The 57,671-nt window shown below is 41.5% G+C and carries 52 protein-coding genes and 1 pseudogene (1 of these 53 running past the window's edge); 17 read left to right on the forward strand and 36 right to left on the reverse strand.

All coding sequences use genetic code 11. The features are described 5' to 3' along the window. Positions 1-318: 318 nt before the first annotated feature. The 4 genes from OFN91_RS01950 to alaS are packed head-to-tail and all read right to left on the reverse strand — an operon-like array spanning position 319 to position 5,816. Entirely contained in the window at positions 319-2,235 is a 1,917-nt protein-coding gene (locus tag OFN91_RS01950) for a transglycosylase domain-containing protein (protein ID WP_270873068.1), read from the reverse strand. Then, positions 2,216-2,776 (reverse strand): septum formation inhibitor Maf, encoded by a 561-nt coding sequence (maf, locus tag OFN91_RS01955; protein WP_270873069.1) that lies wholly within the window; start codon positions 2,774-2,776, stop codon positions 2,216-2,218. The genes OFN91_RS01950 and maf overlap by 20 nt, the downstream gene beginning before the upstream one ends. Further along, the gene (locus OFN91_RS01960; RefSeq protein WP_270866300.1) at positions 2,773-3,267 is read right to left on the reverse strand and encodes a hypothetical protein; all 495 of its coding nucleotides are present in this window, start codon (positions 3,265-3,267) and stop codon (positions 2,773-2,775) included. The genes maf and OFN91_RS01960 overlap by 4 nt, the downstream gene beginning before the upstream one ends. Next, positions 3,264-5,816, reverse strand: a complete 2,553-nt coding sequence (alaS, locus tag OFN91_RS01965; RefSeq protein WP_270873070.1) for an alanine--tRNA ligase — start codon at positions 5,814-5,816, stop codon at positions 3,264-3,266. The genes OFN91_RS01960 and alaS overlap by 4 nt, the downstream gene beginning before the upstream one ends. A gap of 120 nt (positions 5,817-5,936) precedes the next feature. Between alaS and OFN91_RS01970 the strand changes: the two genes are divergently transcribed. Together OFN91_RS01970 and hemH are read left to right on the forward strand one after the other, a co-directional pair. After that, complete coding sequence (locus OFN91_RS01970; protein WP_270861717.1) at positions 5,937-6,797, forward strand: Gfo/Idh/MocA family protein; 861 nt, start codon at positions 5,937-5,939, stop codon at positions 6,795-6,797. Then, positions 6,794-7,741 carry a ferrochelatase gene (gene hemH, locus OFN91_RS01975; protein ID WP_270873071.1) on the forward strand — a complete coding sequence of 316 codons (948 nt, stop codon included), beginning with the start codon at positions 6,794-6,796 and terminating at the stop codon, positions 7,739-7,741. Before OFN91_RS01970 ends, hemH begins: the two co-directional genes overlap by 4 nt. Positions 7,742-7,754: 13 nt before the next feature. Here the strand turns inward: hemH and OFN91_RS01980 are convergent, their stop codons facing one another. The 13 genes from OFN91_RS01980 to sstT all read right to left on the reverse strand — a co-directional run bounded on the left by OFN91_RS01980 (position 7,755) and on the right by sstT (position 22,324). Beyond that, positions 7,755-8,990 carry a nucleotide sugar dehydrogenase gene (locus OFN91_RS01980; RefSeq protein WP_270873072.1) on the reverse strand — a complete coding sequence of 412 codons (1,236 nt, stop codon included), beginning with the start codon at positions 8,988-8,990 and terminating at the stop codon, positions 7,755-7,757. Between the two features lie 10 nt (positions 8,991-9,000). After that, positions 9,001-10,815 (reverse strand): peptidoglycan D,D-transpeptidase FtsI family protein, encoded by a 1,815-nt coding sequence (locus tag OFN91_RS01985; protein ID WP_270873073.1) that lies wholly within the window; start codon positions 10,813-10,815, stop codon positions 9,001-9,003. After that, positions 10,812-11,483 carry a leucyl/phenylalanyl-tRNA--protein transferase gene (gene aat / locus OFN91_RS01990; RefSeq protein ID WP_270873074.1) on the reverse strand — a complete coding sequence of 224 codons (672 nt, stop codon included), beginning with the start codon at positions 11,481-11,483 and terminating at the stop codon, positions 10,812-10,814. The genes OFN91_RS01985 and aat overlap by 4 nt, the downstream gene beginning before the upstream one ends. 2 nt (positions 11,484-11,485) lie before the next feature. Then, entirely contained in the window at positions 11,486-13,837 is a 2,352-nt protein-coding gene (locus OFN91_RS01995; protein ID WP_270873075.1) for an AAA family ATPase, read from the reverse strand. Next, on the reverse strand, positions 13,834-14,130 hold the full coding sequence (locus OFN91_RS02000) for an ATP-dependent Clp protease adaptor ClpS (RefSeq protein WP_270865010.1): 297 nt from the start codon (positions 14,128-14,130) through the stop codon (positions 13,834-13,836). Before OFN91_RS02000 ends, OFN91_RS01995 begins: the two co-directional genes overlap by 4 nt. After that, entirely contained in the window at positions 14,120-14,734 is a 615-nt protein-coding gene (locus OFN91_RS02005; RefSeq protein WP_270870747.1) for a TlpA family protein disulfide reductase, read from the reverse strand. The genes OFN91_RS02000 and OFN91_RS02005 overlap by 11 nt, the downstream gene beginning before the upstream one ends. Positions 14,735-14,746: 12 nt before the next feature. Beyond that, on the reverse strand, positions 14,747-15,202 hold the full coding sequence (gene smpB, locus OFN91_RS02010; protein ID WP_270861725.1) for an SsrA-binding protein SmpB: 456 nt from the start codon (positions 15,200-15,202) through the stop codon (positions 14,747-14,749). Between the two features lie 4 nt (positions 15,203-15,206). Further along, entirely contained in the window at positions 15,207-15,962 is a 756-nt protein-coding gene (locus OFN91_RS02015) for a 4-(cytidine 5'-diphospho)-2-C-methyl-D-erythritol kinase (RefSeq protein ID WP_270873076.1), read from the reverse strand. Further along, the gene (gene truB / locus OFN91_RS02020) at positions 15,959-16,792 is read right to left on the reverse strand and encodes a tRNA pseudouridine(55) synthase TruB (RefSeq protein ID WP_270873077.1); all 834 of its coding nucleotides are present in this window, start codon (positions 16,790-16,792) and stop codon (positions 15,959-15,961) included. The genes OFN91_RS02015 and truB overlap by 4 nt, the downstream gene beginning before the upstream one ends. Then, positions 16,789-18,840 carry an ATP-dependent helicase gene (locus OFN91_RS02025; protein WP_270873078.1) on the reverse strand — a complete coding sequence of 684 codons (2,052 nt, stop codon included), beginning with the start codon at positions 18,838-18,840 and terminating at the stop codon, positions 16,789-16,791. Before OFN91_RS02025 ends, truB begins: the two co-directional genes overlap by 4 nt. 7 nt (positions 18,841-18,847) lie before the next feature. Next, complete coding sequence (locus OFN91_RS02030) at positions 18,848-19,249, reverse strand: hypothetical protein (RefSeq protein ID WP_270873079.1); 402 nt, start codon at positions 19,247-19,249, stop codon at positions 18,848-18,850. 2 nt (positions 19,250-19,251) lie between these two features. Next, positions 19,252-20,967: a M3 family oligoendopeptidase gene (locus OFN91_RS02035; RefSeq protein WP_270873080.1), complete on the reverse strand. Its 1,716-nt coding sequence runs from the start codon at positions 20,965-20,967 to the stop codon at positions 19,252-19,254. A 91-nt stretch (positions 20,968-21,058) separates the two neighbouring features. Continuing rightward, positions 21,059-22,324: a serine/threonine transporter SstT gene (gene sstT / locus OFN91_RS02040; RefSeq protein WP_270861731.1), complete on the reverse strand. Its 1,266-nt coding sequence runs from the start codon at positions 22,322-22,324 to the stop codon at positions 21,059-21,061. Positions 22,325-22,479: 155 nt separating this feature from the next. Here sstT and metK point away from each other — a divergent pair, with 155 nt between their 5' ends. From metK to OFN91_RS02065, 5 genes are all read left to right on the forward strand, one after another. Further along, entirely contained in the window at positions 22,480-23,679 is a 1,200-nt protein-coding gene (gene metK, locus OFN91_RS02045) for a methionine adenosyltransferase (protein WP_270858903.1), read from the forward strand. Between the two features lie 163 nt (positions 23,680-23,842). Then, on the forward strand, positions 23,843-25,189 hold the full coding sequence (locus tag OFN91_RS02050; protein ID WP_270873081.1) for an FAD-dependent oxidoreductase: 1,347 nt from the start codon (positions 23,843-23,845) through the stop codon (positions 25,187-25,189). Positions 25,190-25,261: 72 nt separating this feature from the next. Next, complete coding sequence (gene pyk / locus OFN91_RS02055; protein ID WP_270858905.1) at positions 25,262-26,704, forward strand: pyruvate kinase; 1,443 nt, start codon at positions 25,262-25,264, stop codon at positions 26,702-26,704. Positions 26,705-26,838: 134 nt separating this feature from the next. Next, entirely contained in the window at positions 26,839-27,201 is a 363-nt protein-coding gene (locus OFN91_RS02060; protein ID WP_270873082.1) for a tetratricopeptide repeat protein, read from the forward strand. Between the two features lie 160 nt (positions 27,202-27,361). Further along, positions 27,362-27,724, forward strand: a complete 363-nt coding sequence (locus OFN91_RS02065) for a hypothetical protein (protein ID WP_270873083.1) — start codon at positions 27,362-27,364, stop codon at positions 27,722-27,724. 689 nt (positions 27,725-28,413) lie between these two features. Here the strand turns inward: OFN91_RS02065 and OFN91_RS02070 are convergent. From OFN91_RS02070 to secA, 15 genes are all read right to left on the reverse strand, one after another. Next, positions 28,414-29,505, reverse strand: a complete 1,092-nt coding sequence (locus OFN91_RS02070) for a hypothetical protein (protein WP_270873084.1) — start codon at positions 29,503-29,505, stop codon at positions 28,414-28,416. Continuing rightward, positions 29,502-30,650 carry a hypothetical protein gene (locus OFN91_RS02075; protein ID WP_270873085.1) on the reverse strand — a complete coding sequence of 383 codons (1,149 nt, stop codon included), beginning with the start codon at positions 30,648-30,650 and terminating at the stop codon, positions 29,502-29,504. The genes OFN91_RS02070 and OFN91_RS02075 overlap by 4 nt, the downstream gene beginning before the upstream one ends. 65 nt (positions 30,651-30,715) lie before the next feature. Continuing rightward, entirely contained in the window at positions 30,716-32,002 is a 1,287-nt protein-coding gene (gene hisD / locus OFN91_RS02080; RefSeq protein WP_270873086.1) for a histidinol dehydrogenase, read from the reverse strand. A gap of 545 nt (positions 32,003-32,547) precedes the next feature. Further along, complete coding sequence (locus tag OFN91_RS02085) at positions 32,548-33,363, reverse strand: transporter substrate-binding domain-containing protein (RefSeq protein WP_270873087.1); 816 nt, start codon at positions 33,361-33,363, stop codon at positions 32,548-32,550. A 190-nt stretch (positions 33,364-33,553) separates the two neighbouring features. After that, a complete protein-coding gene (ychF, locus tag OFN91_RS02090; RefSeq protein ID WP_270873088.1) occupies positions 33,554-34,657 on the reverse strand; it encodes a redox-regulated ATPase YchF in 1,104 nt (367 codons plus the stop codon). Continuing rightward, positions 34,657-36,120: a leucyl aminopeptidase gene (locus OFN91_RS02095; protein ID WP_270873089.1), complete on the reverse strand. Its 1,464-nt coding sequence runs from the start codon at positions 36,118-36,120 to the stop codon at positions 34,657-34,659. Before OFN91_RS02095 ends, ychF begins: the two co-directional genes overlap by 1 nt. Beyond that, on the reverse strand, positions 36,089-36,712 hold the full coding sequence (locus OFN91_RS02100; RefSeq protein WP_270873090.1) for a DedA family protein: 624 nt from the start codon (positions 36,710-36,712) through the stop codon (positions 36,089-36,091). Before OFN91_RS02100 ends, OFN91_RS02095 begins: the two co-directional genes overlap by 32 nt. A gap of 1 nt (position 36,713) precedes the next feature. Further along, entirely contained in the window at positions 36,714-37,277 is a 564-nt protein-coding gene (gene apt / locus OFN91_RS02105) for an adenine phosphoribosyltransferase (protein ID WP_270864995.1), read from the reverse strand. After that, on the reverse strand, positions 37,274-37,516 hold the full coding sequence (locus tag OFN91_RS02110; protein ID WP_270873091.1) for a hypothetical protein: 243 nt from the start codon (positions 37,514-37,516) through the stop codon (positions 37,274-37,276). Before OFN91_RS02110 ends, apt begins: the two co-directional genes overlap by 4 nt. An 8-nt stretch (positions 37,517-37,524) precedes the next feature. Beyond that, positions 37,525-38,049, reverse strand: a complete 525-nt coding sequence (locus tag OFN91_RS02115; RefSeq protein WP_270873092.1) for an RpiB/LacA/LacB family sugar-phosphate isomerase — start codon at positions 38,047-38,049, stop codon at positions 37,525-37,527. Positions 38,050-38,058: 9 nt separating this feature from the next. Further along, positions 38,059-38,904: a signal peptidase I gene (gene lepB / locus OFN91_RS02120; protein ID WP_270873093.1), complete on the reverse strand. Its 846-nt coding sequence runs from the start codon at positions 38,902-38,904 to the stop codon at positions 38,059-38,061. Next, the gene (gene folD, locus OFN91_RS02125) at positions 38,905-39,759 is read right to left on the reverse strand and encodes a bifunctional methylenetetrahydrofolate dehydrogenase/methenyltetrahydrofolate cyclohydrolase FolD (protein WP_270873094.1); all 855 of its coding nucleotides are present in this window, start codon (positions 39,757-39,759) and stop codon (positions 38,905-38,907) included. It lies immediately after the preceding gene. Positions 39,760-39,883: 124 nt separating this feature from the next. Beyond that, positions 39,884-40,087 carry a hypothetical protein gene (locus OFN91_RS02130; protein WP_270870696.1) on the reverse strand — a complete coding sequence of 68 codons (204 nt, stop codon included), beginning with the start codon at positions 40,085-40,087 and terminating at the stop codon, positions 39,884-39,886. A gap of 24 nt (positions 40,088-40,111) precedes the next feature. After that, the gene (locus OFN91_RS02135; protein WP_270858822.1) at positions 40,112-41,302 is read right to left on the reverse strand and encodes an ABC transporter permease; all 1,191 of its coding nucleotides are present in this window, start codon (positions 41,300-41,302) and stop codon (positions 40,112-40,114) included. A 38-nt stretch (positions 41,303-41,340) separates the two neighbouring features. Continuing rightward, the gene (gene secA, locus OFN91_RS02140; RefSeq protein WP_270873095.1) at positions 41,341-43,983 is read right to left on the reverse strand and encodes a preprotein translocase subunit SecA; all 2,643 of its coding nucleotides are present in this window, start codon (positions 43,981-43,983) and stop codon (positions 41,341-41,343) included. A gap of 121 nt (positions 43,984-44,104) precedes the next feature. Here secA and lolA point away from each other — a divergent pair, with 121 nt between their 5' ends. The 4 genes from lolA to hemC are packed head-to-tail and all read left to right on the forward strand — an operon-like array spanning position 44,105 to position 46,521. After that, complete coding sequence (gene lolA, locus OFN91_RS02145) at positions 44,105-44,617, forward strand: LolA-like outer membrane lipoprotein chaperone (protein ID WP_270873096.1); 513 nt, start codon at positions 44,105-44,107, stop codon at positions 44,615-44,617. Positions 44,618-44,626: 9 nt separating this feature from the next. Next, a complete protein-coding gene (locus OFN91_RS02150; protein ID WP_270873097.1) occupies positions 44,627-45,103 on the forward strand; it encodes a low molecular weight protein-tyrosine-phosphatase in 477 nt (158 codons plus the stop codon). Between the two features lie 35 nt (positions 45,104-45,138). Further along, the gene (locus tag OFN91_RS02155; protein ID WP_270873098.1) at positions 45,139-45,579 is read left to right on the forward strand and encodes an FxsA family protein; all 441 of its coding nucleotides are present in this window, start codon (positions 45,139-45,141) and stop codon (positions 45,577-45,579) included. Next, positions 45,580-46,521, forward strand: a complete 942-nt coding sequence (gene hemC, locus OFN91_RS02160) for a hydroxymethylbilane synthase (RefSeq protein ID WP_270873099.1) — start codon at positions 45,580-45,582, stop codon at positions 46,519-46,521. A 160-nt stretch (positions 46,522-46,681) separates the two neighbouring features. Here the strand turns inward: hemC and OFN91_RS02165 are convergent, their stop codons facing one another. Further along, the gene (locus OFN91_RS02165) at positions 46,682-46,822 is read right to left on the reverse strand and encodes a hypothetical protein (protein ID WP_270873100.1); all 141 of its coding nucleotides are present in this window, start codon (positions 46,820-46,822) and stop codon (positions 46,682-46,684) included. Between the two features lie 337 nt (positions 46,823-47,159). On the opposite strand from OFN91_RS02165, the gene OFN91_RS02170 reads away from it, so the two are divergent. Continuing rightward, the gene (locus OFN91_RS02170; protein WP_270873101.1) at positions 47,160-47,321 is read left to right on the forward strand and encodes a hypothetical protein; all 162 of its coding nucleotides are present in this window, start codon (positions 47,160-47,162) and stop codon (positions 47,319-47,321) included. Between the two features lie 269 nt (positions 47,322-47,590). Here OFN91_RS02170 and OFN91_RS02175 read toward each other — a convergent pair whose 3' ends face one another. From OFN91_RS02175 to ispG, 3 genes and pseudogenes are all read right to left on the reverse strand, one after another. Then, positions 47,591-48,826, reverse strand: a complete 1,236-nt coding sequence (locus tag OFN91_RS02175) for a multidrug effflux MFS transporter (protein WP_270873102.1) — start codon at positions 48,824-48,826, stop codon at positions 47,591-47,593. 462 nt (positions 48,827-49,288) lie between these two features. Further along, positions 49,289-50,647, reverse strand: a pseudogene (locus tag OFN91_RS02180) (replicative DNA helicase); the annotation flags it as partial. 49 nt (positions 50,648-50,696) lie between these two features. After that, on the reverse strand, positions 50,697-51,758 hold the full coding sequence (gene ispG, locus OFN91_RS02185) for a flavodoxin-dependent (E)-4-hydroxy-3-methylbut-2-enyl-diphosphate synthase (RefSeq protein ID WP_270873104.1): 1,062 nt from the start codon (positions 51,756-51,758) through the stop codon (positions 50,697-50,699). A gap of 125 nt (positions 51,759-51,883) precedes the next feature. Between ispG and OFN91_RS02190 the strand changes: the two genes are divergently transcribed. The 5 genes from OFN91_RS02190 to OFN91_RS02210 all read left to right on the forward strand — a co-directional run. Continuing rightward, entirely contained in the window at positions 51,884-54,592 is a 2,709-nt protein-coding gene (locus tag OFN91_RS02190; protein ID WP_270873105.1) for a type I restriction endonuclease subunit R, read from the forward strand. Positions 54,593-54,884: 292 nt separating this feature from the next. Beyond that, entirely contained in the window at positions 54,885-55,127 is a 243-nt protein-coding gene (locus OFN91_RS02195; protein ID WP_270873106.1) for a hypothetical protein, read from the forward strand. Next, positions 55,124-55,411: a type II toxin-antitoxin system RelE/ParE family toxin gene (locus OFN91_RS02200; RefSeq protein ID WP_270873107.1), complete on the forward strand. Its 288-nt coding sequence runs from the start codon at positions 55,124-55,126 to the stop codon at positions 55,409-55,411. The genes OFN91_RS02195 and OFN91_RS02200 overlap by 4 nt, the downstream gene beginning before the upstream one ends. A 3-nt stretch (positions 55,412-55,414) precedes the next feature. Continuing rightward, positions 55,415-56,671, forward strand: coding sequence for a restriction endonuclease subunit S (locus OFN91_RS02205; protein ID WP_270873108.1), 1,257 nt, complete (start codon positions 55,415-55,417; stop codon positions 56,669-56,671). Next, on the forward strand, positions 56,668-57,671 hold the 5' portion of the coding sequence (locus tag OFN91_RS02210; protein ID WP_270873109.1) for a class I SAM-dependent DNA methyltransferase. Its footprint extends 424 nt past the window's final position; only the first 1,004 of its 1,428 coding nucleotides appear in the window; the start codon lies at positions 56,668-56,670; its stop codon lies off the right edge, out of view. The genes OFN91_RS02205 and OFN91_RS02210 overlap by 4 nt, the downstream gene beginning before the upstream one ends.

Genomic DNA, 57,671 nt, shown 5'->3' on the forward strand with positions numbered 1-57,671 from the left:
CCGTAAAAATAAAATCAGCTAAATTTAAAGCGAAGCTTTAAATTTAGCCACTTCTAAGGTTTTACAGGGGTGGGGGTTGGTAAGGGGGAGGGTAGCGTCTCCTAAAAAGCGCGCCCTCCCCCTTACAGATAATTTCAAATTTCGCTTAAAATTTAAAAAATCGTTCAATGCTAAATTTAAGTAGAATTTTACTTTAAATTTTTCTGGATTGCTTCGGCGTTATCACGCCTCGCAATGACATGGAATTTGCGTTTTGGTGATTTTTGCTCGTAGATTGCTTCGCTTTCTGTGAAAGCTCGCAATGACAGCAATTTCGCCCTAAAACATCAGCCCGTCTTCTTCGTTTGCTTCAACCCTTCTTGGAAGTGGGGAAATTTTGGTGTAATACTCATCGCCAGCGCCGTATCTACGGGTAAATACTCCGCTTGGGACGCTGAAATTTCGCTTAGCATGCGGGTATTCTTTAAGATAATTTTCCAAAAATTTCGCAAACACAGGCGCAGCAGTTCTACCGCCACCTTCTACCTTGCGCATAGGCTTATAATCGTCGTTTCCATACCAAACAATGATTTGCAAATCAGGCGTAAATCCGCAAAACCACGCATCAATGCTATCGTTTGAAGTGCCTGTTTTGCCCGCGATTTCGATGCCCTGCACGCGCGCTCTGGTGCCAGTTCCTCGCTGGACTATGTTTTTCATCAGCGTCGTCATCAAATACGCCTGTTCTGGGCGCAAAATGCGTCTGCGCTCAGGCTCGATATAGTGCGTAGTGCCGTTATTATCGGTGATTGCGGTGATGAATTTGGACTTCGTGCTAATGCCAAGACCAGGAAACATCGAATACATAGTCGAGTATTCAAGTGGCGAAATGCCATAACTTCCGATCGCCACAGACAGCGCTGGCGGGACATTTTTAAACCCATATTCATTTAGTTTGCGAATCGTGCGCTCAATGCCGATTGATTGCATTAAATTTATCGAAGCGAGGTTGCGAGAGCGTTGCAACGCCTCTTTTATCGTGATATAGCCGCTGTATGTGCTATCGTAGTTTTTCGGTTTCCAGCTTTTGTTGCTTCCATCGTCAAATTCGCGCGCGATATCAGGGACCTCTGTCATCGTCGAATACCCGCTATCTAGGGCGATTTGGTAGATAAATGGCTTGAAGCTTGACCCTGTTTGGCGTCTGCTTTGGCTAGCGCGGTTGAAATTTGATTTAGCATAATCCACACCGCCTACGAGAGCGATAATTTCGCCATTTTGCGGGTGTGTAACGATAATCGCGCCATTTACATTGCTAGCATTTGCGTCTTTGTTGCGTTTTAAAATTTCGTTATAGCCAAAAATCAGCGCCTCTTGCGCCATTTCTTGCGCCTTTAAATCAAGGCTCGTTTCGATTCTATACCCGCCTGTGCGCACATCTGGTAGCAGTCTCTCTGCCTCTTTGACGATCTCATCGACTGCGTATGGGGCGACATTTTGAGTTAGGGTTTCATCATAGACAAATGGCTCTTCTGCCATTGCGATTTCATACTCGGTTTTGTTTATCCAGCCAAGCTCATGCATACGGTAAATTACATTGTTTGCGCGAGAAAGTGCCAAATCTAGGTGCTTGGTAGGGTCATACTGGCTAGGGGCTTTTGGCAAACCCACCAAAATGGCGATTTCTTTGATACTAAGGTCGGCTAAATCCTTTTTAAAATACCCAAGCGCGGCAGTTTTGACGCCGTAATACCCGTGTCCGAAATACACTTCGTTAAAATATCTTTCTAAAATTTCCTCTTTGCTTAGGGTGTTTTCGATTTTTAGCGATAAAATCATCTCTTTGATTTTTCTATCTATCTTTTTTTCGCTAGATAAAACCAAATTTTTGACAAGTTGTTGCGTGATAGTGGAGGCACCTTCCACAAATTTCATCGCTTTTATATCTTTTACAATTGCGCGAAAAATCGCCTCTGTATTAATGCCCTGATGCTCGAAAAACGCGGTATCCTCGATAGCTACCAAGGCTTCGACCATACGGCCTGGAATTTCGTCAAATCTAGTATAAAGGCGGTTTTGTTCGTTGAAAATATTGGCAAGCAAGTTGCCGTTGCGATCGTAAATTTTGGTCGTTAGCTCCGGGTGATAATCAATAATAGAGTTCGATTCTAGGCGAATTTGCGTATAAAAATACATAAACACACCGCACCCTGCGAAAAAACAAACCGTAATAAAACTAAATAAAATTCTTACCATCTAAATACCTTTTTAAAATTTCCACATTTAAACCCATAGCGGTGCTAGTATCGCCACGAAAGCTTTGGATATATTTTTGATTAAACCCCTCGATACTCATAGCCCCTGCTTTGCCGCGCCAATCGCCACTTTTTAGATACGCTTCTAAATCTGCCTCGCTAAATTTGGCGAATTTATAACTAGCCACCAAAAGCGTGCTTATCTCAAAACCCTCGCCCACAAAAATCATCGCCGTATAAACCTCGCTAATAGCGTCAGATTGGGCGTTTAGCATAGCTCTTGCGTGGCTAATGTCTTTTGCTTTGCCTAAAATTTTGCCACCTACCAAAACCGAACTATCGCAAAAAAGCAAATTTTTTGCATTTTTGTTTTTGGCTAAAAACTGCGATTTTTTCGCACTTGCCACGCGGTAAGCGTATGTTTTGGCATCGGCTATGTCGCCTACATTTTCGTCAAATTCAAAACTGATTTGCTCGAATTTTATCCCAGCTTCCCGCAAAATTTGCGCCCTTGTCGGCGAAGATGAAACCAAATAAATCAAAATCTACCCACCGCTACACAAAGATAGGTGCAAAGCACCGATACAGCGACATTTAGCGGGACAAAATATCTAGCGATGATAATCAAATGTTCGCTAGCTTCGAATTTATCGCCCGCTAAAAGCGCCTTTTTAAACGAGTAAAATTTAAAATAAACATAGCCAAAATTTATCAAAATAAACACCGCTAAAACCCACAGCGTAACGATTACGGCATTTATCATAGGGTCTGCGAATTTGAAGTTGTTGCCTATGCTTAGAAAAAATCCACTCACAATTATAATCAAAAAAAACGAGCCGAAAAAGAGATTAAATTTCGAAAGATAAAATTTGATTTTTTCGAAATTTGAGTTTGTGATGTCTGCTTTATCGCTGAAAATTCGAATCAACATGATAATGCAAACATGTGCGCAAATAAAGCAAATCGCCCCTAAAATGTGAATTAGGGGCAAAATTTGATCACTTCTGGCAAAACTCGTTTCTAATTCGTTCAACCTAGCTTACCTTTTGCAAATTCTAGTGCCCCAGCTAGCGCGCTAGAAACCATGCTAGTATCTTTTCCGCCAGCAGTAGCGAAATCATCGCGTCCGCCGCCGTTACCGCCTAAAATTTGAGCCGTCATCTTGACCCACTCGCCAGCCTTGATTGGGGCGTTTTTCGCTCCGGCTGCGACTGTGATTTTATCGTTTTCGCCCACTTGCATTAGCAAAATCGCAGCCTTTTCGTTCGCGTTTTTAAACTCATCAATCATAGTTTTAATTTCGCCGTTTTCTACCACTGCTACGCAAAGCTTCACGCCTGAGATTTCTTGGCAAGGCAGAGACTTTTGATCGCCTGCGTGTTTTAATTTTTCTTTTAAGCCTTTGATTTCATCTTTTAGCTTTTTAATGCCATCTAGTGGGTTTGCACCTTTAAATTCAGCTTCGATTTCGTTGATTTGCGATCTTAAATTTAGCGTGAAATTTAGCACTTCTTGCGAACAAATCGCCTCGATTCTGCGCACGCCAGCACTTACGCCACTCTCTTTTGAGATTAAAAACGCGCCGATTTCGCTTATGTTTTCGACATGGGTGCCGCCGCAAAGCTCCTTGCTTACATCGCCAAAGCTTACCACGCGCACTTTTGCGCCGTATTTTTCGCCAAAAAGCGCAATCGCGCCTGATTTTTTGGCCTCATCTATATCTAAAATTTCAGTTTTATTCTGTGCGCCCGCGCTAATCCAGCGATTTACGATTTGCTCGACTTTGGCAAGCTCTTCGCTACTCATCGCTTTTGGGTGCGAAAAGTCAAATCTAAGTCTGTTTGCTTCTACAAGCGATCCAGCCTGCGCGATATGCTCGCCCAAAACCTCTCTTAGCGCAGCGTGAAGCAGGTGTGTCGCGCTGTGATGACGCGCTATCATCGCTCTTTTGCCGGCGCTAACCACGCATTTTACGAGATCGCCGGTTTTAAGCAGGCTTTTTACTTTGATTTGAGATAAATTTAAATCAAAGAATTTTTGCGTGTCGATAACCTCGCTTTTTTCGATAGTGCCGGTATCTGCGCACTGACCGCCACTTGTAGCGTAAAATGGCGTGATATCTAGCATTACCCAGCCAGTGTGCCCTGGCTCTAAACTATCGCAAATTTTAAAATTCTCGTCCAAAAGGGCTAAAATTCGGCTTTCGCTCTCTTGGCATGAATACCCCACAAACTCATTTTTGCCAAATTTTTCGATAAGTTGCGCGAAATCGCCTTTGGCTTGTGCTTTATCTCCTGAGCCCTTCCAACTGGCTTTGGCTCTGCGTTTTTGTTCTGCCATTAGCTCATCAAATTTAGCCTCATCGACTTTAAGATTTTTCTCTCTTAGCATATCGGCTGTGAGATCGAGCGGAAATCCGTAAGTATCATAGAGCTTAAATGCGACATCGCCAGAGAAAACATTGCCTGAGGTTTTGGCTAATTCTTCGTTAAATAGCTCGATTCCGTTTGCCAAAGTGGCGAAAAATCGCTCTTCTTCGAGTTTTACTAGCTCTTTTACAGCCTCTTTTTTCTCGTTTAAATATGTATAGTGAGAGCCCATACTAGCGCAAACATCATCGACTAGCTTATACATAAATGGCTCTTTTATGCCCAGCAAATATCCGTGTCTAACTGCCCTGCGCAAAATCCTTCTAAGCACATAGCCTCTGCCCTCTCTATCAAAGTTCGTGCCTTGGGCTAGCAAAAATGTAACCGAGCGGATATGATCTGCGATGACGCGGTAGCTCGCGCCAGTTTCATACTCGTATTTTTTGCCACATAGCTTCTCGACTGCGCCGATTAATGGCATAAATAGCGAGCTGTCGTAATTGCTAAATTTACCCTCTTTTATCGCTGTTACGCGCTCTAAACCCATACCTGTATCGATTGATGGTTTTGGAAGTGGCGAGAGTTTGCCGTCTGCGCTTCGCTCGTATTGCATAAAGACTAAATTCCAAATCTCTAAGAAACGATCGCCGTCTCCGCCCATATAATCCTCATCGCTATGGAAATGCTCGCTTCCTTGATCGTAAAAAATCTCGCTACATGGCCCACAAGGTCCAGTATCGCCCATAGCCCAGAAATTATCGTGATCGCCGAAGCGATAAATTCGCTCTTTTGCGATATGGCGCGACCAAATTTCAAACGCCTCATCATCGCTATCATGGACGGTAACATATAGTTTGTCTTTTGGGAGTTTTAAAATTTCGGTTACAAACTCCCATGCGTAGGCTATCGCGTCTGTTTTGAAATACTCGCCGAAACTGAAATTTCCAAGCATTTCAAAAAATGTGTGGTGGCGCGCTGTGTAGCCGACATTGTCTAAGTCGTTGTGTTTGCCACCTGCTCTAATGCAGGTTTGGCAACTCGTGCGAATCGGTGGAGTTGGGCGTGGTACCGCACCTGTAAAAATGCTTTTAAACGGCACCATACCGGCATTTGTGAATAATAAACTATCATCATCTGGCACAAGCGGTGAGCTTGGCATAACCTCGTGTCCTTTTGACGCAAAAAAGTCTAAATAAGCTTTTCTAATATCCATTAACTATCCTAAATTTAGTAAAATTTAGCGCCCATTTTAGCAAATTTTGATTTTAAGAAATATAAATTTTTACTCTTATTCGTTATAATGAAAAATATGCAAAATTTACAGGATTAATTAATGAAGAAAAAAATAGCCATAATAGGCTTAGGGGAGCTTGGCGCAAAACATTTCAAAGAGCTTAGAAGAAGCGATTATTTCGATTTGGTCGCGCTTTATGACAAAGAAAAAACCGAGGATTTTGGCCCTAGATATCCACTTTATAATGATTTAGCTAAAATGTTCGAAAGCGCCAAACCAGACGCTGTGGTCATCGCTACACCGCCTGCGACGCACAAAGAAATCATTTTAAAATGCATACCTTTTACCAAAAATATCTTTGTAGAATCCCCGCTCGCTGGAAATTTAGCTGAGGCAAGGGAGATAAATTACTCTATTTCGATTAATGGCGCGAAGCTTGGCGTGGGATATGCTGGGCGCTATAATCCTGTCATAATCTCGCTGTGTAGGGAGCTGGCTAAGGACGAGAAAATTTATTCGATAAATTTTGTAGATGGATTTAGCTCTGAGAGCGCAAACTGCTTGCAAAATGCGCTGATTAGGGATTTGGATTTGATTGCTCTGCTTAGCAAATCTGAAATTTCATCACAAAACATCTGCAAAAACGGCGATTCTAACGGCATTGGCGTCGCATTTCGCACAAAGTCGATGAGTAATTGCACGATTTTGCTATCAAATTTATATCCGCTCAAACGCCACGGCGTGGAGATTTGCACGAATTCTGGCGTTTATTTTGGCGATTTAGAATCGCTAAATTTATTCAAGGTTACAAACGACGGACGGATAAATCAGCGCGTTGATCGCGATGATTACGCGCTTAGATACCAGCACAAAGCGTTTTTAAATTTAATCGAAAATTCTAAATTCGAGGGAATTGCGACCCCTGATGAAGCAATCAAACTAAGAGAGTTAATCTCGTGAAAAAAGCCTTAATTCTCCTAAATATGGGCGGTCCAAATAGCCTAGACGAGGTTAGCGTATTTTTAAAAAATATGTTTTGCGATCCAAATATTTTGGGGGTCAAAAGCAAAATTTTGCGCAAAATTTTAGCCAGTTTGATTACTAAAATGCGCGTTAAAGAAGCGCGCCAAAACTACGAAAAACTTGGTGGAAAATCCCCTATCGCTGGGCTTACAAAGCGACTTTGCGATAAGATAAATTTATACCAAAATGAGTTTGTTTGCGATTTTGCTATGAATTACACTGCCCCTTTTGCTCGTGATGTTTTGGCAAAATATGCGAAATTTGATGAAATTCTGCTTTTTCCACTTTATCCGCATTTTTCGCAAACGACGGTCAAATCGAGCATTGACGACGCTAAAAAAACCCTAGCAAATTTAGAAATTTCAAATTTTAAAATAGTTGATATTTTTTACAAAAGCGAAATTTACAACCAAATCCTGCTAAATTTAATCAAAGAAAAAATCAAAAATTTAAGCGCTGATGAAATTTCGCGCACAAGCTTGGTTTTCTCGGCTCACTCACTGCCTGTAAAAATCATCGCCGCTGGCGATCCTTACGAGGCTCAGGTTAATGAGCATGTCAAAATTCTAAGTGAAATTTTGCAAAAATCTGGCATAAATTTCAAAGATATTTCGCTCGCCTATCAATCCCGCCTAGGCCCCGTAAAATGGCTAGAACCAAACCTAAACGAGCATTTGGCAAATTTGCAAAATGAGTGCGCGCTGATTTTTCCGATTTCGTTTTGTATAGATAATTCTGAGACAAAATTTGAGCTTGATATGTATTTTAGAAATGTGGCAAAAGAGCTTAAATTTAGCTATTTTGAGGTTTGTGAGTGTCCGAATTTTGGCGATGAGTTTGCCTCATTTATCATAACTTACGCCCAAAAAACCCAGGGCTAAATTTAGCCCCAGATTATAGCCTGCCTTGCGCGCCTTCGTAGATATTTTTCACATCATATACTAGTGAAGTAGAGTAGTCGAATTCTTTAAATTGATTGTGCGCCACAGCAATTACAACGCAATCAAATTCGCCTAAATTTGGCTTTTCGATTAGCTCGATATCGTAGTAGCGTTTCGCGTCGTCCTTGCTCGCCCATGGATCATACACGCTGACCGCGCAACCGAAATTTTTAAGCTCATCAATCATATCAATAACGCGCGTATTGCGTATGTCTGGGCAGTTTTCTTTAAAGGTAAGACCTAAAATCAAAATTTTGCTATGTTTGATTTTTTTGTCAAATTTTATCATCATCTGCACGACCTGCGTGGCGACATATTTGCCCATATTATCGTTGATACGGCGACTTGCGAGTATGATTTGCGGGTGATAGCCTACCTCTGTGGCTTTTTGGGCTAGGTAGTATGGATCTATGCCGATACAATGTCCTCCCACAAGCCCTGGGCGGAAGCTTAGGAAATTCCATTTCGTCGCGGCTGCGTCGATGACATCATTGGTATCGATTCCTAGTTTGTTAAACAAAATCGCAAGCTCGTTGATAAAGCCGATATTTATGTCGCGCTGTGTATTTTCGATGACTTTTGCAGCTTCTGCTACCTTGATACTTTTGGCGCGAAAAGTGCCGTTTTCTAGGATAGAAGAGTATGTCTCATCGACGATATCAAGGGTGCGCTCATTACTACCTGAGACGATTTTTTTGATTTTTGTTACAGTGTGAATTTTATCACCCGGATTTATGCGCTCTGGTGAGTATCCGCAGAAAAAATCCTCGTTAAATTTAAGCCCACTAGTGCGCTCTAAAACAGGCACACAATCCTCCTCAGTAGCCCCAGGATAGACCGTGCTTTCATATACTACGATATCGCCCTTTTTAAGCACCGAGCCCACACTCTGGCTAGCTTTGATTAGTGGCGTGATATCTGGGCGGTTGAATTTATCCACAGGCGTTGGGACGCAAACGACATAAAAGTTGCAATCTTTTAAATCATTTATATCGCAGGTAAATTTAAGCCCATTTTTTAGTGCAGTGGCAAGTTTGTCATCTTCTAATTCTAGGGTCTTATCATGCCCCCCGTTTAGCTCATCTATACGAGATTTCATTATATCAAATCCTACAACGCTGTGTTTTGCGCTAAATGCCGCTGCTAGGGGAAGCCCCACATAACCAAGTCCGATAATTCCTATTTTCATCGCTTATCCTTTAATCTTTGATTTCATTTAAATCTTTAATATCTACATGATTTATCTTGTCGCTATCGCCACTAGGGGTTAAAAATCCTTTTTCGACTAGCAAATCAACTATACTTTTAAACACAGGCAAGGCGTTTTGCGCCGCGTAATAACTGCCTTTTTTAGGCTCTCTAACCAGCACGCCTATGGTGTAGCTAGTGTGAGTGTCGTTCGCAAAGCCAAAAAACGAGCTATTATACGCGCTAGAATATCCGCCACCTTTGGCAATTCTAGCAGTGCCTGTTTTGCCCCCTACTTCGATACCGCTCGTGCGCCCTTTGCGCCCTGTGCCACCTTCGACTACCTTAATCAAAATTTCTCTCATAACATCTGCTGTTTGCGGGCTTAGCACGGTGCGTGTTTCGCTCTCATTTACAGGGTAAATTTTACCGTTCATTTCTAAATTTTCGACCAGCCTTGGACTAATCCAAACTCCGCCGTTATTAAAAACCCCATACGCGCTTAACATCTGCAAAAATGTCATCTGCGCGCCATAACCATAGCTAATCGTAGCCTTATAAACCTTGCCTTCCAAACTTCGCACGCTAGGGATATTTCCAATCTGCTCGTAAGGCAAATCAATACCGGTTTTTTGCGCCATACCGAAATTTAAAAGCCCGTCATAAATCATCTGCCCACTCATACGCTCGGCAATTTTAATCATACCGATATTTGATGAATGCACGATGATTTCCTCGCCACTCATTGACTTTGCTGGGTGAGTGTCGCGGATAGTGCGCGAACCTAGCTTGTATGCGCCATTATGGGTGTTTATAATCTCGGTTGGTTTGACTAAATTTCCCTCATAAGCGATTGAGAAAATTATCGGCTTCATAATCGAGCCGACCTCGTAAGCATATTCGCTAGCAGTCGAATTTAGATTTTTCATATCTTGTTTTGTGATATTTTCTGGATTATACCTAGCGTTTGTGGCAAGGGAGAGAATTTTGCCTGTTTTTGAGTTCATTATGCCTACGACTATCTCTTTGGCATCGTAAGCTAAGCTAGCTTTATCAATTAGCCTCTCAACATCTCTTTGTAGAGCCAAAGGCACGCTTAAATGGACATTATATCCGTCGATTTTGTTTGTTTTTTTGGTGCTTTTTTCTAGGATAATATTGCCTTTTAGATCCCTTGGGCCCGTGATAAACTCATCTTTTAGTGGGGTTAGATAATACTCATAGTATTTCTCCACGCCCTTAATGCCGACTACTTTGGTAATCCCTGAAACCTCTTTTTTGTTGATATAGCCTAGAAGCGGGGTTAGTGAGTTTTGGATATTGTAAGTGCGCTTTTCGCCACTTTCGCTCACGCTCATGCGCACCGGCGGATTTACACGCCCGCTAGCTGTCTCAAAGGCTACGAAAAATTTCTTTAAATTTAGCTTGTAGGCTAACTCTTTTAAATGCACGGCTGTTTTGGCGTCGATTTTGTATGATAAAACCGTGGTGCCTTTTGAGCTTTGGATTGTTTTTTTGACCCGTTTTTCGCTATCGCCTGTGTAAATGCAGTAGAGTTTGACAAACAAATCGAGCTTGTGCGGATCAAGAGAGCGAGAGTCTATGCTGACCTTGTAGAGCTTGGTCGAGTTTGAGACGACATATTTGTCTTTGGTGATGATTGAACCCCTGATTGCGCTGTTTGTTTCGTTTATGTCAAGGCGTGGAAGCCTGCGATCGCTACTAGCTGAGTAAAACATCATCCACACAAACACGCACATCAAAAATCCCAGCACAGCCGCAAGCACACAAATACCGATATTTGAGTTTTTATCCCGTAAAATCATATCAACTTTTCTAAATCTTTAAATTTTTCAAATCCGCTTGGCAAGTTTTGCAAAATTTGAAATTTGGCTAAAAATTCGCCCCTTGGCATATCTTGCGCCCCCATAAAGCGCAAATGCTCGTTCATAATCTGACAATCAATCAAAAAGTCAAATTTTTCTAAAACTCTACAAAGCGTGATTAAAGCGACCTTCGACGCGCCTGTTTTTAGGCTGAGCATACTCTCGCCACAAAACACCTTGCCCAAAATCAGCCCGTATAATCCGCCGATTAAAATGCCTTCTTCATAGACTTCCACGCTGTGAGCGACGCCTAAATTTGCTAAATTTACATACGCCTCTACAATCTCATCGCTAATCCAAGTCCCATCATCTGAGTTTTGGCGGGTTTGTTTGCAAAGAGTGATAAATCCAGCGAAATTTTGGTCGAATTTTACTTCATATCGTTTTAAATATGGCTTTATCGACTTTTGGGTGCGCACAGCCTTTGGTTCTAAGATCGCGCGCGGGTTTGGCGACCACCATAAAATCGGCTCTCCCTCGCAAAACCACGGGAAAATCCCCTGCGTGTATGCGCTTAGCAAACACTCTGCGCTCAAATTTCCCCCGCTAGCTAACGGGGCGAAATCTGGCGCGTTTTTTGGGTCTGGGAAGGCGTAGAATTTCGACATTTTTATTTTATGAGCGTGGCGTTTTGGGGTTCGTCTGGACTTTTGGTTAAACCGCCGTTCTCATCTGCGCTAATTTGGGCAGTATTTGATACCTTCGCGTCCAGCATTGGCACACTTTCGAAGTCAAATTTAAGCTTTTCATCAGCGAAATCCACAAAAACCCTACCGCCATTTTGCAACGCTCCAAATAAAATTTCCGAGCTAATCTCATCTGAGATTTGCAACTGCACCTCTCTTTTGAGATTTCTTGCGCCAAATTCTGCGCTATAACCTTTTTTTATCAAATACTCTTTTGCGCCTTTGCTTAGCGAAATTTCGATATTTTTGAGCCCTGATTGTATTTCACGCACTGTTTTATCCACGATTTTTTCTAAAATTTCGCCTTTTAGTGGGTTAAAATTTATAATTTTATCTATGCGATTGCGAAATTCAGGGGCGAAAAAGCTCTTCACAGCGTTATCGATTTTATAGCTTTCATCTTTGGTAAAGCCCACTTGTGGCGCTTCTTTGGTGCCTAAATTCGAGGTCATAATGATAATGGTGTTTTTAAAATCGCTACTCGTGCCGTTTGTGTCAGTTAGCACGCCATTATCAAAAATACCCAAAAATATATTTGTCATGCTTGGGTGAGCCTTTTCGATCTCGTCGAAAAGCACGACGCTGTAAGGGTGTTTTTTGATCTGATTTGTCAAAATTCCGCCGTTTTCAAACCCCACATATCCCGGAGGCGCGCCGATTAGGCGGCTCACGCTGTGAGCTTCCATATACTCGCTCATATCAAATCGCTCGAAATTTACACCTAAATTTTTTGCCAAAACCTTGGCTAGCTCGCTTTTGCCTACGCCCGAGCTTCCTGTGAATAAAAACACGCCAATTGGCGAATTTTCGTGTCTAAGTCCAGCATAAGAGCGCAAAAGCGCCTTGCTTAGGCTAGAAACTGCCTCGTCTTGACCAAAAATTTCTTTTTTGATATTTTCCTCTAAATTTCGCAAGGTCTCTTTATTATCGACGCTCTGACTTAAATTTGCGATATTTGCGCTAGCACTTAGCACATTTACCAAATCCTCTTTGCTGACATTTATCGCCTCGCTATGCTCCTTAAATGCGTAGCTTGCGCCCACTTCGTCGATCAAATCAATCGCGCTATCTGGCAAAAATTTGTCGCTTTCGTAGCGTTTGGCTAAATTTACAGCCTCGCGCAAAATTTCATCGCTAAATTTGACATTATGAAATTCCTCGTATTTTTTCACAATTCCTTTTAAAATTTCTACGCTATCTTCGATACTAGGCTCGTTTATGTCGATTTTGCATAGCCTTCTAGCAAGCGCCTTATCTTTGCTTAGATTGCGAAATTCAGCGTAAGTAGTGGCGCCAATTAGGCTAAGCGTGCCGTTTGCAAGGCCCGGTTTTAGCAGATTTGACATATCCAAATCCTCGCGCGAGCCTGCGCCCGCACCCGCAATAGTGTGAATTTCATCGATGAAAAGTATAGCTTTATCATTTTTGCTAAATTCATCGATTACATTTTTTAATCTCTCCTCAAACTCGCCCCTTAGCGTCGTCCCAGCTACGAGCGCGCCCATATCAAGGGCAAAAATCGTCTTTCCAGCTAGCTTTGCTGGAACCTCGCCATTTGCAATTTTTAGCGCGATTCCCTCGATTATAGCCGTCTTCCCCACGCCTGCTTCGCCCACAAGGACTGGATTGTTTTTTTTGCGGCGACAAAGGGTTTGAAGTGTCTTTTCGATCTCTTTTTCGCGCCCGATTAGCGGGTCGATTTTACCACTTTTTGCCATTTCGTTTAAATTCGTCGTATATAGTTCGCTAGCTGGCTTTTTTTTCTTTTTGCTCTCGTCATCTTCGCCTAAAAAATCGTTAAAAAGCCCCTCGTCCATCTCGCCATTTTCGCCGTTTTGCGCCATATCTCGGTTGTCAAACCACTGCAAATATCTATCTCTAAATTTATCAAAATCGTAAGAATTTATCCCGTAAAATTCGAAAATTTTAGCCGCGTCAGTATCTTTGCTAGCAAGGACATAAGATATAAAATCTAGCTCGTTTTCGTTGTCAATGCTCTCCTCAAAAAGCCCCATAATGCGCGCCAAATCGGTTGTGGCTGCGACCTTGGTGCGGTTTTTTTCGTCTGATTTTGGCATTGAAGCGATTAGCTCGCCAATGCTGGTTTTGAAATTTTCATACTCAAAATTTGAAAACTCGTTTTCAAAAAAATTTCTAAAATTTTTATCTGAGAAAATTTCATATATCACGCTTGCTATGCTAACATACTCAAACCCGCCTTTTACGGCGTTTCGCACAGCGTTATCAATGTCTTTTTGTAAATAAAATCCTATCATTTATCCTCCTCTATAATGCATTTTAGCGGGAAGCCCTCTCTCGCGGCTGCCTCTAAAACGGCTTCTTGCTTGCTTTTGGCGATCTCTTTGGCATACACCCCACAAATCCCACGCCCGTTTTTATGGACATTTAGCATGATTTTGACTGCGTTTTGCGTGGTGTGAGCGAAAATTTCGATTAAAATTATCACCACAAAATCCATTGGCGTAACATCGTCATTTAGTAGCACCACGCGATACGGCGAGGGTTTGAAGGTCTTGACTCGCACCTTTGTGCTGGTTTTAGTTGCCATTTTTTATCCTAAGCATATCTTTTTCTATCACTTTTGTCGAAACCATACCCAAATAATACGGCTTCCCGCGCTCATCTCCCTCGTTTATGTCGGTTAGTGTCTGATACTCGCCGTCCTTAAAAACCACCTTAAATGGGATTGAAAGTGCATGGCGGTAGTTGATATCGGTTAAAATTTGCTCCACGATACGGGAATTTTGCTTGTCGTTTGCTATGAAATAATACGCATTGTATTTTTTGGTGAAATTCTCCACGACCTGCGCGTCTGTGATATCCTCGAAGTGGATTAAACCAACCATCATAAAATCATCTGCGTTTTTTAGCTGATAGTCCATTAGATGCGGAGCCTCGATTTTGCACGGCTCGCAGTATGTCCCAAAGATATCAAACATCAAAATTTTATCGCTTCCAGCTAGTTTAAAGCCCTTATTCGTGCGCTCGATCACCACTTCGCCACCCACGACGCTTTTTAAGCTAAATTTTTCGCCCACGCTAAATGGGGTAAATTTCGCCACTGCTTCGCTATTTTGCGCATTTTGCGCACTTTCATCATTACAACCACAAAGAAGCAAACCAGCAAAAATCAGTGTTAAAATTTTTCTCATAATCTCTCCTTTTTACTTAAAATTTTTCATCGCGCTTCTAGCCTCCCTGTCGGCTTCCTTGCGTTTTAGCGCCTCTCTTTTATCATGCAGGTTTTTGCCACGCGCTAGTGCCACCCTAGCCTTGACGCGGTTTTTGTCGTTTAGATACAGCGAAGTAACGACCAGCGTAAGGCCGTCCTTGCTGACATGGCCTAGAAGTTTGTCGATTTGCTTTTTGTGCATTAAAAGCTTCCTTGGGGCCTTTTCGTCTGGGCGAAAATGCGGGTTAGTGTGCTCCAAATAACTTATGTGCGCCCCTAGCAAAAATAACTCGCCTCTTATTATGCGACAAAAGCTGTCTTTGAGATTTGCCCTGCCAGCGCGCAAGGATTTGACCTCGCTACCCTTTAAAACCACGCCAGCTTCGAAATTTTCTAAAATTTCAAAGTCGTGGAAGGCTTTTCTGTTTTTTGTAAGTTCTTTTATCATTTTTCTACCTTAAATCTACCTTGAAGCACGAACTGCCACTTCCGCTTAAAAACTCGCCCTTTTCTAGGCGCAAATCTGGATAAAGTGCGCGCGCTGGGGCTAGCAAATCATTTAGGCTATCAGCGTCATAATTACTTAAAATTTCGCTTGATTTTAGCTTTAAAAGCTTGTTAGCTAGGCCTAAATCAATTTTATTAAAATGATTTTTTCTAAATTCCCTATACACTGCGCCAGTATCACAAAATAGCCCTTTTAGGCAAAGCCTAAGTGGCGGGATTTCATCATCAAACGCTTCGATTATTTCGCCTTTGCCACTCACATTTGCGCTTTTTTCACCACTTAAAAAAAAGCAAATATCGCTTCCGAGCGAATTTGCAATTTGCATTAAATTTGGCTTTGAAATTCCCAAATTTAACTCATCATTTATCATTTTTAAAAACGAGGCGCAGTTGCTACTACCGCCACCCAATCCACCGCCTGCCGGAATTTGTTTGTAAAGTTTTACATAAAATTTTGCAAAAAATTCATCGAGCTCGTTTTTGTAACCGCTCTCGCACAGCCGCTCGTATGCGCTTTGGATTATGTTTTTACCGGCGATTTCTTTGTTACACTCTATGCAAAATCCGCCCCGCTCGCCCCGCTCGAAGCTGATTTCGTCATAAATTTCATCGCAAATTACAAAACGAGAGGCGATATTGTGAAATGCGCCGTTTGCGCCAGTAATTTTCAAAAAAACATTTATTTTAGCAAAACTTTTCAAATCTTTATCCTATTCCATAAATATTTTACTTCGCCATCGCGAATTTCGATTATTGCGTGAAATTCGCCCAAATTTATCAAATATTCGCCACTGTTTTGAAATTTAAAATTTTGCGCGCGAAGTTTTTTGCCGAGCAAAATTTCATTTTTATCGCCATTATAAAAATTTTCTTTTAAATTTAGATAATCTTTCGGATTTATGCTAGCCTCACTCATAAATTTTGGATTTTCTAGGCTAAATTCGCCCTCGCTTACTCGGCAAAGTGCGCTTAGTGTCCCGCTAACTCCTAGCTTTTCGCAAAGAAGTTTGCCGTATGAGCGGATATATCCGCCCTCGCTAACTGAAATTTTAAAGCTCAAAAACGGGTGGCGATAGCTTAGGATTTCGCACTCATACACGCTCATAACCTGCTCTTTAAGCGCCACTTCCTCGCCACGCCTTGCTAGCTCGTAGGCCCTGACGCCATCGATTTTTTTGGCGCTAAATTTGGGTGGCGTGTATCGCACAAGCCCAAGCAAGCTATCCCTTGCGCCCAAAATTTGCTCCATGCTAAGCTTTGGCACATTTTCTACGCTATAAATATTTTCGTTATCGCCACTTTCGCTACTAGCACCAAACCACAGCGTGGCGATATAGATTTTTGGAGCCTTACGCAAAAAGCGAAAAAACCGCGTGTATTCGCCAAAGCCAATGACCAAAGCCCCGCTAGCAAAGGGATCTAGTGTGCCAGAAAATCCGGCTTTTTTCACGCCGTATTTGCGCTTCAAGCGTCCTAAAAACTGATTTGATGAAATTCCGGCAGGTTTGTTTGCTAAAAAAAGTCTATTCATACTAGTTTTTGCACGAAATTTTTCATTATCACGCGCTCGATTCCGCCGAAATTTATGGTAAGTTTGTCGCCATTTACTGCGCTTACTTTGCCCATGCCAAAGAGTTTGTGGGTGATTAAATCGCCCTTTTTAAACTCGCCGTCGCTTTGTGGGCTAAGTGGAGTATCTATTAGCCCTGCTTCGCCTAAAAATCGCGATTTGGATAGATAATCCCGTTTCCCGCGATAAAAGCGCGAATTCGCAAAACTAAGCGTTAGCTCTTTTTTCGCCCTAGTTATGGCTACATACGCTAGCCTGCGTTCCTCTTCTAAATCTGTCGTGTCGCTGATGATTGGGAAAAACCCCTCTTCAAGCCCGATGACAAAAAGGTGCGAAAACTCCAAACCCTTGCTAGCATGCACGCTCATGATATTTATCGCCTCTGCGCTGATATTGTCTTGATCGCTAAGAAGCGCCAAATCGTTTAAAAACTCGCCCAAATCGAAATTTGGCTTATTTATGGCTTCATCTTTTAGCATAGCGCAAAATTCGTTGATATTAGCCAATCTATCATCGCCCTCTGGCATGCTCTCGTAGTATTCTTTTAGCTCAAATTTATCCAGCACTCCGTCGATTTTTTTCTCCACGCTTGGCTCGTGCGAGAGTTCGTTTATGTGGAGTTTGAGCTTTTCTAGGGCCTCTTTTGCCTTTGCGCTTAGATTTGCGCCTTGATCCGAAAACGCATCAAACAGGCTTAAATGCTTCCTTGCGCCGATTTCATCGAGCCTTGCAAGGCTAACCTTGCCAATGCCCCTTTTTGGGACATTTATAATGCGACGCATTGAAAAATCGTCGTTTTCGTTAATGATTAGGCGCAGGTATGCGATGATATCTTTGATCTCGGCTCTTTCATAAAATTTTACACCACCTACTATGCGATATGCGATTTTCGCGCGGTTTAGCCCCTCTTCGAGTGCGCGCGAAAGGGCATTTACGCGGTAAAGCACGGCGATTTGGGCTGGGTGGATACCTGAGTTTATGAGCTCTTTGATTTTTGCAGCTACTTGCGCGCTTTCGTCGCTTTCGTTTTCGCAGTGTAGGATTTTGACATCTTCGCCCTTGCCAAATGTGCTTTTTAAATTTTTGCCAAGGCGGTTTTTATTGTGCGAGATTAGCTCGTTTGCTGCGAAAAGAATTTGGCTAGTCGAGCGGTAATTTTCCTCTAATTTCACATATTTTACATTTTCAAATTGATCGCGAAATTTTAGGATATTTTCCACCCTAGCCCCACGCCAGCTATAAATGCTTTGATCATCATCGCCCACGACGGTTAAATTTTGGTGCGCTTTGCAAAGTTTTTGTAGTAATTTAAACTGAATTTCGTTCGTGTCTTGATACTCATCGACGGTTATGTAGGTGTATTGGCGCGAAACTTCATCGCAAAGTGCCTCGTTTGCGTCTAAAATTTTGTAAGGAAGCACGAGCAAATCATCGAAATCGACTAAATTATTGCTTAGCAAATACTCCTCGTATCTAGTGTAGGCTTCTAGCATTTTGGCGTAAAATCCCTCGTTTGCCTGCCTGATATCATCACTTAGCGAGGCGATATTGTTTTTAAGCTCATCTGGGCTAATTAGGGCGTTTTTGTATTTTGAAATTTCATTTGCCATGGTGCTTGTTTGCAAATTTATCTCAAACGATTTTAGGATTTTTTTCTTATCATCAGTGTCTATGACAGCGAAATTTGGCTTACGGCCAAGCTCACTAATGTAAAATTTCAAAAACAAAAGTCCAAATTTATGAAATGTGCATAGCAGTGGCACACCCACTTCAAGCCCTAAATTTGCGATTAGATTAAGCGCGCGAGAGCGCATTTCGCTAGCTGCTTTGTTTGTGAAAGTTAGCGTGAGCGTGTTTTGCGCGGGCACGCCGTTTGCTAGCAGGTAAGCTAGGCGCGCGGTGATTGTCTTTGTTTTGCCACTACCTGCGCCCGCTAAAATCAGCATAGCTCCGTCTATGTGCAGTGCTGCCCTGCGCTGAGCCTCGTTTAATTCGTCTAAAAATTTCATATCTTTCCTATCTAGCAAAAATTCTGCGAGATCTCTCTTTTTTGATCCACTCGCTATCAATTTTGGCTAAATTTACAGCCACTGGGGTATTATTTTGGACTATCTCCATTACCCCATACAGCGGGATTGATACGACCGCTGCGAAATCCTCGCTACCAAAACCAGCTTCAAATTTCAAATCGTCCTTTTGGATATGCGCGCTTGAAAGCGTGTAGTTTTCTAGCTCGAAGAAAATAACAGGTTTTTTGATAAAGCTCGCACTTATCTCGCTAGGAAGTTCGGGGTCGAATTTCACCTCGCTTGTGCGCGCTACCACGCCAAAACTCTCGCCAAGCTCGAAAAAAAGCTCCAAAATTTCCTTTATATGCGCAATCTCTTTTTGTATGAATTTTTCGTTTTCTAAAATCATCTTTACTCCTTTACAAACTCGCTAACAAGGGAGCGAATTTGAGAAATTCCAATCTCCCAAAATTTATCATCGTCTAAATTTAGCCCAAATTTTGCGACTAAATTTTTAGGCGAATCGCTTCCGCCCGAACTTAAAAATTCAGTGTAAATTTCGGCGAAATTTGAAATTTTGCCACTTTTATACAGCCCATAAAGCGCCAAAACTAGCAACTGCGCAAAGCCGTAAGAGTAGCAATAAAACGGCGTGTGGATAAAGTGCGGTATATAACTCCACCAAATTTTATATTCATCTCTAAGTTCTAGCGCCTCGCCAAACATTTTTTTGGACTCTTCTAGCCAAATTTCATTGATTTGCTCTGTGCTTAGCTCATCAGGCGAGGCGTGAATTCTGCGCTCAAATGTCGTAAATCCTATCTGGCGATACAGTGTGGCAAAAATATCTTCGAGTTTGTTTGCTATCATGGCTTTTGCTACGCTTTTATCCGCGCGCGAGAGCATATAGTCAAAGACTAGCATTTCGCAAAATACAGAGGCTGTCTCAGCCGTGGTAAGTGGCGTAAATGAGTAAAAATATCCAGCATTGTAGCTTAGATATTGGTGGATTGCATGACCTAACTCATGCGCTAGGGTGAATACATCGCGACGCTTGGCGGTGAAATTTAGTAGCACAAACGGGTGCGTATCAGCCGAACCCGAGTGCGAAAATGCGCCACTTTGTTTATTTGGCTTTGGCATTGCATCAATCCAGTTTTTCGCAAACGCTTCCTTTGCGATTTGCCCAAATTTAGGGCTAAATTTATCAAAGGCGTCAAGGACGATTTGCCTAGCCTCATCAAAGCTAAATTTGCTATCGTCGTTTAAATTTAGCGGTGCGTATCGATCAAAATCATAGAGCTTTTCAACCCCTAAAATTTCGCGTTTTTTATCATAGTAGCGCCACACTAAATCAAAATTTCGCTCAGTTGCGCTAATAAGCGCATCGACGCTTGATTTTTCGATTTGGTTTTCTTCGTGCATGATTAGCTCGCCCTGGCCGTATCCACGAAGCTCGCAACTGATTTTAAGGCTAGTTTTTATCATATTATAAATGTAGGTTAAAAGGTGCGAATTTTGCTCTAAGGCCGCACTTAGCGAGGCTGCGGCCTGCTTGCGCGCATTTCTATCACTATCGTAAAGGTGCGATAAAAGCTCCTCTTCACTGATTTTCTCGCCCCCAAAGTCAAATTTTAGCCTTGCCATACTCTCATCAAACAGCCTCGAAAACGCCTCTGCGCCAACCACGCTCGTTTTTAGCAAAACCTTTTCTTCAAGCAGGCTTAGTTGGTGCGATTTGTGTTTTTTAAGCAAATTTAAATAGTAAGCAAAACGCCCACTACCCGCGATGAAATTTTGCGATTTCTCCTCGCTAAGCTCGTTAAATTCTAGCTCGAAAAATAGCAAATTTTGGGCGATATCGTTGCAGATTTGCTCCACTTTGGCCTGCCTTGCCCCACGCGTAGTATCTCTGGCAAAATCTAAATGCACGAAGCTCATAATCTTTGAAATTTGCGCGTTTATGCGCTCGTATTCGCCTAATGCTTCGCAAAATTCATCGCAGGTTAAATTCGCTAAATTTCCCCTAAATTTCGCCTCAAATTCGCTAGCCTTAGTGCGCGTATTTTCGATCGCAAGTTCAAATTTTGCCTCGTTTTGAAACAATTCACTCAAATCCCAATTCATACTTTTCCTTTAAATTTTTGGCGCAATTCTAGCCAAAAAGAGTTATACAGTGGTAAGCGACCAAAAATTTGGTCGCTTAAATTTTTAAATTTTAATGTTTTGAAGTTTGTGAAACGATAATTGTAAAAAGTGCGTCGGTGGAGCTATTTAGGGCTGTTTCCATTGAGTCTTGGATTACAGAGATTATGACACCGACGGTGATGACCTTAAATGCGATATCGTTGTCGATACCAAAAAGCGCACAAGCAAGCGGAATAAGCATAAGCGAACCGCCAGGCACGCCACTTGTACCACATGCGCCCACAGCTGAGACTACGCATAGAAGTAAAGCTGTGCCAAAATCAGGGTGAATTCCTAGCGTGTATGCAGTCGAAAGTGCCAAAATAGCGATAACCACAGCGGCTCCCGCCATATTTACGGTAGCTCCCAGCGGAATTGAAATTGAGCTTAACTCATCATCAACGCCGAGTTTTTTGCAAAGGTTCATATTTACAGGAATATTCGCAGCCGATGAGCGTGTGAAAAACGCTGGAATTCCGCTCTCTTTAAGGCAGGTAAAGACGATAGGGAAAGGGTTTTTCTTGGTTACGAAAAATACGATTAGCGGATTTACCACAACAGCTACTAAAATAAGTGCTAGCACAAGCACGCCTGTAAGCTTAGCATAGGTTGCTAGACCTTCCACGCCCAAATCATACACAGTGTAGGTAATAATGCCAAAAATACCGATTGGCGCAAGCTGGATTACGACTTGGATTATTTTCGTTACACCTTCGCTTAAATCGCCGATGAAGCGTTTGGTTTCGTTCGTGCAAAATTTAAGCGCGATTCCAAGTCCTACCGCCCATGCGACAATACCGACATAATTACCGCTAGAAAGGGCATTTACAGGGTTATCAACGATTTTGAAAAATGTAGTTTTTAGCACTTCCCAGACATTTGCAGGTGCAGGTGAGTTTGCCGCGTCAACGCCATCAAGCGCAATCGGAGTCGGAAACATAAAGCTTACTCCAACGCCAACAAAAGCAGCCAAAAGCGTGCCTACGATATAAAGCACGATAACTCTTTTTAGTCCTGTCGTGCTTCCAAAAGTTTTATTGACAAGCGAACTTAAAATTAGAATAAAAACTAGCACTGGGGCGACAGCTTTAAGCGCACTTACGAAAAAATCACCAAACAATCTAGCCAAATTCGCGATATTACTCCACGCATTTGTTTCACCGCCGTCTAAATCCAGCCCAGATACACCGACCCTAGCAAAATACCCTAGCGCAGCACCGAGCAAAAGTCCGATGATAATGCGCATTATCAGGCTTTTGTTGCTGTAACTTTGTATCAGCTTATCTAAGTAAGTCATCTTGCCTCCCTTTCAATGAGTAAAATTTGTCGCAATATATCTAAATTTTTATTTAACATTATTTAAATTCTTTAAAAATTTAATAAAATTTCATTTTACATTAAATATTAAACGCTAGAATTACGCCCAAAATTTTCAAAATTTTAGGAGCTTAAATGTATCTATTCACGAGCGAGGTCGTAAGCCCTGGTCACCCAGATAAATGCGCCGACATAATCGCAGATTCAATTGTCGATGAAATTTTAAAAAAAGATCCCAAAGGACGCGTAGCTAGCGAGGTTTTCGTAGCAGGAAAACATATCGTAATCGGCGGCGAAGTAAATGCCAAGGTCGATTTCACCCACGATGATTATCGCCATATCGTCAAACGCGCTCTTAGCGACATTGGCTACAATGACAATCCATTTTTTACCCGCGAGCAATGCCTACACCCGCAAGATGTCGAGGTCGATGTATATCTAAACCAACAAAGCCCAGATATCAATCAAGGCGTAGATCAAGAAAGTGGCGAGATCGGCGCGGGAGATCAAGGTATAATGTTTGGCTTTGCTAGCTCGGAGACGCAAAATTTCATGCCAGCAGCGATTACTTATGCAAGGCTTCTTTGCGATAAGGTTTATGAGTATGCCAAAACTCACCCAAATCAGCTTGGCGTGGATATTAAAACACAAGTTACGCTTGATTATGGCACGAAGTCAAATTTCGAAGACTGCAAACCGCAATCAATCCACACAATCGTAGTAAGCGCGCCTTGCGTGGAGAGTATGAGTATCGAGTATGTGCGCGAACTAATCCAAAATTTAATCGACACAGCAGGTCTTCCAAAAGAGCTTTATCAAAAAGAAAAAACCATAATTTATATCAACCCAACAGGTCGCTATGTAAATCACAGCTCGCTTCACGATAGCGGTTTGACTGGTCGCAAACTCATCGTAGATAGCTTTGGCGGATATTCGCCAATCGGCGGTGGCGCACAATCTAGCAAAGACTACACCAAAGTCGATCGCTCAGGTCTTTACGCAGCGCGCTATATCGCTAAAAATATCGTCGCAGCAGGGCTAGCGAAAAAATGTATAATCCAGCTAAGCTATGCTATCGGCGTAGCAAAACCAGTTAGCGTGAGTGTCGATTGTATGGGCACAAACGCTGGTATTGATGATGATACACTCTCGAAATTTGTCCTCGAAAATTTCGCCCTAACTCCGCGCTGGATTACCGAGAAATTCGGCCTAGACAAACCAAGTGCCCAGACATTTTTATACGCAAAAGTAGCTGCTTACGGCCAAGTTGGCAACCCAAAATACCCATGGGAGCAACTCGATAGCGTAGAGCTTTTCAAATCTTTGAAAAAATAAAATTTCGCAAGGAATTTAACCTTGCGAAATTTTTAAATTCTTAGTTATTTTATGACAATTTAATCTTAAATTTAACTCCAAGAAATTCCGATAAATTCGGCGAAATTTAACACTTTTTTAAGTAAAATTTTTGCAAAATATCGCATACTTTTAAGGGGTGAAAATGCAAGAAAAACACTACGAAGTCGTCATCGTCGGCGGCGGTATTTCTGGCGGTGCGCTAGCATACACTTTGGCGCAATACACTGATATAAAATCCATCGCAATCATCGAAAAATACGAGGGTTTAGCCACGCTAAATACAAAAGGCACGGCAAATTCGCAAACGATCCATTGTGGCGATATCGAGACAAATTACACAATCGACAAAGCCAAAAAGGTCAAACGCGCAGCCGATATGATTGCGAAATACTGCAAAAAGCACGATTATATCGGTAAATTTATCTTTGAAGGGCAAAAAATGGCAATCGGCGTGGGCGATAGCGAGGTCGCTTTTATCAAAGATCGCTATGAGGTTTTCAAAGAGCTTTATCCGTATTTGGAATTTTATGACAAAGACAAGCTAAAACAGATCGAGCCAAAGGTCATTTTCGATAGCAATGGCAACCCTCGCCCCGAAGATGTCGCAGGTCTTGGCGTGCAAAGTGGCGCATACACCACGATTGATTTTGGCGCCATGACAAATACCCTAGTCGAAAATGCGCAAAAAACAAAGGGCAAGATTTGTGATTTATACCTAAATTCTGAGGTTCAAAATATCACAAAGGTAGGCGATAAATTTTATATCCGCACTGCAAACAAAATTTCAGTCAGCGCTGATTTCGTTGTAGTCGATGCAGGCGCGCACTCACTGTGGCTAGCGCACAAAATGGGCTATGGCAAAAACCTTAGCGCGATTTGTATCGCTGGAAGCTTTTATCTAACCAAACAAAAATTACTAAATGGCAAAGTCTATATGGTGCAAAACCCAAAACTCCCATTTGCCGCACTTCACGGAGACCCTGACCTGCTAGCTGATGGTTGCACGAGATTTGGCCCTACTGCGCTAACTATGCCAAAATTAGAGCGTTACAAAGGCTGTCGCTCCGTGCCTGAGTTTTTCCAATCCCTAAATTTCACGCCAAAGGTCGCAAAGGTATTTTGGAACAATTTCGGCGATAGCGATGTGCGAAATTTCTTAATGCGCAATATCGCGTTTGAAGCCCCAGTTTTAGGCAAAAAACTCTTTGTCAAAAACGCCAAAAAAATCATACCTAGCATTAGAGAAGAAGATATTTACTACGCCAAAGGTTTTGGAGGCGTCAGAGCCCAAATCATCGACCAAGACAAGCTTGAATTGCTTCTAGGCGAGGCTAGAATCGACGATAATAACGGCGTAATTTTCAATATGACTCCAAGCCCGGGTGCGACAAGCTGTTTTGGCAACGCAGAGCGCGACGCTATCTCAATCTGCTCGTTTTTGGGCAAAAAATTCGACGCTGAAAAATTCGAAAACGAACTTGTAAAATAATCAAATTTATGCAGAATTTTTCTGCATAAATTTTACTTTTAAATTTCAAATTTCAACACAAAGGAAAATTTAATGAAAAAAGCAAAAATCATAGCCACGCTTGGCCCAGCTAGCGATAACGAAGAGATAATGGAAGCCATGGTTAGGGCTGGGGTCAATGTTTTTAGACTAAATTTTTCGCACAACTCGCACGAATATCACGCGCAAAATGTCGCAAAAATCCGTAGCGTGGAGAAAAAGGTCGGATTTCATATCGGAATTTTACAAGATATTTGTGGGCCAAAAATCCGCATTGGCGAGCTTGATACGCCTTTCGAGCTAAAAGCTGGCGATAGGCTTGATATCTACGCCAAAGAGCAAATCGGCACCCAAATCGCCCCACACCACTACGCTCTTAGCATTAATCAACCCCAAATTTTGCCTATGCTAAAAGCCGGCGAATATGTCTATCTCTACGACGGCATAATCCGCGCTAGGGTCGCTCACAGCGGAAACGATGTCGTCCAAACCGTCATCGAAAACGACGGCACTCTAAGCTCGAAAAAGGGTGTAAATTTCCCAAATACCGTTCTTGGCATAGATGTCATCACGCCAAAAGATAGAGCCGATATGGAATTTGGCGCCACTCTTGGCGTGGATTTTGTAGCAATTAGCTTTGTGCAAAGCGCAAATGACATAATCAAAGCAAAGAAAATTTTGCGCGCCTCTGGATCGCACGCCCATGTTTTGGCAAAAATCGAAAAATTTGACGCTGTGGAAAATATAGATAGCATTATCGACGAGAGCGACGGAATCATGGTCGCTAGGGGCGATTTGGGTATCGAGGTGCCGTTTTACAAGGTGCCTTCAATCCAAAAATTGATTATAAAAAAGGCAAACGAAGCCGCCAAACCAGTCATCACAGCCACTCAAATGCTTCTTAGCATGACGCGCAACGAAACAGCCACCAGAGCCGAAATCAGCGATGTCGCCAACGCCGTGCTTGACGGCACAGATGCTGTAATGCTAAGCGAAGAGAGCGCAGTAGGCATAAATCCAGTCGCTGTCGTGCGCGCTATGTCGCATACGATACTAGAAGCGCAAGAGATCTACGCTTACAACCGCTTCAAGCACGAAAACCACGATAGCACCGATATCATGGCAGAATCTGCCGTTAGGCTAGCAGGTCAGCTAAACGCGGATAAAATCATCGCCCTAACCTCCTCTGGCAAACTAGCCGTGCAAATGGCGAGATATCGCCCAAATATAGATATCCTAGCCGTTACTCACGATATAAACACAGCGCGCTATCTCACGCTTTGTTGGGGTATAGGCCAAAGCTTAGTTATCGCCGAGGAAGCCAAGCTTCACACGCTTATGGCAAAGGCTATCAAAAGCGGCGTGGATTGTGGCGCGATCAAGCTTGATGGAACATATATCATGACGGCAGGTTATCCAACAGGTGTAAGCGGGACTACAAATCTTATCCGTATGTTGAAGGACGAACAAATATCCTACTACTTACTAGACGCATAAAAACCTAGTAAATTAATAAAATTTGTCGAATTTACTAAAAATTTAAGTAAAATTTAGCTTTATTGGCAAATTTTTGGAGTATAATACGCCCCGTTTTAAAGGAAACGAATATATTATTTAAAAGGAGCAAAGTTATGAAAAAACTAGTTTTCTTAACATTGTTTGGTGTTGCGAGTTGTGCATTCGCTGGTATAGCTGAGGAAATGGACGCAAAATGTCAAGCAGGAGATTATCAAGTTTGCACTGAGCTTGGTATGAAATACTACCGCGGTCAAGATGGCTTCCCACAAGACCACGAAAAAGCCCATAGTTATTATGATGAAACTTGTAATAAACACAATTACGCTGAGGCTTGCTACCGCGACGGAATATTCCACTCAGTAGGCGTTGGCGCAGAGCACAATCACGATCGCGCAATGCTATCTTTGAAAATGGCTTGTGATCAAGGTCACGAAAAAGCTTGCAAAATGGCAGAGAGAATCAAAGACGATAATTAATCATTATTTTTACTCTGTTTTTACCACTGCGCCGATAAAATTCGGCGCAAATTATTAAATTTACATAAAATTTAATTAAAATTTAACTCTATTATAACTATTTTAGTGTATAATCACGCGTTCCAAAGGAAACACATATTATTTTTACAAGGAGAAAGTTATGAAAAGACTAGTTTTCTTAGCACTATTTGGTTTTGCGAGTTGCGCATTCGCTGGTATAGCAGAGGAAATGGACGCTAAATGCCAAGCAGGAGATTATCAAGCTTGCACTGAGCTTGGTATGAAATACTATCGTGGTGAAGACGGTTTGCCAAAAGACTATGACAAAGCTCACACTTATTATGATGCTACTTGCAATGTTCATAAATATGCTGAGGCTTGCTACCGCGATGGTATCTTCCACTCAGTTTTAGACGGCAAATGGCATAATCACGATCGTGCAATGCTATCACTATCAATGGCTTGCGAGCAAGGACACCAAAAAGCTTGCTCTATGAAAGAAAGAATTGCACACGATAAATAATCGTTATTTTACTATTATTTTTATTTCGGCGCCGAATTTTTCGGCGCTTTTTTTATGCCCGAAAATTCTTTGTCATTGCAAGAAGCATTATTTTTGTTATTACGAGCTTTCGCTACCGCAAGTTCCTAAATACTGCCCGATTTTTGTCATTGCGAGCGCATTGCGACGAATTGTTATTTTTGTCATTGCGAGGAGCGAAGCGACGAAGCAATCCAGAGAATTTCCATTGTTTCCAATTTGTCATTGCGAGCTTTCGTAGAAAGCGAAGCAATCGCCAAAGCTTAAATTACCAAAATGCAAATTCGCTGTCATTGCGAGCAAAAGCAAAGCGTCAAGACGCTTTGCCGAAGCAATCCAGGGAAATTCAGATAAATTTCAATTCACAGACAAATTTGTCAATAATTACAAATTTTAAAATTCTCTCTAAATTTTACTGGATTGCTTCGACCACTGCGTGGTCTCGCAATGACAGATTATGAAAAAATGCTCGCTATTGTCATTGCGAGGAGCGAAGCGACGAAGCAATCTACGAGTTTAAAATTCCTAACAATAAATTTGCAAAAATACTGACCTTAAATTTTTAATTCGTAGATTGCCACGCTCGTTACACTCGCTCGCAATGACGAATTTTATTTTCGGTGCAGTATTTTAAGGTTGCGCCAGCGTGAAATTTCAAATTTCACAGAATTTCAAAATTTATGTTTCAGCTCCAAGCTAAGCATATCCGAGATTTTCTCAGCCTCGAAATACTTCGCCTGCGCCTTCATATAAGCGCACATTTGGCGGTCTTTCTCGCAAATGCCATGCTCCAACAAAAACTGCACCGCGAGCGAATTATCCATAAGCGCAGAAAATTTAATAAAGCCTTCAAGCTCCTTTTTATCGAGCTCATTTATCCCTTTATACTTCAAACTTTCCTCGAAAAACCGCATTTTATCGGCGTGAAATTTCGAAAAATCGTAACTCTGCGCAATGCGCCTAAGATCGCTTGGCGGGGTTTTTAAAAGATAATCGAGCGTGATATTTTGATCCTTGATAAACTCCGCCTCGCTCGAAGTGATATCAGCGACCACGCCATTTCCTAGCGGTGCGCCGTTAGCCAAAAAATATGCAAACGCGTCGAAATTATCGCACGCACTAGCCATTTTAGCGTCATTTTCGCTGGGTTTGGCGCCACTGCTTACCAGCAAATCCATTAGCGCAAACAGCTCCTCGCTATCAAATTTAGTGGAATTTTCGTCATTTTCCACACCTGCGCCGATATCGCAACCATAGGAATTTACGATATTTAATGGATTGTCAAATTCGCCCTCGTTATAATTCAAATTCGGGCTGAATTTTAAAATTTCAGAGATTTTGTCGAAGTCAAATTTGCCTGTGCGCGAAATTTTGGAATTATAGATAAAATGCGTGAAAATCCGCTCGCCATACTCGCCAAATTCCTCATTTATGCGCTCAGCATTTGCGCGCGCAAAATCCAAAAGTGCGTCTAGCGCGCTAGAAATTTGCTCGTTTGTAGCGTTTTCGTCGTGGAAAATTTCAAAATTTGGCGCAGTATCCACAAAAACACCATTGCTAGAATTTGCGTCCAAATTCGGCGCAGTATCGGGCGCAGTATCCACAGAAACGCTCTCGGGCGCAGTATCCACAGAAATACTCTCGCTTAAATTTTGCGTAAAATTTTGTGATAAATTCTGCGTAAAATTCTGCTCATTTGCGCCAGCCAAACAAGCGCACGCAACCAAAATATAAAAAATTTTGCCCATTTGCCCTATTTTCATTGCAACTCTCTTATTGGTTTGTGCATGTAGTAGTGGTCGCAATACTGATTGATGAGCGCGCCGTCTTTGGCGTAAATTTTAAGCTCATATTCGATAAATTTTTCGCCAGTTGGGACATTTTTGTAGGTCATTTTATCGGGTTGTTGCTCTTTCCTAAACTCCGCAAACTCGCTTGGTATCATCTCAAATGAGGCTATATCGTCGATTTCGTAGCCCTCTTTTAGCCCAAAATGATAGCCATTAGTCCTATGTAGCGGGCTATTGGTATATGATCTGGAAGTGAATTTGCGCTCTAAATTTAAAAACAGTATCGCTGTTTCATTGCCTATATTTTCGCAATATTTATGCTCTTTATCCGTATCGGTGAAAAGAAACAGGCAAAATTTATCCCCGCAAATCGCCTTTTGTTTTTTGTATTCTACTGGCCATTTGCTCATATTTGAGGTGCGGATTTTTTGCGCTCCTTGGGCGGTTTTGATCTCATAGACATTTTCATCTACTGGCAAAACCTCGCTATCTCCGCGAAATTTACCGTATTTTTGGGGCGTTATTTCGGTATTTATATTTAGTTTAGGCGGGAAATCGTAAGCTTCAAGTGGGATTTGCAATCTTGAAATCGCCTCGAAATTTTGCTCGGCACTGCTAGGAAACCACACCGTCCTGCCCGGGTTTGAGTGCAAATCAAACGAGCCAATGTATTGTCTAGTGATTTTATGTGCAGTTTGCTTGTAAATTTCGTTTGCGCCCTCTTTTAGGGTGATATTCCACGATTTGTGCCTGTAAAATTTCTCCTTTTTTCGCACTTCCTCGCTTGGCGAAAAATCATCTTCTATGTATAAATAATGCTCCCCCGGCATATCTTCGCCCAAAAGATAATCAAACGACAATCTCTCATTGTAGCGAAGCCACACGCCATGCTTATCTCGCAAGTAAATATAAGGCACGCTAATGGCATCAGGAAATGCCCCATCAATCGCATTTTCCCAAAATATAGGCTTTGGGGTTAAATTTTGCGGAAAAGGGTTGGCTTTTGTATCTGCAAACTGGCGCTCGTAGTTTGGGATTTGCAAATCGCAAGCGTCGCTGGGCTCGCGTGGATCGCACCCAGCTGGCGGCGAAAACAGAAAATAAAAAAATACAATCATAGCAAGGCTCAAAGCCAATATAAAAACAAAAACCCAAAGAAAAAATTTGAAAATTTTTTCAATCATTATTTTTTATAGCGAATTTCAACCGATTTTTTGTGCGCTGTGAGCCCCTCAGCCTGTGCTAGTGCCATGCATGCCTCGCCCAGAGCGTCGATTGCGCCCTTATTTAGCGCGATTATCGAGCTTCGCTTGATGAAGTGATAAACCCCAAGCGGTGAGAAAAATCTCGCACTGCCACCTGTCGGCAAAGTGTGATTTGGCCCCGCCAAATAATCCCCCATAGCCTCAGGCGTGTAATGACCCAAGAAAATCGCGCCTGCGTGCTTAATGCGCGCAAGGTAATCGTAGGCGTTGTCCATGGCGATTTCTAGGTGTTCGACGGCTAGGTCGTTCATCAAATCTATCGCCTCGTCGAAATCTCGCGCGATGATAATCGCACCCTTGTCATCAATGCTCTTTTTAGCGATACTCTCGCGCTCTAATGTAGGCAAAATTTTATAAATTTCATCTTTTACAGCAAGGGCAAATTTCTCATCTGCACTTACCAAAATACTGCTTGCGATCTCGTCGTGCTCGGCTTGGCTTAGCAAATCCACAGCCGTGTGATACGCACTCGCGCTCGCATCTGCTAGCACGCCCACTTCGCTAGGACCTGCTATCATATCGATATTTACATCGCCAAAAACGAGCTTTTTAGCCGTCGCTACGAAAATATTTCCGGGGCCTGTGATGACATCGACCTTTTCTATCGTTTCCGTGCCATACGCCATGGCTGCGACTGCGCTCGCACCGCCTACTTTATAGGCTTTTTTGATTCCTAGCACATGCATGGCAGCAAGAAGAAGCGAATTTACCACTCCGCCCACAGCAGGGGTGCAGACCGTGATATCAGCGACACCTGCGACGATTGCAGGCACTGCGTTCATCAAAAGTGAGCTAGGATAAGCAGCCTTGCCACCTGGGATATACAGCCCCGCGCGATCTACGGGCGTGATTTTTTGACCCAAAATTTCGCCGTGCGCGCCGAAATCAATCCAGCTTTTTTCGAGCTGTTTTTCGTGATAGGCATAAATGCGATCATACGCCACTTTAAGCGCGGTTTTTAGCTCGTCGCTTAGCTCGTCGAAAGCCTTTTTCATCTCATCTTGCGAAATCGCCAAATTTCCATTAACTTCCCATTTGTCAAATTTGGCTATTTGCTCGTTTAGCGCCTCATCACCGCGCGCCTTGATATCATCAATGATACCGCTTACGATCGGCATTACCTTTTGCATGTCCATATTGCCACGATTTACCAGAGCCTCGAATTCTTGCGCGAAATTGCTATCTGTGCTTTTTAAAATTTTCATATTTAATCCTAAAATTTTGATTGTAAAAATTTGAAGTTTATAGCATAATTTGGTTTTGAATTTAATAAATTTGGGAATTTAATGTCATTACGAGATTTCCGCTACCGCAAGTTTGAAATACTGCCCCGAAATGCGCGTTGATTTGTCATTGCGAGCGTAGCGAAGCAATCCAGGGAAATTCAGATAAATTTGATAAATTGAAATTCTCTATAAATTTTACTGGATTGCTTCGAAAACTTCGTTTTCTCGCAATGACACTTTTTTTGTCATTGCGAGGAGCTGTGAAACAGCGACGAAGCAATCTACGAGTTTAAAATTCTTTGCGGTGAATTTGCAAAAATACTGACCTTAAATTTTTCACTCATAGATTGCCACGAAACGGCTTGCGCCGTTTCTCGCAATGACAGATTAGAGATTAAAGAATTTCACTGAATTGCCTCAAAAACTTAGTTTTATCGCAATGGCAGATTGGACAAATAAAATTTTCAGCCATAAAAAAAGGCGCCTTAAAAAAGGCGCCCAAGTATAGTATCAAAAAGCACTAATTATAGTAATGCTTCATAAATATCATCTAGAACGAACATTTTCTCTTCTAGCTCACCACGATAGAATAGCTCGAAAGTTTGCTCATACATATCTGCAAAGAAGCCTTCTTGTGATAGAGATAGGATTTTGCTATCTACGATTTCCATTAAATCGCGGTTGCCTTTTTGAGTGCCTACGCAGTTGAAAGCGATAGCTCCTATGCGTTTGATAGCAAGCTCAAATCTATCATCAACAAAAGGAATAGTAGCGATTGCAGTAATTTTTCTAGCATAGCCGTCAGCTTCGCCAGCTCTTAATTTATCCAAGCACTCTTTTGATGTAGAGCAAGGAACTTGTTGGATTTGTGGTTCTTTGTTAAGAGCGACTTCAGCTGATGTGCCTGGAACAACTAGAACTCTTCTACCTCTTAAATCGCTTAGTCTTTGGACACCTAAATCTTTTTTAGTAACAACAGCATCCGTTGTTGAAAGATAAGGCATAGAAAAGTCCATTGATTTCTCGCGCTCAGGTGTTCTTGAATAATTGTGGATTAGCAAATCAACTCTGTTTTGAGTTACTGCGTCCATACGCTCAGCATCTTTAACAGCGACAAATTCTACCTTACCGCCGTCACCTAAAATAGCTTTTGCTAGTTCTTTCGCCAATTCAATTTCAAAACCTTGAAATTTGCCACTTTTTGAAATAGAACTCATTGGAGCATCGTGCTCACCTACACCAATTCTTAGCGTATTGCTCGCTTTGATTTGTTCTAGTGTGTTAGCACCAGAAAAAGTCACTGCGCCTGCTAATGCCAAAAGACCTAAAAACTTTTTCATTTTAACTCCTTAAAAATAAAATCAAAAAATACCTAAAAAAAGTAAATAGAAAGATAACACGCGCCCATTTACCATAAATTTTAGATAAATTTGCAAATTTTACTTCAAAAATTTCAAGTGATTTTAATGTAAAAAAACTTAAATTTTAAGAAAAAAAATCAAAATTTGCATATTTCAAAAAAAAATTAAATTACACATTAAACCTAAAATGCATTACATCGCCATCATTTACGACATAATCCTTGCCTTCTAGGCGCATTTTTCCTGCCTCTTTTGCCCTAGCCTCGCCACCGCACGCCACGAAATCATCGTAGCTAATCACCTCTGCACGGATAAAGCCACGCTCGAAATCATTATGTATCACGCTAGCCGCCTTTGGCGCTTTCCAGCCTTTGGTTATCGTCCATGCGCGCACTTCCATAACCCCAGCGGTAAAATAGCTTATCAAATTTAGCTTCGCAAAAGATCTTCTGATGATATTATCTAGTCCGCTTTCTTCCGCGCCTAGGCTTTGAAGCATTTCGTGCGCTTCATCATCACCTAGACCGATTAATTCCTCTTCGATTTTAGCGCAAAGCTTGATAACTTCGGCATTTCGCGCATTTGCATACTCTTTTACGGCTTTTACATACTCATTATCCTGCGCTATGCCGTCCTCATCGACATTTGCGCCATAAATCACCTCTTTTGCAGAAAGCAGGCGCAACTCTTTGTTTAAGCTCGCAAAGACTTCGCTGTCTTTGTCTGCGAAATTTGAAGCAGGTTTGCCTAAATTTAAATGCTCTAAAAGCTCATTTGCGAGTGCAAAGGCCTCTTTGGCGCCTTTGGCGTTTGCTTTGGCCTCTTTGTTTAGCCGCTCGATTTTTCTGCCCAGTTGCTCGATATCAGCTAAAACAAGCTCAGTTTCGATGATTTCGATATCGCGGATCGGATCGATACTGCCCTCGACATGCGTGATATTGCCGTCTTCGAAGCAACGCACTATATGCAAAACAATCTCAGCTTCACGGATATTTGAGAGAAATTTATTTCCCAAACCCTCGCCCTTGCTAGCACCCTTTACAAGTCCAGCGATATCGACAAATTCGATTGTCGAGTGCATGATACGCTCTGGATTTACGATTTTGGCTAGCTCATCAAGCCTAGTATCAGGCACTGGCACGATAGCCTTGTTTGGCTCGATTGTGCAAAATGGATAGTTTTGCGCTTGGGCATTTTGCGCCTTTGTTAGCGCATTAAAAGTGGTAGATTTGCCCACATTTGGCAAACCTACGATTCCAACAGAAAGCCCCATTAGCCCCTCTTTTCTAGCTCTTTTTGCAGAGCCATTAGGTAGTATAGATTTGCTCTAACTGCCGCACCTGTCGCGCCGAATTGGTTATATCCCCACGCTTTTTCGACATAGGCTGGGCCTGCAATATCGAGGTGGAGCCATTTGTCTTTAAATTCAGGTTTGATAAATTTATCAAGGAAAAGCCCCGCTGTGGTCGTGCCACCGTATCTACTAGACGCTGTATTTGAGACATCTGCGATATTTGATTTGATAAGTTCTCGCAAATAATCATTAAATTCTAAAATCGTGAAAAGCTCACCACTAGCTTTGGTTAAATTTTTAAATTTTAGCTTTAACTCTTCGTTATTTCCTAAAATTCCGCTTGTGTATTCGCCAAGTCCCACTACGCAAGCCCCTGTAAGCGTCGCCATATCGATTAGCAAATCAGGGTTTAAATCCTGAGCGTAGCTTAGACAATCAGCCAGCACTAGCCTGCCCTCTGCGTCTGTGTTTCGCACCTCGATACTCACGCCAGAGCGAGAGATTAGCACATCGTCTGGTTTGTAGGCGTTGCCGCCTATCATGTTTTCGGTAGCACCGATGATAGCGTGGATTTCAAAAGGCAAATCAAGCTCGGCAGCGCCCTTGATAATCGCCATAGCTGCAAGCGCGCCACTTTTGTCGGCTTTCATTGTGAGCATATAATCGCTCGGTTTTAGGCTAAGTCCGCCACTATCATAGGTCAAACCCTTGCCCACAAAAACGACCTTTTGAAGGCATTTTTCAGGTTTGTAGGTAAGGTGGATTAGGCGTGGGCGATGAGCTGAGGCGCGATTGACAGCCAAAAACGCGTTCATTTTCTCTTCTTCTAAAAATCTCTCATCATACACAGCTACGCTGACATCATCGTAGTTTGAAGCCAAAATTTCAGCCTCGTCTGCCATTTTATGCGGAGTGTAAATTTCAGGGATTTCATTGACGCCGTTTTTGGCGAAATTCGCCGCGTCCGCCATAATAGTGCCAAATTTCACGCCACGACCAGCTTTATCGGCTTCTAGCGTAGAGCCTGTGTATGTATCGCTAGCGATAAAAATTTCATTTAGAGTGTAGGATTTTTTTTCGCTTTTGTATTTGTTAAACTCATACGCGCCCAACACTGCGCCCTCAGCCATAGCCATTGCGCTTTTTTTCGTGCAACCACAATCATAAAATGCGATTTTAAAATTTGAAATTTTAAGATTTTTTAGCGTGTTGTATGCCTGTGCCACGCCCACTCTCACGCGATCGTATTCTAGAGCTTTTATGCCTATATATAGCCTTTTTTGCTCGCTTAAAAGCAAATTTCCCTCGCCTTTGTAATCAAAAAAATCAAATTTATCGCCGTCTTTGACAAAGCGGTGAGCCGTGTCGCCACTGACGATAAAAATCACTTCAAAATCCGCATTTATCGCGTCAAAATTTTGATTCAATAATGTTACTTTCATCTCTATCCTTTCTTAAATTTATAAAATGATTTTCTAATCTTGCAAAAATTTTATAAAACCCAAAGACAATTCCGGCAATCAGCGGTATCGCAAAATACCAGTATTGCTCGATCAAATTTATCGCTTGCCAAATTTGCTTGCCGAAATACCACGCAGGTATCATCGTCATGCTAGCCCATGCAATCGCACTCAAAAAATTGATAAATGCAAATTTTTTGGCACTATAACGGGTAATGCCGATACTCATCGGAATTATCATACGCAAACCATACATATATCGCTGGATAAATATCAAAATCCAGCCCCAACGCTGTAAAAGCAGGTGCGCGATAGCAAATTTGCGCCGTTGGGTGGCGAGTTTTTTGCTAATGTAGTTTTTATTATACCTGCCGATATAAAAATAAAATTGATCGCCCGCAAACGCCCCACACGCCGCGACAAAAATACCAAGTGGTAAATTTATATGCCCCTCGTGCGCCAAAATCCCGCCCAAAACTAGCGCGATTTCGCCCTCTAATGCGCACCACGCAAAAAGCACGATATAAGCGTATTGATGATACTGGGTTAGAAATTCTTTGAGCGTTTCTTCCAAACTAAGCCTCTAAAACACAATAAACTTTCGTTCTTGCTTCAAATTCGCCCAAATCGTTTAATGCGCGCAAATTTAGCAAAAAGCACGCTTCCACGCAATCAGCATTTGTTTGTGCAATCAAATCAAGCGCGGCTTTGGCAGTGCCACCAGTAGCGATTAAATCGTCGATTAAAAGCACTCTGGCTTTGCGGTTTTGCGCGTTTGCGACTGCGTCAAAGGCATCAACATGCATTTCAACTTGATCGAAGCCGTATTCGAGAGAGTATTTTTGCGAAATGGTGATATATGGAAGTTTTTTTGGTTTGCGAATCGGCACGAAAGCCAAATTTAGCCTAGCCGCAAGTGCCGCACCAAAGATAAACCCCCTGCTCTCAATCCCTACGATATAATCAAGTTCATAATCCTTGTAGCGATCTACGAGATGATCTAGCAAAAAGCTAAATGCCTTTTTATCGCCCAAAAGTGTCGTTACATCGTAAAACAAAATCCCAGGTTTAGGGAAATCCTCGATAGTCCTTAATGATTTAAAAAGATAAGCTTTATCATCATTGCTTAAAGTTTTCATCCTCTATCCTTTAATAATTTTGCATTTTGCAATCTTAAATTTAACTTTTCTGCTTCGTCGCTTTGCAAGGCCTGTATGCCAAGCTCCAACGCAGATTTTAGCTTTTCTTGATTTTCTTTTAGTTTTGAAATTTCGTCTTCGCATTTTGCCAATTTATCGTAAATTTTCATATTTTTACGGATCGAAAGCACCAATAATACAGCCAAAACAAAGCTTAAAATTTCAAAAACCACTATCATATCTCGCCCTATTTTGCGCTCACATCACAGGCAATCACGCCTAGCTTATTCACGCGTCTTTCGTGTCTGCCGCCACTAAAATTTGTGCCAAAAAATGTCTTTATCATATCCTCAATCTCTGCGATTCCTAACACTCTTGCGCCAAATGCAAGCACATTTGCGTTATTATGCTCCCTGCAAAGCCTAGCAGTTAAGCTATCGTGGCAAAGCGCGCAACGAATATGTGCGTGGCGATTTGCCGCAATCGAAATCCCAATGCCTGTGCCACAAATTAAAATTCCATAAATTCCAAATTTTGTGCTATCTATAATTTCGCCATTTTGCTCGCCATTTGCGCTAACTAAATTTTTGCTTTCAACCAAAATTTTATCAGCCAAAATTTTCGCGAAATCAGGATAATCCACGCTGATATTTTCGTCATTTGTGCCCAAATCTTCGAACTCATAGCCCAAATTTGCAATTATTTTTTTGACCTCTTCCTTCACAGCCGGCGAAGCGTGATCACCCGCAATAAAAACCTTTTTTATCTGCATATTTTCCCTTTATTTTTGCTCATAAATCAAGCTCTCATCGCTTTGAAGCGTGTCGATGAAACGCCCTATTCTCTCCCAGCGGATTTTTTTATCCGGGTCGATACTAAAATAAGTAAACCACGGCTTGCCTACGATTAGGCGATACGGCACGGTGCCCCAATACCTGCTATCGCCCGAGTTGTTGCGGTTATCGCCAATCATAAAAAACTCATCTTGCGGAACTTTGATATAAAATGCGTTAAATTTCACACTGCCGTATTCATACACCTTCTCACTCTCAGCCACCATTATAGGGCGCATTGCTAGGCTTTTGCGCTCTAAATTTCCAAGCATACTTGCCCGCATGGCGTTTCTAAAATGCGGATTGTAGTTTATGCCTTTGAATTTATACGGCTCTTTGACATATTTTTGTCCGTTTAAGATGACAATATCGCTTTTATCATAGTTTTGTTCTATAAATTCATCGCCTTCATTTGGTCTGAGGTAGAAATTATCTAAATCAAAAATCACTTCATCTCCACCAACGGCGAAATTTCGCTTGACATAGTGAATTTTCTCATCTTTTGGATAGCGAAATACCACGATATCACCACGCTGTGGGCGTTTGCCTTGAAACAAATGTCCGTCTCCGTCGCTATCAGGGGCTACTGGAACCTCGATAAATGGGATATGAGGGGTTGGTATTCCATAGCTAAATTTTTTCACAAACAAAAAATCGCCCTCCAAAAGCGTAACTCTCATCGAACCGCTCGGAATCACAAAAGCTTGCGCCACAAAAAGTATGATAAAAAGCACAATACAAATCGTGCCAACCCAGCTAGATGAAAAGCGATAAAGCGAACCTAAAAATTTCATTTATTTGCTTCTTTTTAGGCGGTTGCGCGCCGATGTGATTGTGTTTTGAAGTAGCATTGCGATTGTCATAGGACCCACGCCACCAGGAACTGGCGTGATAAATGAACATTTAGGCGCGACTGCGTCGAAATCCACATCGCCAGTTAGTTTGCCGTTTTCTAGGCGGTTTATGCCTACATCAATGACCACTGCGCCATCTTTTACCATGTCAGGGGTTACGAAATTTGGCTTTCCAATCGCTGCGACTAAGATATCAGCCTGCGAGCAAATTTCGGCTAAATTTTTGGTGCGAGAGTGTGTGATAGTAACGGTAGAATTCGCGTTTAAAAGCAAATTTGCCATAGGTTTGCCGACTATATTACTTCTGCCAATTACCACAGCGTTTGCGCCGTTTGTCGCTATGCCGTATTCAGCCAAAAGTCGCATAATGCCAAGTGGCGTGCATGGCACAAAAGCCTCTAATCCGCTAACTAGCCTGCCGACATTTACAGCGTGAAATCCATCGACATCTTTGCTAGGATCGATTTTTTCTAAAATTTTATTTGTATCAATGTGTTTTGGAAGTGGAAGTTGGACAAGTATGCCATCGACATTTTCATCAGCATTAAGCTCATCAATTAGCTCTAATAGCGCAGTTTCGGTAGTTTGCGCGCTTAGATGATATGGGTAAGAATTTATCCCGCACGCTATGCACGCCTTTTCTTTGCTAGCCACATAAGTAGCACTAGCCTTGTCCTCGCCCACTAAAATCACCGCAAGCCCCGGAGTTACACTCTTCGCACTAAGCTCTTTGGCTGCGATTTTTACCTCTTCTTTGACCTTTGCGCTTATCGCTTTTCCGTCGATTAAAGTCATAAAAAACCTTTAAATAAAAATTTAAGCTTCAATTTTACCTTAAATTTAATAAAAATCAGATTTATTTTTGGGCTAAATTTGGGAATTTTAAGTGGAAATGGTAGTTAAAAACTACCATTGAAATTTATCTTTTTATATTTTTGTTTGCTTCTTGGGCTTTGATTACGGCGTCCATACAACCCGTGGTGCAACCAGCGCTATTTTGGTTGAAATTTGGCTCGATTTTTTTCTGCTCGATTGGCGCGCTCTCGCTCACGCCCGGCTCTTTTGTGCCAGCACAACCGATAAAAAACCCAACCACTAGGGCGCATAAAATTAACTTTTTCATAAATTCTCCTTTATTAAATTTAAATTATTCATTACGCAAAGTTTGCAAAACATCGACTTCGGTGGCCTTTTTGGCTGGATACCACGATGAGAGCGCTACTATTATCACAGCTCCTACCACGGTAGAAATCAAATCGCTAAATGAGAGCTCCATAGGCAGTTTGCTGCTTCCATAAACATCGGCTGGCAGGTCGATGATATCGAAATTTCCAAGCAACCAAACCCCAAAAAGCCCTAAAATAAGGCCAAAAATTATTCCGCTTCCGCCAATCGTCGCCCCAAGCGAGAAAAATGTCTTTTTCACCTCTTTTTTGCTCGCTCCAAGGCTAAGCAAAAGCGCGATTTCTTGGCGACGATTCATCACGGTCATCAAAAGCGAACTAACGATATTTAAGCTAGCCACTAAGATTATTAGCAAAAGCACCAAAAAAAGCGCCCGTTTTTCAAGCGCAAGGGCTGAGAAAAAGTTGCCGTTTTGTTGCCACCAGCCAACAGCGCGCGCGCTCGGCGGGAGGTTTTCTTTAATGATTTCTAAATCCTTAAATGGATCGTCTGAGAAAACATGCACCCCGTCATATCGCCCCTCGTCATAGCCCAAAATTTTCGCCAAATCGCCCACGCTCGCGTAAGAATACGCCTTGTCATAAGCAATCAAACCAGAATCAAAGCTAGCGCGCACTTCAAATCGCTTCATTTTAGGAATCAGCGCAAATCCGCCTGGGTCGTTTTTGGTAAAAATCATTGTGATTTTATCGCCCATATCTAGCATAAATTCGTCCTTTATGCCCTTACCGACCATAATGCCAAATTCGCTCAAATTCGCGTCTTTCGCCCCCTGTGCGACGACTGAGTTTATTTGAATTTCATCAGCCAAATTTACGCCAAAGATTATTCCACCCTCTAATCTATCGCCGTTTTTGGCGATGACTTGCGAGCTGATATATGGGCTAAATTTTAAATTTGGGAAATCACCCTTTAAAATTTCGACATCATCGTTTGTGATACCACCACGAAACTGGCTGTGTATCGTGATAGGATAATTCATCGTAAAGAGTTTGCGTTGAAATTCTTTATCGAAACCGTTCATTATCGCCATTGCGATGATTAGCACCATTAGTCCAATACTCACGCCCAAAAACGCCAAAATCGCAGAAAGCGTGATAAATGGCTGGGATTTGTCAAAACGCAAATATTTAAAAAGTAGATATTTTATCAAAGTCTGCCCTGTGAATTTTAAAATTAGGCGTTTGCAAGTTACCTTGCAAAACCGCCTTTTTTAGGGCCACCTTTACCGTGGCAGTCTTTGTATTTTTTACCGCTTCCGCATGGACATGGGTCGTTTCGTTTAGGTTTTTTCGCGCCTAGCGAAAATTCGCTATTTTCTGTGCTTTGGCTAGAATTTGAAATTTCGTCCTCATTTGTGTTAGCTTTGCTTATTTCGTCCTGCGCTTCGCTACGCATTTGCTCTTGCATAGCCTCTCTTTCGGCGTCGATTTCTTCTTGGGTTTTGAAGCGAATTAGTTGCAAGGTGCGGATACTATCGCTTTTTAGGCGCAAAACAAGCTCCATAAAGAGATTGTAGCTTTCTTTTTTATACTCGGTTAGCGGGTCTTTGTGATTGTATCCCCTTAGTCCAATGCCCGTTTTTAGGGTATCCATTTGGTATAAATGCTCTCTCCAATCGCGATCTACGATTTGCAGATAAAGCATTTTTTCGATCTCTTTGCGCTGAGCCTGATCGATTTGGCTCATTTTTTCCTCGTAAGAGTTTTGAAGTTGCTCTACAATCACGCTTTTTAGCTCGCCATAATCATTAGCGTTTTTCAAATTCGCCTCATCTAGCGTTTCGCCAGTATCGTTTAAAATGCGGTTTATTATCGCCTCATAATCGAATTTTTCCTTCTCATCTCCGTCGAAAATCTCCAAATCATCTAGCACGCTTGCGATATACTCTTCGCGGTTTTGCAAAATTTTGTCTTTTAGATCAAATTCTTTATCCAAAAGCTCGTTTCGGTATTTGTAAATCGTCTTTCTCTGCTCGTTTGCGACATCGTCGTATTCTAGGATATGTTTTCTGGCCTCGAAATGCAGGCTCTCGACCTTTTTTTGCGCATTTTCTACGGCACGAGAGACCATTTTCGACTCGATATGTTCGCCGTCTTGCAAACCCAAACGCTCCATAATATTTTTAATCTTATCGCTACCAAAAATTCGAAGCAAATTATCCTCTAAACTCAGATAAAATCTACTCTCGCCCGGATCTCCCTGACGGCCTGAGCGACCGCGGAGCTGGTTGTCGATACGGCGGCTTTCGTGGCGTTCTGTGCCTAGGATATAAAGCCCGCCAAGCTCCCTGACTTCATCATTTATGCGGATATCTACACCCCGTCCTGCCATATTTGTAGCGATTGTTACAGCGCCCTTTGCACCGGCTTCGGCGATGATTTGCGCCTCTTTTTCGTGGTTTTTGGCATTTAGCACAGAGTGAGCGATTTTTTCTTTAACCAAAAGCTCGTGAAGTAGCTCTGATTTTTCAATCGACGCGGTGCCGACTAAGACTGGCTGACCTTTTTTGTTTAGCCTTTTTACTTCCTCGATTACGGCGTTAAATTTCTCGCGCTCTGTTTTGTAAATCAAATCGTTTTGATCTAGTCTTTGCACTGGGATATTTGTAGGGATTGAAACGACCTCTAATTTATAAATTTGAGAAAACTCAGTCGCCTCGGTCTGGGCTGTGCCGGTCATGCCTGCTAGTTTTTCATACATTCTAAAATAGTTTTGAAATGTAATATCGGCTAGGGTTTGGCTCTCTTCTTGGATTTGCACGCCCTCTTTGGCTTCTAGGGCTTGGTGCAAGCCCTCGCTAAAACGACGCCCCTCGCTTAGTCTGCCTGTAAATTCATCTACGATGATTATCTGCCCCTCACGCACGACATAATTAACATCTTTTTTAAATATATAATTTGCTTTTAATGCTTGGTCTAAATAGTGGCTCAAAACGGCGTTTTCAAGCTTGTATAGGTTATCTACGCCAAAGAGTTTTTCAGCCTTTGCAATACCTGCTTCGGTAATTAGCACGCTTTTATTTTTTTCATCTAATATAAAATCGCCGGTTGGCTTCTCTTTTGGATCGTCTGGCGCCTGGCCTTGCACCATTTGTTTGGCTACTTCGTTTGCTTTGACATAGCCATCAAGTGTGCGGTTTGTAGGACCTGAAATGATTAGTGGAGTTCTAGCCTCGTCGATTAAAATACTATCAACTTCATCGACGATTACAAAATGATGACCTCTTTGCACTTTGTCTTCGCTGCTAAATTTCATATTATCACGCAAATAATCAAAGCCAAATTCGTTATTTGTGCCGTAAGTTATGTCGCAAGCGTAAGCCTCTTTGCGCTTAGTATCGTTATACTCGCCACCGACTACTACGCCAACGCTAAGTCCTAAAAAATTATACAAAACGCCCATTTGCTCGGCGTCGCGTTTAGCTAGATAGTCATTGACCGTAACGACATGCACACCCTTGCCACTCATAGCGTTTAAAACCACAGGAAGAGTTGCGACCAGCGTCTTTCCCTCGCCTGTTTTCATCTCAGCTATCGCGCCGTCGTTTAAAACCATACCGCCGATTAGCTGGACATCGAAATGGCGCATATTTAGCACCCTTTTTGAGGCCTCTCTGACGATAGCAAAAACATCATACAAAATTTTATCAGTTGTTGTTTCGCCATTTTGGATTTGCTCTTTAAGTGCGTTAAATTCAGCCTTTAACGCCTCATCATCGAGTGCTTCGTATTTTTTTTCTAGCGCGTTTATCTCTTTTGCGCGTTTTGCGTATTGTTTGACCACACGATTGTTTTTCGTGCCAAAAATCCCTCTAACTACTCTTTTAAACATTTCAAACCTTCATTTTAAAATTTTAACCGAACATATTACCATATTTTTAGTTTTTATTTAATTAAACTTAATAAAAACAGCTATAATAACGCAAAATTTTAAATTTAAAGAGGTTTGAGATATGAAAAAATCTGTTTTTGCATTGGCGTTTTGCGCTTCGTTTTCGCTCGCAAATCCGCTCGAATTCGACACTCTAAGCGCAAATTTCACCCAAAGCGTCCAAAGCGAAGACGCCAAAATCAACTACACAGGCGATTTTAGCGCGACCAAAGAGCATGCCGTGTGGCACTACACAAGCCCTACGAAAAAAAATATATTTTTTAGCTTCACAAAGGTTACGGTCATCGAACCTGATTTGGAGCAAGCTATCATCACAAATATCAAAGAAACGCCGAATTTAGTGGCGATTTTATCTGACGCGAAACAAAACAAATCTGGCGCTTACGAAGCCGAGCTTGACGGCGTGAAATACTTCATCACTACCCAAAACGACGCCCCTAGCCAGATCTCATACACCGACAAACTCGATAACAAAGTCGTGATAAATCTGCAAAGCGTGCGCAAAAACGAAAAAATAGACGAAAAAATTTTCGCGCCAAATATCCCTAATCACTACGACATAATCACGCAATAAAGGGCAGAAATGAGAATTTTATTCGTTTGTCACGGAAATATTTGTCGCTCGCCAATGGCGCAGGCTATCATGGAAAATTTAGTAAAAACTCGCGGTTTGCAAGATAAAATTCATTGCGATTCCAAAGCCACTCACACCGATGAAATCGGCTCTGCGCCATACTACGAAACCAAGCGAGTATTACGCGAAAAGGCCGTGCCTCTCATGGCTCATGTTGCCACGCAAATCACAAAAGCTGATCTTGAAAAATTTGATTTGATTTTGTGTATGGACGAAGAAAACATGCACTCATTAGCCCGAATTTTTGGGCAAAATTCGCCAAAAGTAAAATTCTTGCTCGAATTTACGGTAGGTCAAAACGCGCCAAAATCGCAAAAAATCATCGCAGATCCATACTACACACGCGATTTTGAGAGCTGTTATGACGATATCGCTAAATCGTGCGAGGCGCTAATGCAAAAAATAGAAAATTTAGAAAGCTTTTGATAAAATTGGTGCTTTAAATTTCAGCAAGGATAGAAATGTTTAGGTTTTTGATACTTCCGTATTTGGTGCTAGAAATGATAATCACATACTATTTTTTGCATGCAAACGGATTTGTGATTTTTGTCATCGAAGTCCTTGTCAGCACGATTTTGGGGCTATTTTTGATGACAAAACGCCCAATGGTAAATTTGGCAAATTTTGCCCGTATCACGCCAAAATATATTTTGAGTGAATTTGGCTTTGTCGCGGCTGGTTTTGCGCTATGCGTGCCACTCATACTTAGCGATATTTTGGGCGTTTGCTTGCTCGTAGTGGCGGTGATTTTATACCTGAAAAACCCCGCCTCCAAAAACGACACATTTTATCGAAACAGCAGCGATTATAGCGCGCAAAACAGCACCCATTACAGACCCAAAAACCACGCAAACGACGATATAATCGACGCTGAAATCATCGAAGAGAAAAAAGGAGAATAAATGCAAAATTTAATCATAGCCACCCGCGGAAGCGTGCTAGCTCTGTGGCAAAGCGAACACATAAAATCGCTAATCGAGCAAAAACACGGAGTTAAGGTCGAGCTAAAAAGCATGAAAACCAAGGGCGATAAAATTTTAGACACACCGCTTGCAAAAATCGGCGGCAAGTGGCTATTTACCAAAGAACTCGAAGAGTGTATGCTCCGAGGCGAAGCCCACCTAGCCGTGCATAGCCTAAAAGATGTGCCAGTTGTCTTTCCCGAGGGTCTAGTTTTGGCTGCAATCGGTGCTAGGGAGGACGAAAGAGACGCGATGATTAGCGAAAAATACGCTAAATTTAGCGACCTACCAAATGGCGCTAAAATCGGCACCACGAGCCTTCGCCGTAAAATGCAACTACTAAAAATGCGCCCTGATTTGGAGATTATTTCGCTTCGCGGAAATGTCCAAACACGCCTCAAAAAGCTAAAAGACGGCGAATTTGACGCGATAATTTTGGCAATGGCTGGGATAAATAGGCTAAATTTAAGAGCCGAAGTGGCGTATGTTTATACCTTCGAGCTCGATGAAATGGTGCCTGCAATGGGTCAAGGAGCACTTGGGATTGAGTGTGCCGACAAAAAAGAGTTGCTCGAAATTTTAAATTTCATAAACGACGAAAACAGCGTGCTTGCGACAAATTTGGAAAGGGCGTTTGTGGCGAGATTGGAGGGCGGTTGCCAAGTGCCAATCGGCGTAAATGCGCAAATCTCAGATGATAGCGTAATCGTGCGCGCAGTCGTGGGACTGCCTGATGGAAGCGAGTTTATCGAGGATAAACTCTGCCTTGCACGCGCAGGAATCGATGCGAAAATAGCGCAAAAAATCGGCACAGATTTTGCCGATAAATTTATCGCCAAAGGGGCAAAAGAGCTTCTAGCCCGCGCCGAAGCTATGGCGTAAATTTGCCTTTTATGCCTTGCGGTGGCGCAAATTTACCATTGCAGGGCATTAATCTACAAAATTTTAAAATTTCAAATTCCACGAAACGCTAAGCTTGAATTTTATTTTTGGATAATTTGCGCTTATTTCAAAGAACTCATCGAAAGGCTAAAACAAGTTTTTACTCGCTGCAACCGCCCAAAAGAACCAAAAAGCCTAAAATCGACCAGCCAGTCGGCAAATCAAAAAACCTTTTTCCCACCCATGAAATTAAGCCGATTATGATAAACACACATAAAAGTCCTAGTGCGACATTTTCCATAATTTTGCCTTTGTGTGATGAATTTGCTCTGCTTTGGCTACGCCTTTGCTTTGCTTATTTAGATTATATAAAATTTAAATCTAAGAGCGGTAGGACTCGCACCTACAATACGCAATCTTATCCTGCTTTTAAAGGGATTGCCCGGACTACTATGTTACCGCCATCAACTCTTAGATTTTAAAAGAGCTAGCCAAGCTCTTAGCATTTATGTTTGCGGTAAAGACCTATACCCGCGACCCTAACAAAAGGGCTGAACTTACCCAAAGTGGCTACTTTTGGGCGGCAATCGCAGTCTTAATTCAACATAAAGCTTTAATAAAAATTTCAAAGGTAATAAATGGTGACGAGAGTTGAACTCGCGATGGCACTATTTAAACGGCGCAACACGACCACATGGTATATCTGCCACTTATTACGCTTATATTGTATCAAAAAAGTGAAATTTTACCAAAATAAAGAATTTAAAAACAACTCACAAGAGCGAGAGCTTAACGCATAGTATGATTAAAAGTCTGTATCATACTCGCCACAAAAAAGGGCTAAAAACAGCGCAAAAACCAAAGAGTCGTATTTTTTATCAAAAGGAATAATATGATAGAAATATCGGGGAAAGAGCCATAAATTCCGAAGAAATTTATCTAAAAATCAAAGGTAAAAACGCTAAATTTGCGCCAAAATTTAGCGCAAATTTTGATAATAATATATAAATTTTGGTTAATCGGCGCAGTGTTTTGGCAAAAATTCACAGAATTTTAAAATTCTGCGAATTTAGCTAAATTTGCGCTTTAAATTTTTAGTGAATTTTTTATTCGCACACAGATAGACGCCGTATCCTAGGAAAATGCAAATCGCCATTACCACAGCTAGCGAAAATGGGTGATTTGCGCCGGCAGCTCCCACGATTGCGGCGATTAGTCCAGCTACCGCCATTTGCACCGCGCCTAGCACAGCCGATGCTGAGCCTGATTTGCCCTTAAAGCGCGCCATGGCAAGCACCACGGCATTTGGGATTATGAGCCCCTTCATACCCAGCGTGAAAAAAAGGCAAACCTCAAACGCCCAAAATCCAAGCCCCAAAAGCCCGCACCCAAGCAAACACAAAGCTCCCACAATCATCGCTAAAAAGGCAAATTGCAAAATCACAAAAGGCGAGATTTTTTGCACGATTTTGGCATTTATCGCCGAAAAAATCGTCATTGACAGCGCATTTATGCCAAAAATCAGCCCAAATTCCTTGCTACTTAGCCCAAAATGCTCCTTAAAAACAAACGCAGAGCCCGTGATATAGGCAAACATCGCCGCCATTGTAAGTGCAGACGAAAGCGTAAAAATGAAAAATTTGCGATTTTGCAAAATTCTAGCGTAGTTTATAAAAACGGGTTTGAAGCCTAGTTTTAGGCTCTTGTCGATAATCGCGCTCTCCCTAAGCCCTAAAAATATCATACAAAATAAAATTATTCCAAGCACAAAAAGCGTGCCAAATATCACTCTCCACCCGCCAAAATCTAGTATAAACGCCCCAAATGTGGGCGCTAACATAGGCGCTATGGAGCCTACTATCATCATCAGCGCCAAAACTGACGCGCCCTGGGCGGTGTCAAATTTATCATTTATCACAGCGCGCGCAATCACCACGCCAGCGCACCCGCCAAGGGCTTGAACAAATCTAAAAAATATAAAAGCGTAGATATTTTGGGTATTAGCGCATAAAATACTCGCCACGATAAATAGCGCAACGCCCGCTAGCAGGGGTTTTCTGCGACCATAAATGTCGCTTAGCGGCCCATAGATTAGCTGACCTAGCGCAAATGCCACAAAAAACGCGCTGATTGAGAGCTGAGTGTAAAATTCGCTCGTCTCAAAGCTAGTTTGGACATTTTTGAGCGCTGGCAGATACATATCCGTCGAAAGTGGCGCCACAGCCGACATATAGGCCAAAACTATGATTAAATATGGTTTTGCGATTTTTGGCGAATTTAAAAATTCGCCGATTTTTTCAAACATCAAATTCCTTAAATTTCAAAATTTAGCTAAATTTTACCCCTAAATATCCACAGGGTTTTCGTCGTTTTCGCTCGCATTTTCATCGCCAAAAAGCTCTTCGCCTTGACTTTGATTTTGCGTATATGCGCCCTGTTTTAGGACATTTGCCATATTTGTATCAGGGATCGCAAAGCTTTCGATATCTACGCTTTGGCTTGGCACATCTACGCTTTGCATAATCTCATCTGCCCCTGTTTCGATAAATTCCCCGCTTTCGCTTTCTTGCGCAAAATTTGGCGCAGTATCTCCCACGCCCTGATTTGCAAAATTTGGCGCAAATTCCGGCGCAGTATTTGGCGCACCTGCCCCATTTTCTAGCGAAATTTCGCCCACCATTGGCATTGCTTCGGCAAAATCCGGCGTCATATCTGGCGTCATTTCAAACTCGCTACTCTCCATTGGCGCACCGCCGAAGCTCACCAAATCCACAAAGCGCGTATAAGGCCCCTGAAATGCGACCTCTATCGTGCGCCCTGCTTCGCCTGAGCGGTTTTTGCCGATGATGATTTCTGCCTTTTCTTCTAGCTCATTTCGCTTAAATTCCTCGATTTCGCTCGGATCTTTGCCTGCCATTTCCAGCGCAGCTCTTTTCTCGCGATACGCCCTTTCTTTATAGACCTCATCGCGATAAACAAAAAGTATAATATCCGCGTCCTGCTCGATTGCCCCACTCTCGCGCAAATCCGCCATTTGCGGGCGTTTATCAGATCTAAGCTCCACGCCACGATTGAGCTGTGAAAGCGCGATAATCGGTATGTTTAGCTCGCGCGCAAGTAGCTTTAATCCGCGCGAAATTTCGGCGATTTGCAAATGCCTCTCGCTAAAATTACTAGTGCTTGTCATCAAACCTATATAATCCACCACGCAAAGCTCGATATTTTCGTGCGCGGCTTTGAGTTTGCGCATTTGGGTGCGCACCTGCTGAATATTGACATGACCGCTATCATAGACGAAAAGCGGCAAATCCATCATACGCTCGCACTCGGCATTAAACCTGCTCCAATCATCATCGCTTAGCGTCGCACTTAAAATCGAATTTAGTGGCACAGAGCTTCCGATACTTAGCATTCTATACATAATCTGCACGGCTGGCATTTCGAGCGAGAAAAACACCACGCCCTTGCCCTTTTCGAGCGTTTTTAGCATGGAGTTTAGCACGAAGGCTGTCTTTCCCATACCTGGGCGCGCAGCGATAATGATAAGCTCGCCTGGTTTGTAGCCTTTGGTAAATTTATTAAGGTATGTAAAGCCCGTGTCAAGCCCCACTAGCTCGGAGCCTGCTTGCTCTTTTTGTTTGCGAAGCTCGCTGACGACTTCGGTGATGATTTCGGGGCTGGTTTTGACCCCGCCGTGCTTTTCCTCGTCGATTAGTTTGTAGATTTCTGCGCTGATTTTATCGGCGGCTTCTTTGGCTTTTTGGGTTTCATTTACGATAGTAGGTGTCCTGTGCGCGATAGAATTTAGTCCGCGTTTGATAGATTTTTCTTTTAGCTCGTTTGCATATTTTCTAGTATCAATCAAACCGCTTGTAGCCAAAATTTCAGCAAAAATTTGCTCGTTATACCTGCCTTCTAGCCATTTTTTGATAAAACTAGGCGCGATAGGCTCATCATGCGCCACGCACTTCGTGATAGCCTCATAAACATCGGCATGTGGCTTGAAATAAAAGTCCCCCACGCCAATCATATCGCCGATTTCGCTGTATGCCTCGTCGTCTTGTATGAGCGCGCTTAAAATCGCTCTTTCCATATCCAAATCATATAAATTTGCAGCTACTTCCATAAATTTGCCTTGATTAAATTTGATTAAATTTCATTAAATTTGCCAAAATTTAGCGCTCTTCGTAGCGCTTCACCTCATCTTCAACTTCACTTAAAAATCTCTCCACTAACTCGCTCTCTTTTAGCTTTGCTACTATTTCGCCGTGGCGAATCACTAGCCCATTTCCCTTGCCAAAGGCGATTGCGACATCTGCGCCTTTGGCTTCGCCAAGCGCATTTACCACGCAGCCCATAACAGAGATGTTTAAAGGTGCTTTTATGTGCTTTGTTCGCTCTTCTACGATTTTAATCGCACGGACTAAATCGCTTTGCAGCCTCCCACAAGTAGGACATGAGATGATATTTATGCCACTTTTTTGCACTCCGGCGTCTTGGAGTATGGCTTTGGCGACTTTGATTTCTTCTTCGAGTTCGCCAGTAATGCTTACTCTCATCGTATCGCCGATACCTTCTAATAAAAGCGTTCCAAGTGCGATTGCGCTTTTTATCGTCGCGTGGAAGGTCGTCCCAGCCTCTGTAACGCCTAAGTGAAACGGATACTCGCAAAGCGGACGAAGTGTGCGATACGCTTCAACCGTGCGGGGCACATCGGAGCTTTTAAGCGAAATCGCAATGTCGGTAAAATCAAAGTCTTCGAGCAATTTGAAATTATAAAGCGCACTTTGAATCATACCTTGCGGGGTTCTACCAAATTTGACTTCAAACTGCTCTTCGAGCGAGCCCGAATTTACACCTATGCGAATCGGCAAATTTCGCTCTTTGCACGCTTTTACCACTTCTTTTATGCGCTCACTTCCGCCGATATTGCCCGGATTTATGCGAATCGCATCGACGAATTGGGCGACTTCCAACGCCAAGCGATAGTTAAAATGAATATCTGCCACTATCGGCAAAGGCGAGTTTTTCTTTATCTCTGCCAAAGCTTTTGCGTCGTCATGATCTAGCACGGCACATCGCACCAAATCAGCACCCGCAAAATAAAGGCGATTGATTTGCGCAAGTGTGCCATTTATATCTTTTGTCTTCGAAAATGTCATCGACTGCACCGAAATCGGAGCGTCCCCACCGATAGCAACATTTCCTACTTTTATCTGTTTTGTTTTGTATCTCATTTGTAAATTTGCCTTAAAAATTTAAAAATTTGCATTTTTGGATTTTACCAAAATGCGGTTTAAATTTTGATTTTGCGATAAAATTTACATTATGATATAATTTTATAAAAATTTTAAGGACATAAATGAACCCTGAATTAGAAGCTAGAATTGACATTGATAAGCTTTTACAAAATGCAGGTTGGCTAGTTTTAGACAAAAATCAATTCGATATTACAGCAAATGGCGGAAATGTCATAGTGCGTGAATTTACTATGCAAGATGGCAAACCTTGCGATTATTTAATTTTTGTAAATGGTAAGGCTTGTGGCATTATAGAAGCCAAAAAAGCAGGTATTAGCCTAAGCGGTGTAGAAAATCAATCGCAAAATTATGCTTTAAATTTGCCAAATTTTGTTCGCAGACACGGCGAAGCAAACGAGCCTTTAAGGTTTGTTTTTGAGACAAATGCAAATGAAATTTATTTTACAGATTTGCAAGACAAAGACGCTAGGTCTAGGCGAATTTTTGCATTTTTTAAACCAAACTTTTTACTAGAACTGCTAAACCAAAAAAATACACTTAGAAATAATCTTAAAAATATGCCGCCGCTTTTAATGGCAAATCCAAGAAAATGCCAACAAGAAGCGGTTGAAAATTTAGAAAATTCGCTATTTAAAGCAAATCAAAAATCTTTAATCATAATGGCAACAGGCAGTGGCAAAACCTACACTGCTTGCAATTTTTCCTACCGACTTATTAAATTTGCAAAAGCAAAAAGAATTCTCTTTTTAGTCGATAGAAGCAATCTAGCCAGACAGACAAAAGCAGAATTTGACGAATTTAGACTTCCTGATGAAAATCGTAAATTTAGCGAAGTTTATATCACTCAACATTTGCAAACAAACCAAATCGACAAAGACGCCAAAGTCGTCATTACAACAATCCAACGCATTTACTCTATGATAAGCGGAGAGAGCGAATTTGACGAAGCGAACGAAGATATTTCAGCTTTTAGCGAAAACTATCCAAAACCACAAAAAATTGTTACTTATAATCCAAATTTGCCTATCGAAGAATTTGATTTTATCGTGGTTGATGAGTGCCATAGAAGCATTTATGGCGAGTGGCGACAAATTTTAGAGTATTTCGACGCTTTTATCATAGGACTTACGGCAACGCCGTCAAATTTAACTCTTGGATTTTTTAATCAAAACATAATCAGCGATTATTCGCTCGAACGCTCCATAATAGACGGCATAAATGTTGATTGCGATATTTTTATGATTAAAACCGACATTTCAGAACACGGCGCAAAACTAGAAGCAGGGAAAATTCCCGCTATCGATAAACGCACTAGAAAGCAAATTTATGAAGAACTCGACCAAGAAACGCCTTACGACGCAAAAGATTTAGATCGCTCTGTCGTATCGATAAATCAAATTCGCACGATTATGGAATGCTATAAAAATTCAGTTTTTACCGAGCTTTATCCAAACAGAGAGCCGAATTTCGTCCCAAAAACACTGATTTTCGCCAAAGACGATATGCACGCTGAAAATATCGTTCGTATCACAAGAGAAGTTTTTGCAAAAGGTAATGATTTTTGCAAAAAAATTACATACAATATCGGCAACGAAAAACCAGAAGAACTCATAAAAGCTTTTAGGATTGATCCGAATTTTCGTATCGCCGTAACTGTCGATATGATAGCCACAGGAACGGACATAAAAGCTTTGGAAGTTTTGATTTTCATGCGTGATGTCAAATCAAAAAACTATTACGAGCAGATGAAAGGTCGCGGTGTCCGCACGATTAATGAAAACGACTTGCAAAGTATCACACCAAATGCGACTAAAAAAGATAAATTTTATATCATCGACGCAGTCGGCGTTACACAAAGCCCAAAAAACCTACACGCACCGCTTGAACGCAAAAAAGGCGTCTCTTTTGAAAAATTGCTAAATGAAATCGCAGTCGGCAAAAGCGATGATGAGAGCATTTCTACACTTGCAGTTCGCGTAGCAAATTTACAAACAAAACTAGACAAAGAAGATGAAGAAAAAATCATAAATTTATGCGGAAAAAATTTAAACCAAATCGCAAACGAGCTTTTAAACACCATTGACGCAGATTTTACAAATGACAAAAGCGAAGATGAAATCCAAAACGCAAAAGACGAAGCCTTAAAGCCGTTTTACAACCCTATTTTTCGCCAAACCTTGCTCGAACTCGCCAAAAAATCCAAGCTCTACATTGACGAGCTTAGCGTAGATAAAGTTATTTCCGTGCAAAATTTACAAAATCCAAAAGAGCTAATCGAAAATTTCAAAGAATTTATACACGCCAACAAAGATGAAATCACCGCACTTTCTATTATTTTTTCACAATCATACAAAACTAGATTTTTAACTTATGAGCTTATCAAAGAGCTTGAAACCAAGCTAAAAAGTGCAAATTTAAAATTTCAAACCGAAAATCTTTACAACGCTTTTAACGCTACACTGCCTGAAAAAATCAAAGCCAAAACGCCGTTAAAATCGCTAATGGATTTGATACAAATCATCAAATTTGCCATTGGCTTTACAGATGAGCTAGAAAGCTTTTCAAGCAGAGCAAATTCAATGTTTGAGCTATGGAAAGGCAGACAGATCAAAAACGGCGTAAATTTCAGCCCCACTCAGCTTGATTTTTTAAATCTCATAAAAGAGCAAATTATAGCAAATTCATATATCAGCAGTGAAAATTTGCAAGAAAATTTAAGCGACAAAGGCGGAATTTTCAAAGCCAAATCGCTCTTTGGCGAAAAATTAGATGAAATTTTGGTTGATTTATACTCGGCATTGGTGGCGTAAATCGGTTATAGCAGATAAAAAGTAAGCAATATCATTGCCTGTCATTGCGAGTGAGTGTAACGAACGAAGCAATCCAGTAACGCCGTCAGGCGTTTATAAATTTTATAAATTTAAAAAATTGTAAATTTGCACTTTTTAAAAACGGCTTTGCCGTTTGCTGGATTGCTTCGAAATTGCTACACAATTTCTCGCAATGACAGATTAGGCAATTTTGCAATTTCTCACAATGACAAAATGAGAATTTAAATAAATTTTAGCTATAATCTTGCGAATAAATTTAAAAGGATTTGCCTTGATTTTAAGCATAAAAACAACCGCCGATAAAAGCACTATCGAAGCCATTAAAACACTTTTGCTTTCTATTGACCCAAGTGCTGTTTTTTCATTTGACGAAGCGTATCTAAGCGAAGAAGACACCATAAAGCTTAAAGAAATTTATGACAAAAACAAAAAAGGCGAACTAAATTTTGTCAGTTTTGACGAAATGAAAAACCGCACCACAGAGCATTTGCGAAAACTTGGCGCCAAAATATGACAATCATCTACAACGATAGTTTTGAAAATTCATTAAATGAAATTATCGATTTTATCGCACAAGATAGCATTGAAAGAGCCGTTAAATTTCACAATGACATTTATCAAAAAATTTCAAATATAACCTTTATGCCTTATAGATACCGCCGAAACAAAATTCTAAATGATAAAAATGTCAGAGATTTGATTTTCAAAGGCTACATTATACCTTTTGAAATCAAAAAAGACAAAATAGAAATTCTTACTATTTTTAAAGAAAATTTACCTAAATTTAAAAGGACTTAAATTTTGGATAAAAACTCTCTGCCGAAACATTGGCAAACCAAACCACTCGGCGAAGTTGGCGAAGTTATATCGGGCGGAACACCTTCAACTGCTGATTTAGAAAATTTTGGCGGAGATATAGCTTGGATTACACCTGCCGATTTATCAAATTATACTGACAAATTTATATCACACGGAAGTAGAAATATTACAGAAAAAGGCTTAAAATCGTCATCTGCAAAACTAATGCCAAAAGGTTCTATTTTATTTTCATCAAGAGCACCGATTGGCTATGTTGCTATTGCTTCAAATCAAATTTGCACAAATCAAGGTTTTAAAAATTTAATTCCTTATGATTTTATGAATAGCGAATTTATATATTATTACTTGAAAAATGCTAAACATTTAGCGTTGGAGTTAGCCAGTGGAACAACATTTAAAGAAATTTCTGCTAAAAATTTTGCCAAAATTCCTATCCCAGTCCCGCCGTTATCCGAACAAAAACAAATTGTGGGTGAGATTGAGCGGAGATTTGAGAAATTAGATAAAGCGATAGAAAATTTCAGACAAATTCTCAAAAATCTCAAACTTTATCGCCAAAGTGTCCTTAAATTTGCATTTGACGGCAAATTCACTAATCCAAATTTAACCAACTGGCAAACCAAACCACTCGGCGAAGTTGTTTCCCAAAATAAACACTCAATCAAACGAGGACCTTTCGGAAGTAGTTTGAAAAAAGAATTTTTTGTTTCAAACGGAATAAGAATTTTTGAACAATATAATCCCATAAATCAAGACCCAAATTTTAAAAGATATTTTATAACCGAAGAAAAATTTAAAGAATTAGAAGCTTTTATGGCTTGTGGTGGCGATTTGCTTATTAGTTGCTCTGGGACTATCGGTAAAATTTTAGAATTACCACAAAATGTAGAAAAAGGAATTATAAATCAAGCATTATTAAAAATTACGCTTGATAATGAAAAAATTTTAAATTCATTTTTTGTATTATTTTTTCAATCTCCAAAAATGCAAAAAGAAATTTTAGAAAATACTATCGGAACAGCTATAAAAAATATAGTCGGAGTAAAAGAATTAAAGCAAATTCAAATTCCTATTCCGCCATTATCCGAACAAAAACAAATCGTTAGTGAGATAGAAAAAAGATTTGCCAAAGCAAACAAAATAGAAAATTTGATAAACAAATCCCTAAAAAATGCAGAAATTTTAAAACAAAGTATCCTAAAACAAGCATTTAGCGGAAATTTAAAGGTAAAAAAATGAGTGAAAATAATCTAATAAATAAAATTTGGAACTACGCTACGATTTTGCGTGATAGCGGTGTAAGCTACACTGAGTATGTATCACAGCTGACATATTTGCTGTTTTTGAAAATGGACGATGAAATGGCAAGTGCAGGTCTAAAAACTCAAATCCCAAATGAATTTAGCTGGGGTGCGTTAAAAAGCACCGACGGAAGCGAGTTAGAGAAAAAATATAGCGAAATTTTAGAAAATTTAAGCAAATTTGACGGAATAATCGGAGCGATATATCAAAAAGCAAAAAATCAAATCACAGAACCTGCCAAACTAAAAAGGCTAGTCGGACTAATAGACAATGAGACTTGGATGGGGCTTGATGTCGATGTAAAAGGTGCGATATATGAAGGTTTGCTTCAAAAAAACGCAACCGAAACAAAGGCAGGTGCGGGGCAGTATTTCACTCCAAGAGCGCTTATAAAAGCCATAGTCGAAGTCATGCAACCAAAATATGATATGAAAGTGCTTGATCCTGCTTGTGGGACGGGCGGGTTTTTGTTAGCGGCGTATGAGTATATGAGAGCGCAAACAAACGACAAAATCGCCATAAAAGAGCTAAAAGAAAACGGCGTTCGCGGGGTAGATATAACTCCGCTTGTGGTGAGCTTGTGCGCTATGAATTTATACTTGCACGGCATAGGCGGGGCGGAAAGTCCGGTAAAAGTCGGCGACTCGCTGGTAAGTCGGGGAAATGAATTTTATGATATGGTGCTGACAAATCCGCCATTTGGCAAGAAATCAGCTACAAAAATAATGACGAGCGACGGAAGTGTCGATACACAGAGAGAAAACTACGAAAGAGACGATTTTATCGCTACTACTTCAAATAAACAGATAAATTTTTTACAACACATAATGAGTATGCTTAAAATCGGCGGAAAAGCCGCAGTAATCGTGCCTGATAATGTGCTTTTTGAAGCAGGAGCGGGAGAAAAGGTGCGAAAAAGGCTTTTGAAAGATTTTAA

The organism is Campylobacter sp. JMF_08 NE1, from assembly GCF_027737875.1.
In the GTDB taxonomy this organism is placed as follows: Bacteria; Campylobacterota; Campylobacteria; order Campylobacterales; family Campylobacteraceae; genus Campylobacter_B.

What these genes read in the sequence shown, in the direction of transcription:
- OFN91_RS01950 (WP_270873068.1), bottom strand. Translation starts at nt 2,235, where the DNA reads ATGGTAAGAATTTTATTTAGTTTTATTACGGTTTGTTTTTTCGCAGGG.
- alaS (WP_270873070.1), bottom strand. Translation starts at nt 5,816, where the DNA reads ATGGATATTAGAAAAGCTTATTTAGACTTTTTTGCGTCAAAAGGACAC.
- OFN91_RS01970 (WP_270861717.1), top strand. Translation starts at nt 5,937, where the DNA reads ATGAAGAAAAAAATAGCCATAATAGGCTTAGGGGAGCTTGGCGCAAAA.
- OFN91_RS01980 (WP_270873072.1), bottom strand. Translation starts at nt 8,990, where the DNA reads ATGAAAATAGGAATTATCGGACTTGGTTATGTGGGGCTTCCCCTAGCA.
- OFN91_RS01985 (WP_270873073.1), bottom strand. Translation starts at nt 10,815, where the DNA reads ATGATTTTACGGGATAAAAACTCAAATATCGGTATTTGTGTGCTTGCG.
- aat (WP_270873074.1), bottom strand. Translation starts at nt 11,483, where the DNA reads ATGTCGAAATTCTACGCCTTCCCAGACCCAAAAAACGCGCCAGATTTC.
- OFN91_RS01995 (WP_270873075.1), bottom strand. Translation starts at nt 13,837, where the DNA reads ATGATAGGATTTTATTTACAAAAAGACATTGATAACGCTGTGCGAAAC.
- OFN91_RS02000 (WP_270865010.1), bottom strand. Translation starts at nt 14,130, where the DNA reads ATGGCAACTAAAACCAGCACAAAGGTGCGAGTCAAGACCTTCAAACCC.
- OFN91_RS02005 (WP_270870747.1), bottom strand. Translation starts at nt 14,734, where the DNA reads ATGAGAAAAATTTTAACACTGATTTTTGCTGGTTTGCTTCTTTGTGGT.
- smpB (WP_270861725.1), bottom strand. Translation starts at nt 15,202, where the DNA reads ATGATAAAAGAACTTACAAAAAACAGAAAAGCCTTCCACGACTTTGAA.
- truB (WP_270873077.1), bottom strand. Translation starts at nt 16,792, where the DNA reads ATGAATAGACTTTTTTTAGCAAACAAACCTGCCGGAATTTCATCAAAT.
- OFN91_RS02025 (WP_270873078.1), bottom strand. Translation starts at nt 18,840, where the DNA reads ATGAAATTTTTAGACGAATTAAACGAGGCTCAGCGCAGGGCAGCACTG.
- OFN91_RS02030 (WP_270873079.1), bottom strand. Translation starts at nt 19,249, where the DNA reads ATGATTTTAGAAAACGAAAAATTCATACAAAAAGAGATTGCGCATATA.
- OFN91_RS02035 (WP_270873080.1), bottom strand. Translation starts at nt 20,967, where the DNA reads ATGAATTGGGATTTGAGTGAATTGTTTCAAAACGAGGCAAAATTTGAA.
- sstT (WP_270861731.1), bottom strand. Translation starts at nt 22,324, where the DNA reads ATGACTTACTTAGATAAGCTGATACAAAGTTACAGCAACAAAAGCCTG.
- metK (WP_270858903.1), top strand. Translation starts at nt 22,480, where the DNA reads ATGTATCTATTCACGAGCGAGGTCGTAAGCCCTGGTCACCCAGATAAA.
- OFN91_RS02050 (WP_270873081.1), top strand. Translation starts at nt 23,843, where the DNA reads ATGCAAGAAAAACACTACGAAGTCGTCATCGTCGGCGGCGGTATTTCT.
- pyk (WP_270858905.1), top strand. Translation starts at nt 25,262, where the DNA reads ATGAAAAAAGCAAAAATCATAGCCACGCTTGGCCCAGCTAGCGATAAC.
- OFN91_RS02060 (WP_270873082.1), top strand. Translation starts at nt 26,839, where the DNA reads ATGAAAAAACTAGTTTTCTTAACATTGTTTGGTGTTGCGAGTTGTGCA.
- OFN91_RS02065 (WP_270873083.1), top strand. Translation starts at nt 27,362, where the DNA reads ATGAAAAGACTAGTTTTCTTAGCACTATTTGGTTTTGCGAGTTGCGCA.
- OFN91_RS02070 (WP_270873084.1), bottom strand. Translation starts at nt 29,505, where the DNA reads ATGAAAATAGGGCAAATGGGCAAAATTTTTTATATTTTGGTTGCGTGC.
- OFN91_RS02075 (WP_270873085.1), bottom strand. Translation starts at nt 30,650, where the DNA reads ATGATTGTATTTTTTTATTTTCTGTTTTCGCCGCCAGCTGGGTGCGAT.
- hisD (WP_270873086.1), bottom strand. Translation starts at nt 32,002, where the DNA reads ATGAAAATTTTAAAAAGCACAGATAGCAATTTCGCGCAAGAATTCGAG.
- OFN91_RS02085 (WP_270873087.1), bottom strand. Translation starts at nt 33,363, where the DNA reads ATGAAAAAGTTTTTAGGTCTTTTGGCATTAGCAGGCGCAGTGACTTTT.
- ychF (WP_270873088.1), bottom strand. Translation starts at nt 34,657, where the DNA reads ATGGGGCTTTCTGTTGGAATCGTAGGTTTGCCAAATGTGGGCAAATCT.
- OFN91_RS02095 (WP_270873089.1), bottom strand. Translation starts at nt 36,120, where the DNA reads ATGAAAGTAACATTATTGAATCAAAATTTTGACGCGATAAATGCGGAT.
- apt (WP_270864995.1), bottom strand. Translation starts at nt 37,277, where the DNA reads ATGAAAACTTTAAGCAATGATGATAAAGCTTATCTTTTTAAATCATTA.
- OFN91_RS02110 (WP_270873091.1), bottom strand. Translation starts at nt 37,516, where the DNA reads ATGATAGTGGTTTTTGAAATTTTAAGCTTTGTTTTGGCTGTATTATTG.
- OFN91_RS02115 (WP_270873092.1), bottom strand. Translation starts at nt 38,049, where the DNA reads ATGCAGATAAAAAAGGTTTTTATTGCGGGTGATCACGCTTCGCCGGCT.
- lepB (WP_270873093.1), bottom strand. Translation starts at nt 38,904, where the DNA reads ATGAAATTTTTAGGTTCGCTTTATCGCTTTTCATCTAGCTGGGTTGGC.
- folD (WP_270873094.1), bottom strand. Translation starts at nt 39,759, where the DNA reads ATGACTTTAATCGACGGAAAAGCGATAAGCGCAAAGGTCAAAGAAGAG.
- OFN91_RS02130 (WP_270870696.1), bottom strand. Translation starts at nt 40,087, where the DNA reads ATGAAAAAGTTAATTTTATGCGCCCTAGTGGTTGGGTTTTTTATCGGT.
- secA (WP_270873095.1), bottom strand. Translation starts at nt 43,983, where the DNA reads ATGTTTAAAAGAGTAGTTAGAGGGATTTTTGGCACGAAAAACAATCGT.
- lolA (WP_270873096.1), top strand. Translation starts at nt 44,105, where the DNA reads ATGAAAAAATCTGTTTTTGCATTGGCGTTTTGCGCTTCGTTTTCGCTC.
- OFN91_RS02150 (WP_270873097.1), top strand. Translation starts at nt 44,627, where the DNA reads ATGAGAATTTTATTCGTTTGTCACGGAAATATTTGTCGCTCGCCAATG.
- OFN91_RS02155 (WP_270873098.1), top strand. Translation starts at nt 45,139, where the DNA reads ATGTTTAGGTTTTTGATACTTCCGTATTTGGTGCTAGAAATGATAATC.
- hemC (WP_270873099.1), top strand. Translation starts at nt 45,580, where the DNA reads ATGCAAAATTTAATCATAGCCACCCGCGGAAGCGTGCTAGCTCTGTGG.
- OFN91_RS02165 (WP_270873100.1), bottom strand. Translation starts at nt 46,822, where the DNA reads ATGGAAAATGTCGCACTAGGACTTTTATGTGTGTTTATCATAATCGGC.
- OFN91_RS02170 (WP_270873101.1), top strand. Translation starts at nt 47,160, where the DNA reads ATGGTGACGAGAGTTGAACTCGCGATGGCACTATTTAAACGGCGCAAC.
- OFN91_RS02175 (WP_270873102.1), bottom strand. Translation starts at nt 48,826, where the DNA reads ATGTTTGAAAAAATCGGCGAATTTTTAAATTCGCCAAAAATCGCAAAA.
- ispG (WP_270873104.1), bottom strand. Translation starts at nt 51,758, where the DNA reads ATGAGATACAAAACAAAACAGATAAAAGTAGGAAATGTTGCTATCGGT.
- OFN91_RS02190 (WP_270873105.1), top strand. Translation starts at nt 51,884, where the DNA reads ATGAACCCTGAATTAGAAGCTAGAATTGACATTGATAAGCTTTTACAA.
- OFN91_RS02200 (WP_270873107.1), top strand. Translation starts at nt 55,124, where the DNA reads ATGACAATCATCTACAACGATAGTTTTGAAAATTCATTAAATGAAATT.